A 57,232-nucleotide genomic window follows, 5' to 3' on the forward strand; every position below is an offset into this window, starting at 1 on the left:
CAACCTGATTTTTTGAGCGCCCGCTCCAGCAGGCTCACCCCCTCATCGTCGCACTCGCTCCACTTGGCAAAGTACGAGTGCACGGTCCGCCACTTCGGAAAGTCACTGGGTAGCGCTCGCCATTGGCAACCGGTTCGCAGCACGTACAACACTGCGCACCACACCTCATATAAATCCACACGGCGTGGCTTGGTGCGCTTGCGCGCTTGTTCCAGGATCGGCAGCACGTGTGCGAACTGCTCCCGGCTCATGTCACTCGGATAGCTCTTTTGGCGCATCCGCATAGTCTGCACTGATCTGCGAAGATCGTGAACAGGTTCTAAAATGGGTGCTTCAGTGAACGCAGGTTTTGGGGGCGTAACAACTTCAGCCATATCCAGCCAAATCGCCTATTAACGTTGACGATTGCAACCAACCATTCGCACGTCGAGCTGAGCGATATGGATTAGGACTGACGGATGCCAGGGCACTACCCAAACCTCAACCCGAAGAAAGCCCTGATCTGGCGTATCGTCCATCGCGACAACTTGCCCTGGATTTTGGAAAACGGCCTGCACTGCGGTAATGGAGCCGTACAGAGCGTAGATTGGGTGAACATCGGTAACCAGGAATCGACAAGCGCGCCAATCATCCTGTACCGATCGTGCCAGGCGGCTTCCTGAACGATTACGTACCCTTTTACTTCACTCCATTTTCGCCGATGCTGCGCAACATCAATACGGGCTGGGGAGGCGTCCAACGACGGTCGAACGAAGAAATTGTAATACTTGTTTCCAGCCTGCATCACGTCGCTGCACGAGGATGGCCTTTTTTATTCACTGATAGCCATGCTTATTATCAACTAACAACGTTTCATTCCGATTTGGCCAATCTCGACAAGATCGACTGGCCGCTGCTTCAGGCGCGCGATTTCCGTCGCGACCAGGAGGACCCGGCTAAGTTTGAGCGATATCAGGCGGAAGCGCTAATTTACCAACACTTGCCAATCGGCGGGCTGTTAGGCATCGTGTGTTATACAGACGATTTAAAGCTAGTCATCGCGCGTCAACTCCAGGCGCGCAACCTCACATTGCCGGTTTATGCCCGTACCGAGTGGTACTTCTGATGATTACGTTCACGCAAGGCAATCTACTGCAGGCACGTGCCGAGGCACTGGTCAACACCGTCAACACCGTCGGCGTCATGGGTAAGGGCATCGCGCTGATGTTCAAGGAGCGCTTCAACAAAAACTTCCTACTATATGCTGCTGCATGCAAGGAAAAGCAAGTGCGCACCGGAAAGGTATTTGTCACCGAAACCAACGAACTGGACGGGCCACGCTGGATCGTCAATTTTCCGACCAAACAGCACTGGCGTGGCGATTCACGCATCGAATGGATCACAGAGGGATTACAGGATTTACGCCTGTTCCTGGTAGAAAACAAGGTCAAATCGATTGCTATTCCGCCACTGGGCGCAGGCAATGGAGGTTTGGACTGGTCTAACGTGCGTCCACTGATTGAGGAAACACTGGCGGGTCTAGATACCGACATTTTCGTATTCGAGCCTACCTTGAAGTATCAAAATGTTGCAAAGCGCTCCGGCGTGGAAAAGCTGACTCCAGCACGCGCATTGATTGCGGAACTGGTACGTCGCTACTGGGTGTTGGGCATGGAATGCAGCCTGCTGGAAATCCAGAAGCTAGCGTGGTTTCTTGAGCGCAACATCGAACGCGCAGGCTTGCCTAAGCTGGACTTGCGCTTTGAGCCACATAGATACGGCCCATATGCCGACCGTCTCCGCCACCTGCTGGATGGGTTAGATGGCAGCTACTTGCATTGTGACAAGCGAATTGGCGATGCAGATCCGTTGGATGTCATCTGGTTCGATGATACTCGCAAGAGTTTTGTCCAGGCCTATCTCAAGAGCGAAGCCAAACAGTATGCCCCGGCACTGGAGGCCACAGCGGCCTTGATCGATGGCTTTGAGTCGCCTTTTGGCATGGAATTGCTGGCAACGGTTGACTGGCTGATTGCAAAAGAGGACATCACTACGCAAGTGGCAGAGATGCGTGAAGGCATACGCAATTGGCCAGGTGGCCCAGACGCAGCCATGCGCAAAGACAGGCTGTTCGACGACCGCGCTGTAGGTATCGCTCTGGAACGACTGACATCACACTCAGGTGCAGTGGCCTGAATCTTCGAAACCACGCTTTCTGATTCTGCATTATTCCTGCACGGACCTGTTTGTCGGCACATGTTTCGCAGCGCTTTTCAGGGCGAGCGCTGTTCAACCGGCAAACCCGCCGTCATCGAGAAACTGCTGTTCCTCTGCGGTGGTCATACGCCCCAGTACCGCATTGCGGTGCGGGAACCGGCCAAAGCGCTGGATGATGCGCTGATGCTCCAGCGCCCAATGGGTTGTCTCCGTATCGCCCAGTGCGCTGATCAGCTCCACCGCGCGCGCCTGCTCCTGCAAGTCTTCGGCGTGCTCGAACGGAAGATAGAAAAACAAGCGCAGTTGCGCCGAAACCTGCTGGTCGAAGCCACGTTCCACCGCCTGCCTTGCACACTGCAATGCCAAGCCGTCGGTGGCATAGGCATGCGCGCTACCGCGAAAGGCATTGCGTGGAAACTGGTCCAGCAGGATCAGCAAGGCCAGCGCATCTTCGGCGCGCGCCATCCACTGCGTGTATTCGCCACGCGCGGCAGCAAAATGCTGCTCGCTGAAATGCTGGCGAAAGTTGGCATCGAAGGCGTCGTTGTGCGTGAACCAGCGGGCCGAGCCGGCCAGTTCCCAGAAAGCCAACACCACATCGGCCTGTTTGTTGCGTTCTGTTTTGGCAATCATCGGCATTCCCCCTGACGAATGCCGCATAGCATGCACTGGCGCATGTGATGAGCCCGCCGCCCCACGTCCAGCACTTGGCAAGCACGCCGCTGACAGCTAGGTTTGCGGCTGACGTTTTCGTTTTACCGGGGAAATCCATGCGTTCCATCCTGTTCGCCGCGCTGGGCGCGGCTGTGCTTTGCGGCCCTGCGTCTGCGGCGTCGACCGCATCGCGCTTCGTGCAAGACCCCTACCCCAGCACCTACCGTGCGCTTGCGTCCGGTCCGGTGCTGATCCAGCACGCCACGGTGCTCACCGGCACCGGCCAGCGGCTGGACGATGCCGACGTGCTGCTGCGCGATGGCAAGGTGGCTGCCGTCGGCCGCGCACTCGAGGCGCCGGCCGATGTACGCCGCATCGACGGCACCGGCAAGTGGGTCACGCCCGGCATCATCGACGTGCACTCGCATCTGGGTGTGTACCCCAGCCCGGGCGTCAGCGCGCATAGCGACGGCAACGAGATGACCGCACCGGTCACCCCCAACGTGTGGGCCGAGCATTCGATCTGGCCGCAGGATCCCGGCTTCGGCACCGCGCTGGCCGGCGGCATCACCTCGCTGCAGATCCTGCCCGGCTCGGCCAACCTGATCGGCGGGCGCGGCGTCACGCTCAAGAACGTGGCCTCCACCACCTACCAGGGCATGAAGTTCCCCGGCGCGCCGTGGGGCCTGAAGATGGCATGCGGCGAAAACCCCAAACGCGTGTACGGCCAGAAAGGCGGCCCCGGCACGCGCATGGGCAACGTGGCCGGTTACCGCGCTGCGTTCATCGACGCGGCCGAGTATCTGCAGAAAAACGCACCGAAAAAGAAAGCCGCCAAGAAGCGTCACTGGTGGAGCAGCGGCGGCGACAACGACAGCAGCGGCGATGCCGGCGGCAAGCGCGACCTCAAGCTCGACACGCTGGCCGGCGCCATCAATGGCGACATCCGCGTGCACATCCACTGCTACCGCGCCGATGAAATGGCCACCATGCTGGACCTGTCCAAGGAATTCGGCTTCCACATCGCCGCCTTCCACCACGGCGTGGAGGCATACAAGCTGGCCGACCGGCTGGCGCAGGACAACGTCTGCGGCGCGCTGTGGGCCGATTGGTGGGGCTTCAAGATGGAAGCCTTCGACGGCATCCAGGAAAACATCGCACTGGTCGATCGCCCGGCCAACAGCTGCGCCATCGTGCATTCGGATTCGGAAGAAGGCATCCAGCGGCTCAACCAGGAGGCCGCCAAGGTGATCGCCAACGCGCGCCGCAGCGGCATGGAGATCCCGCCCGAACGGGCCATCCGCTGGCTCACCAGCAACGCCGCCAAGGCGCTCGGCATCGAGCAGCAGACCGGCGCATTGGAGCCGGGCAAGATGGGCGATGTGGTGGTGTGGAACGGTAATCCTTTCAGTTCCTATGCACTGGCCGAACAGGTGTATATCGACGGCGCGCAGGTGTACGACCGGCATAACCGTGCGCTGCAACCGGTGTCGGACTTCATGCTCGGCCAGGAGGTGGCACGATGAGCCGCGCAACCGCTATACGCCCGCGATTGCGTGTGATCGCGGCGCTGGTCACGGCGGCGCTTGCGTTGCCTGCCTTCGGCCAGCAGGTGCTGATTCGCGGCGCCACCGTGCACACTGCCACTGCGCAGGGCACGCTGCAGAACACCGATGTACTGGTGCAGGGCGGCGTGATCCGCGCCATCGGCCGCAACCTGGCAGCCCCTACCGATGGCCGCGTCGTTGAAGCCAAAGGCCGGCCACTGACGCCTGCCTTGTTCGGCGGCATCACCGAAATCGGCATTGAAGAAGTCTCCGGCGAAGAGAGCACGGTGGACAGCGGTATCAAGCTGGCCGAGCAACCGATGCGCCCGGAATTCGACGTCACCCTGGCCTACAACCCCGACTCGGTGCTGGTGCCGGTGGCGCGCGTGGAAGGCATCGGCTTCACCGCCTTGGGCGCAACCACCAGCGGCGCCTTCATTGCCGGCCAGGGCGGCATCGTGCGGCTGGATGGCAGCCCCGACCCGGTGGGCCCGCATGCGTTGTTTCTGCGCATCGGTGCAGCGGCGTCCGACCTCACCGGCAGCTCGCGGGCAGCGCAGTGGATGCTGTTGGATCAATTGGTTGCCGAAGCGCGCGGCCGCATACAGGCCGATTCGCCGCATGCCTTGCTGACCCCGGTCGGCCGCAATGTGCTGGCCAGGTACCTGGCCGGCCAGGGCCGCATCGTGGTGCAGGTGGAACGGGCCGCCGACATCCGCCAGCTGTTGCGCTGGGCGCAGCGCGAGAAGGTGCGCATCGCCATCGCCGGTGGCGCCGAGGCATGGAAGCTCGCGCCGCAACTGGCGCAGGCCAAGGTGCCGGTGCTGGTGGATGCACTGGCGGATCTGCCCTCGACCTTCGACCAGATCGGCGCCACGCTGGAAAATGCCGCACGTCTACGCGCGGCCGGTGTGGAGGTCAGCTTTACCCAAAACGGCGACGCCTCGCACAACGCACGCAAGCTACGCCAGCTGGCCGGCAATGCCGTCGCCAATGGTCTGCCGTGGGAATCGGGCCTGGCCGGCCTGACCCGTGTGCCGGCGGAGATCTTCGGCGTGGGCGATCGCATCGGCAGCATTGCCGTGGGCAAGCAGGCCGACCTGGTGCTGTGGGAAGGCGACCCGCTGGATGTTGCGCACTACGCCGAGCAGGTCTGGCTGGGCGGTCGCGACATGCCGATGCGCTCGCGCCAGAGCGAGCTGCGCGACCGCTACATGCAGCAGGCCGGCCCGTTACCGCGCGCGTATCTGAAATAAGCGAACGCGGCGTGCCCTGGGCGCGCCGCGTTCGTCAGCATCACGCTGGCCTGCTCCCCGGCAGCGTTGCCTATATCGCGCTCGGCACTACCGCCACCCTGCACGATCTGCTGATATACCTGATCGGCGGTGGTCTGGCGTACATGGGCGATGTGCTCTCATGGCGTGGTGCCGCGTCTCGCTGGCGGCCGTCGCTGCAGTGATGCAGCCCATCAGGCCTATCGCATGTCTCCGGTTCCACTCCTGGCCGTGTTCGACAGCCGCGGTGTCTTGCCACGGCGGATGCCGTGTGCCCGCACCGCCGTTGCGCGACCGTGAGTTCGCTGTTTCAAGGCGGTGGCTTGCGTTCGATTGATCGCAACGTGCTGCGCCAGGCCCCCGCCAATCTGCAGCGCGGGATGGAGGCAGTGGGCGGGCGCTTGATTCTCACCGCCGACGCGCTGCTGTTTCAGCCGCATGCGTTCAACGTGCAGACCCGCTCGCTGAGCGTGCCCCTGCGGCAAATCGTGGCAGTGCAGCCCTGCTGGACGCGCCTGCTCGGCCTGGTGCCGATCGCGCCCACATCGTTGGCGGTGCGCTTGAACGATGGCAATGCACACCGCTTCGTGCTGGGCAAGCGCAGACAATGGATGGCCGACATTGATGCGGCACGTGGTGCGTTGTAGGCAACACCACCGGAGGTGATTGCAGACGTGGCCATCCATGTAAACCGCTCACGGTGGCCTCATCCGATGTGCGACGCCGGCGCTGCACGCGCCGCACATGCGACCACTTCATTGTGTGGTGTGTAGCGAAGCTTCGCAGGTACTCGCTACCGAGCACCGACAGGCAGCGCGCAGATTGCGACGTGCCCATGCCTCAAAAGTGTGTGCGAGCCACCCAGTGCCGGCAGCCCGCACAGTACGTTAGACGCTGCGCTTACTTGGCGTCCATGGTCGCGCTGACCTTGGCCCAGCCATTGCCGCGCACCACTTCGAAGCCCGCTTCGGCCGCATGCAGATACATGCTGTTGTTGTAGCGGCCATCCTTGGAGCGGTTGTTCTGCAACCAGGTCAGGAACGGCTTGGCGTCGATGTTGAGACTGCCGCTGGTCTTGAGCGTCGGCTGGCCGGCGGTGCCGGTCGGGATGAAGGTGTAGACGTAATAGCCGGCACCGGAATTGAAGCCTTCCCACAGGTCGAAGGTGCGCCCACCCGCCGTGATGACCTTGGTCGCGGTCACGGTGCCGATCGGCCAGGAGTTGTGGTCGCCCCAGATCATCACTTCCAGCTGCGGATTACCCTTGGCGGTGTCCCAGCGGAAAAAGATGTCGTAGGCAAAATCGCCCGCCAGGTTGGTGCCGCCAGCGCTGTAGTTGAACTTGAAGGGCAGTGAGCTGATCGACGAGATCTGCTTGGGAAACAGCTTGTCGCTGGTCGGGTTCCAGTCGTAGTGCCAGCCACGCACGATCGCCGGGTAGCCGTACAGGTTGTAGTCGGCGAAGTTGAAGGTGACCGTCAGCTCGGGCGTGCTGCCGGTCCCGAAGGTGCCCTGGATGATGTTGTTGGGATCGTTGAAATTGTTCACCCACGCATAGTGGTTGCCGAAGATCTTGTACGGCCCGGCGAGCGCCGCCGGGGCGAGTGCCACCAGACCGATGGCCAGCGCCGCGGTCCACCAGCGCGATGCGCGCCGCCGCGTCGTCGGCGCCCGGGCGCCGGTCTGGATGAGGTTGCTGGATGGGCTGTTGTGCATGTTGACTCTCCGTGATTCAGCGCGGCAGCGCCAGTACGGCGCCGTCGGGATCCGCCTTGCGGCGGTGGAGTTGAACCCTAGCAGCGGCGTCGTGAGGGGAGCTATAGCGATTCCGGCAGGCCTGTGCAGCCGAGCAGGATAGCGGGCGCTACCCTGCACTCGCAGCGTGCGCTGGCTCTCAGTTAGTCACCTGGATCGGCACGCTGATGCATGTACCGCTCAGAGACGCCAGAGCGCTGTGGCCACGAATGCTGCAGAGCCACATACGCAGCCACCACCACGCCCACGCATGCCGGTTGTGGCGCTACCTGTCGATGCACCGTAATTCCAGAGCGGTGGCATGGCGGTGCATGCGGCCTGCCCGGCTGCCCCCCCGCCCTCTGCACCCTCGAACCGCCCCCACATCAGGCCAACGCGTCGGGGCCGTTTTGCGATAGCGTTCGCACTGCAGACAACGCAAGAGCCGAAGGGAGCGACGAATGCGTATCGGAATCGTGGTGGACAGTGCGTGCGACCTGCCGCAGGACTTCATTCAACGCAACAACGTGACTGTGCTGCCAATCAGCGTGCGCATCGGCGAGGCCGTGCTGGCCGATCATCGCGACGAAGAAGCCACGCTGAGCTTTCTTCAGGCGCATGTGGCCGAGCGCGGCCACGAGGCCGAGACCACGCCGTTTTCGGTCAACCAGATCCGCGACCTGTTCCTGAAACAGCTGGTCATCGACTACGACCACGTGTTCTGCCTGACCATTTCCAAGCTGCGCAGCCAGATCTTCGACAACGCCATGCAGGCCAGCTTCGCCATCCTCAACGACTACAAGCCGATCCGTCAGGCCGCCGGCCACACGTCGCCGTTTGCGCTGCGGGTGGTCGACACGCTCAACCTGTTCGCCGGCCAGGGCATCACTGCGGTGGAAGCCGTCCGCCTGCGCGAGCAGGGCCAGGGCGTCGCGGCCATCCGCACCCGCCTGGAACACCTGGCCGAGCACACCTACGGCTACATGATCCCGCGCGATCTCTACTACCTGCGTGCACGTGCACGCACCAAGGGCGACCGCAGCATCGGCCTGATCGGTGCTGCGCTGGGCAGCGCGCTGGACATCAAACCGGTGCTGCGCGCCTACCGCGGCGTCACCGAGCCGGTGGCCAAGCTCAAGGGCTTCGAGCCTTCGGCAGAAAAATTGTTCGGCTTTACCGTACGCAAGATCCGCGAAGGCCTGATGACCCCGACAGTGTGCGTCGGCTACGGCGGCGAACTCGCCGAGTTGCACGCCCTGCCCGGCTACAAAGCGCTGCAGAGCGCCTGCCAGACCCATGGTGTAGAACTGTTCGAAAGCGTGATGAGCCTGACCGGCATGGTCAACGTCGGCAAGGGCGCCCTGGCGGTCGCATTTGCCGCCGAACCACACACGTTTTCGGCTTGAAACATGGGCGAAGGCGTGATGCCCTCCTCACACCAGCAAGTCAGCGGACTGCAGGTTAAAACCTTTGCACACCGACCGTCTCAACTGGTCCTTGCAGCAAACGCAAGGCGTCGAAGGCGCGGTGAGGACACCGCGCCACACAGTTGGCCGGTGGTCGCGTGAAAGCTGCTTGTAGCGCGTTGCGCATCCGGTGTTGAGCCGGCGCGTCATGATCGAACAATGCGCATCAATCACGGCTCCTACCGTGCACACCGACCATCTCGCCTGGTCCTTGCCCGCCCACCGTCGCGGGACCTTGAGCGGCATGGATGCCGCGCCAGAGCTACATGGACGTACTTGCAGCGTGTCCTGCGATGGTGGGCGGGCAAGGGCCACGCAGAAACGTTACAGAGCTGAATCTTTTAGCTCTGAATCTATGAAGCTAAAGAGCTTAATCATCGAAGCTAGCCATTCCCTTCCCGAACGGCGAGTTCTGAGCTCATGACAACTGCCTGACTTGCGACACCTGATGCGTCACACGATGCCTTCTTCGCATGCAGAATCGATATCCACTACGTCTCCAAGACGACGCTTCGCGCTGCACGCAAATCGAAGCATCATCGCAACGACAGGTTCAACACCGAAGGTGTTGCCACCGGCGAGGAGAATGTCACCGTGCCGCCGCCGTCGCTGGCATCGGTGTAACGCACATCGCGGGTATCGATCACCAGTACCAGCCGCTGCCCTGCGGGAATTTCGGTTGCTGCCGCCTGCAGCGTCCAGTCCAGCGTGACTGCGCGTCCCGGCGTGGCATTGCGTAACGAATATGGCGCGTGTGTGATCAGTTGCGCCACGCCCAGACCATCCATGCGATACAGATACGCGAACAGACTCACCTTCGACTGACTGGGTACGACGGTCACGCGCAGCGAGGGGCTTCCGGCCAGGCGCCGGGCACTGCTCGATGGCGAGCCGACCCATACTGCGGCACCTGCGCGGTTGACCAGCGGAATCGAGGTGCTCACCGGCACGCCGATGCCTTGCAATAAACCGCTGACCAGCACGACGCCGGAATCGGCCAAGGTCGGTACGTCGGTGACGATGCCCGACTGCCATCCGCTCGAGGTCCCACCGATCAATCCACCGGTCGGGCTGAGCAAACCGGCAGGTGCGGACAGGCCAAGTTGCGTGGTTTCCTGTTGTACCGACGCCCAGTCCGGATAGTCCAACCATTGCCCGGCCCGTGGCGACAGCCGCACCGGCGCTTCGGTATCCACCCCGTTACGGACTTGCTTGAGATGGCGATCGAACCAGCGCGTGGTCGCGGTGTACACCTCGTTCGGCAATCCCAACGCACCGGGTAGCTCGGCGGTGGCGTGATCGCCCTGGCTGAGCAGCAATTGTTTCGGGCCACGCAACTGGTTGAAGAATGCGATGGTCTGGTTCGGCGGGAACAACCCATCGTTGAACGCATTGCCCAGCAGTACCGCAGTGCCGCGCGCATTGAGCGCCGCCACATCGGTGGCCGGGCTGCGCGATGCGGCCTGCGGCAGGAAGCCCTGCACCGCGCCGTCGTAATCGCCTTGCGCAACGCGTGCGCCGATCTGCGCCAGATCCGGCCCGGCCCGCCCGGTCAGCGCGCCCGCGCCGACCAACAGCCCGACGCCTTGTTGGCTGACAGTGCGATTGGAATACAGAGACGCTTCCAGATCGGCCCAACCGCTGAGCGCAGCCACCGCCTTGATGCGTGGGTCGCGCTCGGCCGCCAGCAGGCTGATGCCCGCACCGTAGGAAATGCCCGACGCACCGATCGCGTTCGGATTGGCCGGCGTATGCGCCAGCGCCCAGTCGATCACCGCGCTGACGTCTTCCACCGTGTCCGGCCCGGCGATGTCGATCTGCCCGGCCGAATCCCAGAATCCGCGCGAGGTGTAGCTCACCACCACGTAGCCGTCGCTGGCCAACAGGCTGGCGCGACCCAGGTATTCCAGATTGGGCAGCGACCAACTGGCCGGCATCACGATCAGCGGAAACGGCCCGGCACCCTGTCCCTGCGGTACCAGCACCAGTGCGCCCATCTGCGCGCCATCCCAGCCGGGAATGCGTTCGTAGGTCTTGCTGAAGGCGCCCGCCACTGCCGACGCCGAAGCCACCAGCAACGCCAATGCGGCGATGCTTCCGATCCAACGCTTGCTCATGTTGCTCTCTCCCACGCGAGGCCGGGCCGGGATAGCCCAGCGGCAACTGCCATGCATCCGTGGTTCGGGGGAGAACATCGCGAACGTACCAGACGGTACGGTATGGATCAAGGTGCGGGAATCGGAGTCGGGAGTGCCGGACCTGCAGTCACCCGGGCAGGGATCACCTCGGCCGCGAGCGTTTCAGCCGACGAAGTGCTGGTAGCCGCGCTGCGGCGGTTGCCAGGGGTTGCCGTCGGCGTCGTGCACTACCACGCCGGGCGTTGCGACAATCTGGCCGATGCGCGTTGCCGCTACCTCGGCGAACTCCATTGCCTGCGCCACCGCATCGCGGTGCTGCGGCGCGGCGGTGAAACACAGCTCGTAATCGTCGCCACCGCCAAACTGCCAGCCGAGGCACTGCAATGCGCTGATCCCGGCGCTGCGCGGCATCGCCGGCAAGGCAGCACGTGTCAGTTGCGCGCCCACGCCGCTGCGTTCGCACAGATGCCCCAGATCGGCCAGCAGCCCGTCGGAGATGTCCACGCAGGCATGCGCAAGCCCGCGCAAACGCAGCCCGGCCTGCACGCGTGGCTGCGGACGCAGCAGGCGGCCGCGCCACCGTTCATACAAGGGCTCGGCAGCCATGCAGGTCACCTCCAGCTGCCCGGCTTGCCACAGCGCCAACGCAGCAGCGGCCTCTCCCGGCGCGCCGGTTACCCACACGTCATCGCCCAGACGCGCACCGTCGCGACGCAGCGCCGCACCCGGCGGTACGCTGCCGATCGCCGTCACCGCGCACGAGAGTGGCCCGCGTGTGGTGTCGCCACCGACCAGCACGATGTCGTGCGCATCGGCCAGCGCGAAAAAACCGTCGGCAAACGCATCCACCCACGCCGCATCGTCGTGCGGCAGCGACAACGACAAGGTGCACCAACGCGGTTGCGCGCCCATCGCTGCCAGATCGGAAAGATTGACTGCCAGCGTCTTCCAGCCCAGATCGTCGGCGCGCGTCTCTTGCGGAAAATGCACACCGGCATTGAGCGTATCGGCAGTGATCGCCAATTGCTCACCAGCCGGCGGCTGCAGCAGTGCCGCATCGTCGCCAATGCCCAACGGCACATCGGCACGCGCGGCAATGCGCGCACGCAGACGGGCAATCAGATCGAATTCGGGCATTTGAAGGGCCGGGATTTGGGATTGGGCATTGGGGATTGGTCACAGCAGGCTTTGCGAGGGGCGGCATGACGGCTGGCCAGCTGCACCATCGGTGGATGCGGCAGAGCAGGTGGCGTCGATCAAGCCACGGCTGCGCCGCTCAAGCGAAGGCGCTCCCACCTTGCACGGGCGGGACCTGCGCTGGCTGCCAATCACGAATCACGAATGCCGAATCTCGGCGCCTAAGGCGCCCGACTCCACCTTGCGCCACTCCACCGCCGCACGATCGAGCACGCCGTTGACGTAGGTGTGCCCGTGTTCGGAGCCGAAGCGCTTGGCGGTTTCGATCGCCTCGTTGATCACCACGCGGTACGGCACGTCCTGGCGGTACAGCAATTCGTAGGCGGCCAGACGCAGGACTGCGCGTTCGATCGCATCGACCTCTTCCACGCCGCGGTCCAGATACGGGGTCAGCGCAGTATCCAGTTCGGCACGGTTGCTCAGTACGCCTTCAACCAGGCTTTCGAAGTAGGCCAGATCGGCTACTTCGTGCGCCTGCTCGTGCGCGAACTGGCCGATCACCTGCTTGGCGAAGCCACCGGAAATCTGCCACGCATACACCGCCTGCAAGGCACGCCTGCGTGCGCGCGAACGCAGCACCGGGTCGATGCCGTCGCGACGGCCGTGGCGTGGGTGCCCACCGGGCTTGCTCATGGCAACAACTCCATCAAGTTCACCAGTTCCAGCGCCGCAAGCGCGCATTCCTCGCCCTTGTTGCCGTGGCTGCCGCCGGCACGCGCTTCGGCATCTTCCACGCGTTCAACGGCCAGCACACCGTTGAGCACCGGCACACCGGTCTGCAACTGCACGCTCATCAGGCCTTCGGCGCACAGGTCGGCCACATGTTCGTAATGGCGGGTATCGCCACGGATCACGCAGCCCAGCGCGATGATCGCGCCATGCTGGCCGGACTGCGCCACGCGGTTGGCGGCGATCGGAATTTCCCAGGCGCCCGGCACGCGGATCACGTCGATGGCGTCTTCGCCAATGCCGTTGCCGGCCAGGCTCTGGCGCGCGCCGGTGACCAGCGCGTCGGTGATGCGGGCATTCCAGCGGCTGGCGATGATCGCAAAGCGCGCGGTGGTGGGGCGAAGATCGCCTTCGTAGTGGGTCATGCGGGTCGGCAGCTCGAGGGGGCGGGAAGTTTAACAGCTGCCGGGGCCAGGCCCGGCCGCCGCGTGCAGGCCGGGTCCGCCAAAGCAGACCTGGCCATGCGCTTCAGGAACCTGTGCAATGGCACCTATCGTCTGCGCGGCCAGCTGGCGCAGCCTTCGGCTGGAACCGGTCGCCGACACCGGCGGCCACCGTGCCGGGACACAACCGCAGCCCCTGGCGGCTGCGCGCTGTCAGCCACGCGTCAGCGCCGGCAACGGCAAGAGGGCCATCAAAAATGGATCAAATGACTGCGGTTGGTAACGGCTCGCAGCCATCTCAGGGCACGGCGGAAGGCGCCACCGAACGCAGGCCTTCGCCGGCGTGGCATTCCAGATACTCCACCACCTCCAGCCCGAACCCGGCCAACCCCACCTGACGGCGCGGGGTGCCCAGCACGCGCAGCTTGCCCAGGCCCAGCTCGGCCAGGATCTGCGCACCGGCACCATTGCGCCGCCACTGGCTGACGTCCTTGGCGTTGGCCGCGGCCTCGGGTTGCTGGCGCAGCCGCGCCAACAGCGATTCGCTGTCGCGCGGGGCCGACAGCACCACCATCACGCCCTGCCCTTCGGCGGCGATCGCACGCAGCGCATCGGTAGCCGCCACGCCGAAATCGTCGCGCTGCCAGTGCAGCAGATCGGCCAGCGGGTTTTCCACCTGCACGCGCACCAGTGTCGGCGTCTGTGGATCCGCATTGCCGCGCACCAATGCAAAGTGCAGGTCGTGCGCGATGCGGTCGCGGTAGGTCACCAGTGTGAACGGGCCGAATTCGGTGGTGATCTCGCGCTCGTCCACACGCTCGACGGTGTGCTCGTTGGCCAGGCGATAGGCGATCAGGTCGGCGATCGAGCCCATCTTCAACCCATGCTCGCGTGCGAACACTTCCAACTGCGGGCGACGCGCCATGCTGCCGTCCGGGTTGAGCACTTCCACCAGCACGCCGGCCGGTTCCAGCCCGGCCAGCATCGGCAGGTCGCTGGCAGCTTCGGTGTGGCCGGCACGGGTCAGCACGCCGCCGGGCTGCGAAATCAGCGGGAAAATATGCCCCGGCTGGCTCAGGTCCTGCGGCTTGGCATCCGGGCGCACGGCGGTGCGCACGGTGTGGGCGCGGTCGTAGGCGGAGATGCCGGTGGTCACGCCTTCGGCTGCTTCGATGCTGACGGTGAAGTTGGTCTGGAACTGCGCGGTGTTGTTGCGCACCATCGGCGCCAGGCCCAGCTGCGCGCAGCGCTCGCGGGTCAGCGACAGGCATACCAACCCGCGCGCATGGGTCACCATGAAGTTGATGTCCGACGGCTTGACCAACTCGGCGGCCATGATCAGATCGCCTTCGTTTTCGCGGTCTTCGTCGTCGACGATCACCACCATGCGCCCGGCGCGCAGTTCTTCGATCAATTCCGGAACGGGCGCGAAGTTCATGCCGCACCCCGTGTGCCGAGGAGGCGTTCGACATAGCGCGCCACCAGATCGATTTCCAGGTTCACCGCCGCGCCGACGGCGGTCTGCGCAAATGCAGTATTGGCCACCGTGTGCGGAATCAACGCAACCTCGAAGCCGTCTTCGTCTACCTCATTGACGGTCAGGCTGACGCCGTCCACGCAGATCGAGCCTTTTTTGGCCACATAGCGCAATACCGATGATGGGGCGGCAAACCGCCAGCGCTGCGCACGTGCATCGCCATGCACCGATTGCACCTGGCCCAGACCATCCACATGCCCGCTGACCAGATGCCCGCCAAGACGGTCGGTGGCCCGCATCGCGCGCTCCAGATTGAGCAGTGCGCCTTCCGGCAACGCGCCCAGCGTGGTCAGCGACAGAGTTTCGGTGGAGGCATCGGCCTGGAAGCTGCCGGCATCGAACGCAATGACCGTCAGGCACACGCCGTTGACTGCAATGCTTTCGCCCAGTTGCACCGCGTCGAACGGCAAATTGCCAGTGGCGAAGGTGAAACGCACATCGCCGCCCTGCGGCTGGCGCGCCGCCAGCTGGCCAACGCCTTCAATGATTCCGGTAAACATCAGCGTGCTCCCGCGTGCAGCAATGACACCGCGGAGATGGAGCGCTGGAACACCGCGGCACAGCGCGGCAGGTGGTGCATGGACATAGTCGTTTCTCGCAGAAGTTGAGCGAAAAACGCCGCAAGGCAAAGCAAACAGGCGCGCGCGCAGCCGCAAGGCTGCACGGTGGCCGTCTTCTTTCATCCGGACTATACCGTCGGCTCCGGCATCGGACCGGATCTGCTGACCTTCGCGCGATGCCCGACACTGCAGTGCCAACCATCGCGACGAAGCGCTCGCGGGCTCGCACGCTTGCGCGTGCCCACCGCCGGTGGGGAATCGCACCCCGCCCTGAAGACGTTCGTAAGTGCCGGCGAACCGGCCGACGCAGTTTAACAGCGCACCTCGGCGCAGTGGCTGAGCGTCAGGTGAGGCTGACGGGACACTGTGTCGTGTCGGGAAATTCCCATAGCCAGCTTTGTGAAGGATCTGTTAAATTACCCGCCGCGACGGGAGACGTCGCATTTTCCGCCTCGCAACGGGGCGGAGACACGGACATCACTTCGGAGAGAACCATCCAATGCGTACTACCCTGATTCTGGCCGCCCTGCTGGCTGCCGCCCCGTTTGCCGCCTCTGCGGAAGGCCTGAGCTACAACTATGTCGAAGGCGGCTGGAACCGTACCGACTTCAACGTCAATAATGGCAACGAAGGCATCAATGGCGGCTATCTGCGCGGTTCCTGGCAGATCGCCCAGCCGGTCTACGTCTTCGCCGGCTACCAGCGCGCCACCAAGGACTTCAACCTCGGCGCCGGCTTCACGGTCGACAGCACCCTGACGCAGGCCAACGCCGGTATCGGCTACCGCCAGGAAATGACTGAGCGCGTCGAGTTCATCGCCGACATCAGCGCGCTGCGCACCAAGGTCGATGCGGACCTGCGCCAGCGCGGCCGCTCGCTGGGCAGTAGCTCCGACTCCACCACCTTGGGCTGGGCCAACCTGGGCCTGCGTGGCAAGCCCTCGCCGCGCACCGAAGCCTGGATCAAGGCCGGCTACATCGACGGCAGCGACGTGGACGAAGGGGAGTTCGTGGGCACCCTGGGTGGCCAGGTGAACTTCACCCCGACCTGGGGCCTGGTTGGTGAAGCCCAATTCATCGACAACGCAAACCAGTACCGCGTCGGCGTGCGTGCAAGCTTCTGACCGGCATCGCGCACTAAGAACCTGTTCACAATCTTCTGAGTAACAGTGCCAAGAAGGCCAAATGGATGAACTGCAGGCTGGTGTTGAGTTTGCGCTCGCAGTTCTTCCATAGCCTTCGGTTCTTCTCCAGCCAAGCAAAACTACGCTCGACAATCCATCGCTTGGGCATGACCTTGAAGGTGTGCAGTTCGCTGCGCTTGGCAATCTGCACCGTGAGCTGCTCGCCTAAAATCTCTCGCGCGCCGCTGGCAAACGGTACTCCGGTGTAACCGCCGTCGCACAGTAAGCTTTGTACAAGCGTCAGGTTTGACTGACAGCGCTCCAACGCCTGCAGCGCACCTTTGCGGTCGGTCACCTCCGCCGTCGTCACCGCGATTGCGTGGGGCAACCCCTGACTATCAACAGCGATATGCCGTTTGATGCCCGACACCTTCTTGCCTGCGTCATACCCCTTTTGCCCAGCTGTGTCCGTGTTCTTGACGCTCTGCGCGTCCACGATCAAGAACCTGGTGCAAGCGTTGCGCCCCTGTCTCACGCGGGCCACGCCAACCTGATTTTTTGAGCGCCCGCTCCAGCAGGCTCACCCCCTCATCGTCGCACTCGCTCCACTTGGCAAAGTACGAGTGCACGGTCCGCCACTTCGGAAAGTCGCTGGGTAGCGCTCGCCATTGGCAACCGGTTCGCAGCACGTACAACACTGCGCACCACACCTCATATAAATCCACACGGCGTGGCTTGGTGCGCTTGCGCGCTTGTTCCAGGATCGGCAGCACGTGTGCGAACTGCTCCCGGCTCATGTCACTCGGATAGGTCTTTTGGCGCATCCGCATAGTCTGCACTGATCTGCGAAGATCGTGAACAGGTTCTAATAAAAAGGCCCCGCATGCGGGGCCTTTTTTTTGCACTTACACCGCCGCTGGCGGCACGTAGTGCAGACGTAGATCCTGCCCGAGCTGACGCACATCGCGTAGCTGCAGTGCATGCCGCTGCGCCATCGTTTCGATGCCAAGGCCAGCGAGCAGCGGCCGTGCGGTCTCGCCCAGCAGCACCGGGGCCATGTAGACCAACAGCTCATCGACCAGCCCGGCCTGCAACAGGGCGCCGCTCAGCGTGGCGCCGGCTTCCACATGCACTTCATTGATGCCGCGCTCGGCCAGCAATACCAGCACAGCGGCCAGATCGAAGCGACCGGCGCGCAAGGGCATCGCAGCAAATTCCGCGCCGTCCAACGCGTCTGGAACGACAGCATCGCCGTGCAGATACAACGTTGGCGCATCGCCATCGCGAATGTTCTTGCACGCCACTGTGCGCAAGCCGGCATCCAGCACCACACGCAGCGGCGGCACGACTGTGCTGCCATCCCCCAGCCGCACCGTCATCGCTGGGTCGTCGGCCAACACCGTGCCTGCACCGGTAAGGATCGCGCCGGCGCGCGCACGCCAGCGCTGCACGTCTGCACGTGCGTCGGGACCGGTAATCCATTTGGATTCGCCGCTGGCCAGCGCAGTGCGTCCGTCCAGACTGGCGCCGAGCTTGACCCGTAGCCACGGCCGCCCACGCTCCACGCGCGACAGAAAGCCCTGGTTCAAAGCGCGCGCCTGGGCTTGCATCACGCCGCTAAGCACGTCGATTCCGGCCTCGCGCAGCAATGCAAAGCCACCGCCGTTGACCTGCGGAAACGGGTCGGCCATCGCCGCAACCACACGCTTCACACCTGCCTCGATCAAGGCCAACGCACACGGTGGCGTGCGCCCGTAATGCGCGCACGGCTCCAGCGTCACGTACGCGGTGGCACCGCGCGCCAGCTCGCCGGCTGCACGCAGCGCGAAGACTTCGGCATGCGGGCCGCCGGCACGTTGATGAAAGCCTTCGCCCACGCGCACGCCATCGCGCACGATCACGCAGCCCACCATCGGGTTGGGGCGCGTGGTGTAGGCGCCCCGCTCGGCCAGGCGTAACGCCTGCGCCATCCAGCGGTGGTCGTCGGCACTCGCGATCGCTGCTGTTTCACTCATTGCGTTGCCACTCCCGGCGCGATGCACATCACCACAATCTGCATCGGGCCCAGCAAAAATTCGGTATGCGTTCGCCATCCCAGGCGCTGGTAAAACGGCGCCAATGCCGGCTGGCAATACAGGTAGAGCAGCGGCACGCCCAGCCGCGCGGCGGCCTGTACGCAATGCGCCACCAGCGCCTCGCCGATGCCCTGCCCGCGTGCCTGCGGCTGCACATACAACGAGGCCAGCCAGGGCGACCATTGCCGGATGCGTGCATCGTCGTTTTCGAGCAGGCTCACCGAACCCAGCCACTGCGTCTGATCCAGCGCCACCCAGCTCGTGGGAATCACGCCATCGCGCGTATGGCTACGCAATTCGCTCAGCGCTTCGTCGAAGTTCCAGTCCGGCAACAACGCGCCAAAGGCCTGCAGATGCGCTTGCGCAATCGCAGGCAAATGCTCCGGCGTTTCTGCGACGCAGGCGATGCGCACCGCGCTCACCGCTTGCCGGGTTTGCCGGCACGTTCCAGGGCTGCTTCCAATAGCGGCAACTGCTCGCTGCCGACCGGCAGTTCGCGTTCGAGCTTTTCGATTTCCTCGCGGAAATCGGCCACGTCCTGAAAGCTGCGGTAAACCGAGGCAAAGCGCACATAGCCGACATGATCGAGCTTGCGCAGCTCCACCATCACGTATTCGCCCACGCGCAACGAACCCACTTCGCGCTCGCCGGACATCCGCAGCTGATGCACGACCGCGCGTACCGCCGCTTCAATCTGTTCTTCGGCGACGGGCCGCTTTTGCAGCGCGCGGTCGAAGCTGGTGCGCAATTTGCGCGCATCGAACGCCTCACGCCCACCGTCGCTCTTGACCACGGTGGGCAACTTCAGTTCGATCGTTTCCAACGTGCTGAAACGCTCACCGCACGCCTCGCACTCGCGGCGCCGACGAATCGTCGTACCGTCTTCGGACACCCGCGAATCGATCACGCGGGTGTCGTTGTGCTGGCAGAAGGGGCAGTGCATCAGGGTGCCGGGATTGGAGAGTGGGGATTAGGGATTGGCAACAGCAGGAGCAAGGACGCGCCTGCGGCGCATCCCCAATCCCGAATCACCAATCCCGGCACCTCAGCCATACACCGGATACTTTTTGCACTGCGCGGTCACCGCGTCGCGGACTTTCGCCAGCACGGTTTCGTCGCTCGGCGCATCCAGCACGTCGGCGATCCAGTTGGCCAGGTCGATGCTGTCCTGCTCCTTGTAACCGCGCGTGGTGATTGCCGGGGTGCCCAGGCGCAGACCGGAGGTGACGAACGGCGAGCGTGGATCGTTGGGCACCGCGTTCTTGTTGACGGTGATGTGCGCCTTGCCGAGCGCGGCTTCTGCGTCCTTGCCGGAGACGTCGCGGCCGATCATGTCGACCAGCATCAGATGGTTTTCGGTACCCCCGGAGACGATCTTGTAACCACGCGCGATCAGCGTGTTGGCCATCGCCTGGGCATTCTTCACCACTTGCTGCTGGTAGGTCTTGAACGCCGGCTCCAGCGCCTCCTTGAACGCAACCGCCTTGGCGGCGATGACATGCATCAGCGGGCCGCCCTGGATACCGGGGAACACGATCGACTGCAGCTTCTTCTGTAGCTCTTCGCTTGCGCCATTGGCCACGATGATGCCGCCACGCGGGCCGCGCAGGGTCTTGTGCGTGGTCGAGGTGACCACGTGCGCATGCTCCATCGGACTCGGGTACACGCCGGCGGCGACCAGGCCGGCGACGTGCGCCATGTCCACGAACAGATACGCACCAACGCTGTCGGCAATGGCGCGGAAGCGCGCCCAGTCGATCTTCTGCGAGTAGGCAGAGAAACCGGCTACCACCATCTTCGGCGTGTGCTCGGTGGCCAGGCGCTGAACCTCGTCATAGTCGATCAGGCCCCGCTCGTTGACGCCGTACTGCACGGCGTTGAACAACTTGCCGGAGACATTGACCTTGGCGCCGTGGGTCAGGTGGCCGCCATGCGCCAGGCTCATGCCCAGAATGGTGTCGCCCGGCTGCAGCAGCGCCAGATACACCGCCTGGTTGGCCTGCGAACCGCTGTGCGGCTGCACGTTTGCATAGTCTGCTCCGAACACCTGCTTGATGCGCTCGATCGCCAGCTGCTCGGCGATGTCGACGAACTCGCAGCCACCGTAGTAGCGCTTGCCCGGATAGCCTTCGGCGTACTTGTTGGTCAGCTGGCTGCCCTGCGCTTCCATCACCAGCGGGCTGCAATAGTTCTCGCTGGCGATCAGCTCGACATGATCCTCCTGGCGGCCGGCTTCAGCGGCGATGGCCTTGGCCAGTTCGGGGTCGTAGGTTTCCAGTCGGACGTCGCGCGAGAACATTCGAAGCTCCGGGGCAGCTGTTGCCAGTAGGGGCGCCGATTGTAAGCCCCCCATGCACGGGTGACCAATCGCCAGGCTGTCGCAGCCAGCAGGGCGCTTGTCGATGTCCCTGCGCCGCAACGACAAAGGCGCACCGGAGTGCGCCTTTGGGTGATGGCCCGCCCGCGTGGAGGAGCAGCGGGACGCGGAAGGCCGGCTTAGTTGTTGAGCACCAGGTCGGCGATGATGCCGGTGGCGATAGCCACCATCAGCAGGTTGCCGCGGTCGTCGCGCTGCCAGCGGTAACCGTACGGCGGGCGGCGCAGGTCATAGCGGTCGTAATCGTTCACCACATAGACCGGGCCGTGATAGCGCTGGCCGCGGGCCCAGTACGGACGCGGCGGCGGGCCGGCGCGGTAGTACACGGGGCGGTCGTAGACATAGACGCGGTTGCGGTCGTAGCGGCGGTCCTGGTAGCGGGCATCGCGGTAGCCCTCGCGGTAGCCGTTGCTGTAATAGCGGCGGTCCTGACGCCACTCGCGGCGGTCGTCACGGCGGTCACCGCGCCAGTCACGGCGATCACCGCGCCAGTCGCCACGATGATCCCGACCGTGGTCGCGGTCATGGCCGCGGCGATCATGGTCGCGGTCCCAATCCCCGGCAAACGCAGCCGGTGCGAAGGAAACCAGCGCCAGGATGGAGGAAAGCACAACGGTAACGATGCGTTTGCGGTTCATGACCAGCTCCTGTTTGCGATGTCGCAATTTCATTAAGGCGCTGCTCGCCTTAACGCATTCTTGCTGGAATCGGTTACGAAAATCCCTATTCAGGTAACAGGATGGCTGCCGTTTAGCTCCGGCGTAGTGCGCCGCGGCTCCAGGCAGTTGCCGGTATAATCGGCGCAATCCCTTTTCCGCTGCCTCCGGCCTCGGCCGGCGGGCTGCCTGCGTCCACGGAGCACCCATGTCGCAATACATTTACACCATGAACCGCGTCAGCAAGGTGGTCCCGCCCAAGCGGCAGATCATCAAGGACATCTCGCTGAGCTTCTTTCCGGGCGCCAAGATCGGCCTGCTGGGCCTGAACGGCGCCGGCAAGTCGACGGTGCTGAAGATCATGGCCGGCGTGGACACCGACTTCGAGGGCGAAGCCCGCCCGCAGGCCGGCATCAAGGTCGGCTACCTGGCCCAGGAACCGCAGCTCAACCCCGAGCACACCGTGCGCGAAGCGGTGGAAGAAGGCGTGGGCGACGTGTTGCAGGCGCAGGCCGCGCTGGACGCGGTGTACCTGGCCTATGCCGAGGAAGGCGCCGACTTCGATGCGCTGGCCAAGGAACAGGAGCGCCTGGAGGCGATCCTGGCTGCCGGCGATGCGCACACCCTGGAAAACCAGCTGGACGTAGCCGCCGATGCGCTGCGCCTGCCGCCGTGGGACGCAGTGGTCGGCAAGCTGTCCGGTGGTGAGAAACGCCGCGTGGCGCTGTGCCGCCTGCTGCTGCAGAAGCCGGACATGCTGCTGCTCGACGAACCGACCAACCACCTGGACGCCGAGTCGGTGGAATGGCTGGAGCAGTTTCTGGCGCGCTATACCGGCACCGTGGTGGCAGTGACGCATGATCGCTACTTCCTGGACAACGCCGCCGAGTGGATCCTGGAACTGGACCGCGGCCGCGGCATTCCGTGGAAGGGCAACTACACCGACTGGCTCACCCAGAAGGACGAGCGCCTCAAGCAGGAAGACAACCAGGAAAAGTCACGCCAGAAGGCGATCCAGAAGGAACTGGAATGGTCGCGCCAGAACGCCAAGGGCGGCCGTACCAAGGGCAAGGCGCGTCTGGCCCGCCTGGAAGAGCTGCAGTCGGTCGATTACCAGCGCCGCAACGAAACCAATGAAATCTTCATCCCGCCGGGCGAACGCCTGGGCAACGCGGTGATGGAGTTCAAGAACGTCTCCAAGAAATTCGGCGACCGTTTGCTGATCGACAACCTGTCGATGATCGTGCCGCCGGGCGCCATCGTCGGCATCATCGGCCCCAACGGTGCCGGTAAGTCGACCCTGTTCAAGATGATCACCGGTGCGGAAAAGCCCGATTCCGGCGAGATCGTGGTCGGCCCGACCGTGCAGCTGTCGTACGTGGACCAGAGCCGCGACAAGCTGGAAGGCAACCACAACGTCTTCCAGGAAATTGCTGGCGGCCTGGACATCCTCAACATCAACGGCGTGGAGATCCAGTCGCGCGCCTACATCGGCCGCTTCAACTTCAAGGGGCAGGACCAGCAGAAGATGGTCGGCTCGCTGTCCGGCGGTGAACGCGGTCGTCTGCACATGGCCAAGACCCTGTTGCAGGGCGGCAACGTGCTGCTGCTCGACGAACCGTCCAACGACCTGGACATCGAAACGCTGCGTGCGCTGGAAGATGCCTTGCTGGAATTCCCGGGCAACACCTTCGTGATTTCGCATGACCGCTGGTTCCTGGATCGTATCGCCACGCACATCCTGTCCTTCGAAGGCGATTCGCACGTGGAGTTCTTCCAGGGCAACTACCGCGAGTACGAAGAAGACAAGCGCCGCCGCATGGGCGACGACGCCGGCCCGAAGCGCCTGCGCTTCAAGGCGCTGAAGTAAGAAGGAAGTGGTACGAAAAGGGCGCCGCAAGGCGCCCTTTTTACATAACGTCACCCGGTTTGCCGGCACCAGCATCCAGCTGCCTCTACGAGCCGACACGGTTCCTCCGCACTACACCCTGCCAGCCTGTCGACGAAACGCTCACCTACGCTGCACTAACGTGCCGGCGTCCTCCATCCGAGCCCTGCACATGCCTGTCAGCTACTCGATTAGTCTGCCCGATCCCACGCTTGCCCGCGGTAACGCGCCTTCGGTGAGCTTCACCGCCAATGGCGCCGATGCGTTCGCCGAGCAGTTGCAAGCGGCCCTACGCGACCCGGCCTGGTTCGACCGTTGGCGCCAACTGCAGGCCGACCCGGACCAGGTGGATCCCAGCCTGGGCATCACCGACCCGGCGGCGACGGTTACCGGCAAGCAGCACGACCTGCGCATCGACCTGGTCGCTACCACCAGCATTCCCGGCGATCTCTTCAAACAGCGCATGCAGGCCCTGGCCGGCTCGCACTGGGAAATGCGCGACGTCCGTTGACGCTGCACTGCCACGCGCTCTGCGTGGCAGGCCGCGGTCACGCCGGCGCTGCTGCACGGCGTGGCCATCGCCATTTTAGATTGACCGCCAGCGTGCCGACCACGATCAGCGTCAGGCCCAACCACTGCACCGGTACCAACGCGTGGCCGTAGAGCAGGTAATCCAGCAGCAGCGTGACCAACGGGTAGACGAACGCCAGTACCGCGATCGTGGCCACGTGCAGATGGCGATACGACGAATAGAACAGCACGTACACCACGCCGCTGTGGATCACGCCCAACCCGACCAACCAGACCCAATGCAGCCCCGGATGCAGTGCCGCACTACTGGAAAAGCCGGCCAACAGTAGCGTGCCGACCCAGCATTGCACGGTCACCACAGCCAACGGCCGCTCGCGGCTGATGCGCCGCGACATCAGCAACGATGTACCGCACAGCAAGGCGGCCAGCAGGGTCAGTGCGATGCCGAGCAAATAGCCGCGATCGGCTGCCTGCCACAACCGCGCGGGGTCGGCCGAACACGCCACGCCGATAAAGGCCAGCAGCGTCCAGCCCAGGTCGGTGCGGCGCGTCCGCTCGCCCTGCACGACTGCCGCCAGAATCAGCATCACGAACGGAAACACGTGATAGACCATCGTCGCCACACCGATCGACGAGCGTGCCATGCCGGCGAACAGCGCAACCCAGTTGAGCACCAGCAACACACCGCTGATGGTCGCATCGCGCAGCAAGGCGCGTGCTTGCCACAGCCCGCGCAATTGGCCGCTAAAGACACCGCAGACAGTCAGAAACAATGCACCGAACAGGCAGCGATAGAACACCGCCGTGACCGGGTCCTGCCCGCTTTCGTGCACGAACACACCGACCGAACCGATCAACACTTCGGCCACCAGCAATTGCCAGACGGCACGCCGTGCCATGCCTGCGGGGATGGTCACCGCCGTCGAAAGCGCACTCATGCCGCGCCTCTTTCATACGACGGCAGAAGCTTGGCCCCCGCCTGCACTGCGCCGAAGAACCGCAGCCTGCGCCGGCACGCCAATCGGCTTTCATCGCGCAGGTAACGCACAGCCCGCACACGACACTGCACGAACGCCTGCATGCGCGCATCCAACTCTGCATGCGCGCATGCAGACGGCAAAGCCGCAACACCAGCCGGTGCACCGCAGCCAGCAGCAGATGCATCTGGGCCACCATCAATAAGCACCACGGCCACCTCGCAGAAGAGAACGGAGCGCGCACGCTGCGCGGCACCGTCAGCATGCAGTGCGGGCCACGACCGTTACAGATTCAGATACGCTGCAAATCGACCAATACAGATGGAAGGCACCTGCGCATGCTGCTTTACGAATCGCTGGCCGCACAGCTGCGACAACAGATCGAGCGCGGCACCTTACGCGCTGGAGAGCGCCTGCCATCGATCCGGCAGCTGGCCGCCAATCACGGCATCAGTGCGGCGACTGCGGTGCAGGCGTGTCTGCAGCTCGAACGCGAAGGACGCGTGCAGGCACGCCCGCGCTCCGGCTATTTCGTTCGCAGCACCGCGCCCGGCCTGTCCGCGACGGCCCCGGCGTCGCGGCGGCGCAAGCCGGGCACGGTCGATAACCCGGCCTTGCAACGCGTGCTCGACACCCTGGCCCGCACCGATCTACTGCCGCTGCATACCGCCACCCCTTCGCCGGCGTTCTTACCCACCACGCAGCTGGCGGCAGCGCTGTCGCGTCAGTTGCGTCGCCAACGCAATGCCGCGCTGGACTACGCACCACCACAGGGCCACGCCGCACTGCGCCGACAGATCGCGCAGCGTTATGCGCACTGCGCAACCACTGTGGCTGCAGAAGAAGTGGTGATCACCGCCGGCGCGATGGAAGCCATCAGCCTGGCGCTGCGCACCCTCACCGCACCCGGCGATGTCGTCTTGGTGGAAACCCCCACGTATCACGGCATTTTGCAGGCCGTGGCCGCGTTGCGCCTGAAGGTACTGGAGGTGCCCAACCGCAGCGGCCACGGCATCGATGTCGCCCGCCTGGACACCCTGCTGCAACGCACGCCGGTGCGCGCGGCAGTGCTGGTGCCCAACTTCAACAATCCCAATGGCAGCCTCACCCCCGACAGTGCCAAACGTGCATTGCTCGACAGCTGCGCACGCCATGGAACGGTGGTGATCGAAGACGATATCTACGGCGAACTGGAGTGGTCCGGCCAGCGCCCACGCCCGCTACGCTACTTCGACACCCATGCCAACGTGATCACCTGCGGCTCGTTTTCCAAGGTCCTGGCACCTGGCCTGCGCGTGGGCTGGCTACTCGGCGGCGACTGGACCGACGCGCTGGTGCGCGCCAAATATTTCTCCACCGTCGGCAGCGCCAGCCTGCCGCAATTGGCGCTGGCCGATTACCTGGCGCATCACGATCTGGAACGGCATCTGCGCAAGCTGCGAAGCGCGCTGGCCAACAACGGGCAACGCCTGCGCGATGCGATCGCACGGCACTGGCCGGAGGGCACACGGGTCGGCGACCCGGCGGGAGGGTTATCGCTGTGGCTGCAATTGCCTGATGGCGGAAGTGGCCAGGCATTGTTCGAAGCCGCATTGGCTGAAGGTATCGGCACTTCACCGGGCCATCTGTATTCCAGCCGTGGCGACTACGCAGATCATCTACGCCTGACCTGCGGCCAGCCGTGGAGCGAAACGCTGGAACGCGCGATGCGTCGATTGGGAAAGCTTGCGGCGCAGGTGGTGGCTTAGCTTCGCTGTGGGCATCAACTTTCTAGCAGTGGCAGCGGCGTCAGCGTTAAACGTCGACGTGTAAAGAAAAAATCGCCTCAGCTAGCTTGACGTGAACTTTCAGATGCGCATGGGCGAACCCCTCTCCTGCGGGAGAGGGGTTGGGATGAGGGTACGGAACGAAGCCCTCACACCCTCAACCGCACCGCACCCATCACACACGCAACGCCGCAGCATGGTGCGCGATGTGCTCGCCGATGAAGCTGGCGATGAAGTAATAGCTATGGTCATACCCAGGTTGCATCCGCACGGTGACCGGATAGCCAGCCGCCCTGGCGGCGTCTTCGAATAATGCAGTTTTCAGCTGGTTTTCAAGAAACTCGTCGGCCTCGCCCTGGTCGATCAACACCGGTAAACGTTCCTGCGCTCCGGCGATCAATGCCGTCGCGTCGTAGGCCTTCCACGTTTCACGATCGTCGCCCAGATACTGACCAAAGGCCTTTTCGCCCCACGGCACCTGGCTCGGCGCCACGATCGGTGAAAACGCCGACACGCTGCGATAGCGGCCCGGGTTCTTCAACGCAATGGTCAGGGCGCCATGGCCACCCATCGAGTGGCCGCTGATGGCGCGCACGCCGGTGGTGGCGAAATTGGCTTCGATCAACGCCGGCAATTCGTTCACTACATAGTCGTACATGCGGTAATGCGCGGCCCACGGCTGCTCGGTGGCATCGACGTAGAAACCGGCACCCTTGCCGATATCGTAACCGTCTGCGTCGGCCACATCGTCGCCACGCGGGCTGGTGTCCGGCGCCACCACAATCACGCCATGTTCGGCGGCATAGCGCTGCGCACCGGCCTTGCCGATGAAGTTCTGCTCGGTGCAGGTCAGGCCGCTAAGCCAATACAGCACCGGCAACGGGCCATCGGCAGCCTGCGGCGGCAGATACACGCCCACCGTCATGCTGCAGTTCAAGGTCTGCGACTGATGCCGATAGACATCCTGCCAGCCGCCGAAGCAGGCGCGGTGTTCGATACGTTCCATGAGATTCCTTACGAAGAGAAACCCTGCAGCCGGCTTACCGGCCGCAGGGTTGGACAAATCAATGCAGCAGGCCTTTCTGTCGTGCAACCCGGGTCGACAACGCATCCATCAACCCCGGCGACAGGCAGTCGTACGGGGTCAACCCGAGCTCGTTGAGGCGGGCGCGTATACCGTCCATCTGCTCCGGCGGCGTGCCGGTTTCGATGATGGACGACACGAACGCGGCAAAGCCCGGTGCGGACCAGCCCTGCTGCTTCGACAACTCGGTGTGCACGAAATCCAGACCGTAGACGGCGTGGTCCTTGTTTTCGATGCGGCCATACAGATGCACCCCGCACCCGGTGCATGCGTGGCGCTGGATCGTCGCGCTTTCATCGACGATCTTCAGCTCTTCGGGGTGCGCGGTCACCGTGACCTTGTCGCGTGGCGCCACCGCCACCACCGAAAATTTCGCGCCCGCAGGCTTCCAGCATTTACTGCAACCGCAGGCATGGTTGTGCGCGGCCTGCGCCGCCACGTCCACGGTCACCTTGTCGGTTGCGCAATGGAATTCAAGAGTTCCCCCTTGAAAGCCTTCTGCGCCGCCACGCGTAACACCACCATCTACCGAAGGATGAATCGACACGTTAGTCATTACGCCCCTCCCGGAGTTCGGGTACCACGTGCGCGGAAGCGGCAGCGCGCCGCTCCTGGCCGTACGGTCAGAAATGGATCACGGTGCGGATCGACTTGCCTTCGTGCATCAGGTGGAAGGCTTCGTTGATCTCTTCCAGCGGCATGGTGTGGGTGATGAACGGGTCCAGATCGATCTCGCCCTTCATCGACTGCTCCACCATGCCCGGCAATTGGGTACGTCCCTTGACACCACCAAAGGCCGAGCCGCGCCAGACACGCCCGGTCACCAGCTGGAAGGGACGGGTGCTGATTTCCTGGCCGGCACCGGCCACGCCGATGATGACGCTCTCGCCCCAACCCTTGTGGCAGCACTCCAGCGCCGATCGCATGACATTGACGTTGCCGATGCACTCGAAACTGAAGTCCACGCCGCCATCGGTCAACTCGACGATGACCTCCTGTATCGGCCTGTCGTGGTCCTTCGGGTTGATGCAATCGGTGGCGCCCATGCTGCGTGCCAGATCGAACTTGCCCGGGTTGGTGTCGATGGCCAGGATGCGCCCGGCCTTGGCCTGCACCGCGCCCTGGATCACTGCAAGACCAATGCCGCCCAGGCCGAACACCGCCACGCTTTCGCCCGGCTTGACCTTGGCGGTGTTGTGCACCGCGCCGATACCGGTGGTGACGCCGCAGCCGAGCAGGCAGACCTTTTCCAGCGGCGCCTCCGGGTTCACCACCGCCAGCGAAATCTCCGGTACCACGGTGTATTCGCTGAAAGTGCTGCAACCCATGTAGTGATAGATCGGCTCGCCGTTGTAGGAGAAGCGCGTGGTGCCATCGGGCATCAGCCCCTTGCCCTGGGTGGCGCGCACGGCCTGGCACAGGTTGGTCTTGCCCGACAGACAGAACTTGCACTTGCGGCATTCGGCGGTGTACAGCGGGATCACGTGGTCGCCGACCTTGACGCTGGTCACGCCCTCGCCGACCTGTTCGACGATGCCGCCGCCTTCATGCCCGAGCACCGACGGAAAGATGCCTTCCGGGTCGTCGCCGGACAGCGTGAAGGCATCGGTGTGGCACACGCCGGTGTGGGTGATGCGGACCAGCACTTCGCCAGCTTTTGGCGGTGCAACGTCGATTTCGACGATTTCCAGCGGCTTGCCGGGTCCGAATGCAACTGCTGCACGGGATTTCATTGGAGGACGCTCCTGACGATGGGATTCAAGGACGGGCACGGCATGCGCCGACCCGGAGGGAGTTTCATTTGAGGTAAGACCGGACCAGGCCAAGCAGTTCCTGCACCCGCTCGGCGCGTTGCGCATCGGACGTGGCGGCATGCCCGAAATCTTCGCGGATATGCGCCTCAAGCACCTGCGACATCAGCCCATTCACGGCCCCGCGGATCGCGGCAATCTGCTGCAAGACAGGCGCGCAGTCCGCGCCTGCCTGCAGCGCCCGCTCAAGTGCATCGCACTGCCCGCGCAAACGACGCACACGCGCTAGCGCTCGCTTTTTCTCTTGCGGGGAATGCGGCATGACGGCTCCGGCAACATACTGGGGGGCAGTATATGGATTCGGGCGAAAAAAACCATGGGCGGCGCAACATCGCGCTTGCGCGACGCGTACGCCACCGCTGCTGTTGGCGGCGGCACAAGGCACTGGCGCAGGGCTGCGCGCTCACCGCAACGGTGCTGATACGCGTCCATTAGCCGCACTGCAGCACGCAGATTGCGCAGCGATGCACGCAATCGCGCCGGCCTAGCCTTGGTCGTCGTCCAGACGCATGCTCTCCGAGACCGGCAACTCGATCGTGCAGCGCACGCCATCGGGCTCCAGCACGTAACTGGTGTCGGCCTGCAGCTGATACGGCAGCGCGCGCTCGATCAGTTCGCGGCCGTACCCCGAGCCCTGCGGCGCCAGCCCCGGTGCCGGCATCGCGACGCCGGTTTCGGTCCATTCGATGCGCAACCGCGTTCGCCCCTCGCTGCTCAGCAGCCGCCAACGCACCTTCAAGCGGCCGCCGGGCTGTGCCAGCGCACCGTATTTGTTGGCATTGGTGGCAAGCTCGTGCAAGGCCAGCGCGAAGGTCTGCACGGTGCTGGAGCGCAGCCGCACGCCACGCGGCCCATCCAGCACCACCCGTTCGCCGCGCCCTTGCGCATCGATCGCGTCCATGGCCGAAAGCTCGACATGGATCAACTCGTCGAACACGATGCGATCGCCCTCGTTCAACCGCGACAACAAGCCCTGCACCCGCGCCAACGCATCCAGGCGGTCGTTGTAGACCAACGCCAGTTCGGCGATGGTCTGGCTGCTGCGCTGGGTGCGGTTGAAGACCACGCGCACCACGCCCATCAGATTGCGCGTGCGGTGTTGCAGTTCGGCCAGCAGCACCTGTTGGCGATCTTCCCACTGGCGCCGCCGGGTCACGTCCTGGCCGATCTTGAGATAGCCCAATGGCTCGTCGCCATCATCGCGCAGCGGCCGTGTGGCGCCTTCGATAAAGACCCGGCGGCCGTCCTTGCATTCATGCCAACGGATGTTTGGTGCAACCCCATTGCGGCGCGCCAGTTCCAGCTCGCGTTGCGGGACACCGGCATTGCGATCCTCGGCGACGAAGGTCATCGCCATGTGCCTGCCCACCGCTTCTTCGGCGCTCCAGCCGAACACCGCTTCGGCACCCGGCGGCCAGGTCTGGATGTAGCCGGACGTGTCGGTGGTAAAGATCGCGTAGTCGCGCGCACTTGCCAGGATCAGGCGATGGCGCTCTTCGCTGTCGAGCAGCGCGCCCTGCGCACGTGCACGCTCCAGCGTGGCCCAGGTGCGCTCGGCGGTTTCTTCGGCCAGGCGCACCTCTCCGGGCGTCCAGTCGCGCGCGCTACGCTGATCGACCACCACGGCGGCCGTCAACTGGCCGCCCTTCATCAGCGGCAGCATGATCAAGGCGCCGATAGCGTTGCCAAGATAGGCCGCACGCTGCGCGTCGGACAGCGCCAGATCGGTGGCGGTATCGCGGACCACCCAGGTGCGCGCGTCGCCGAGCCACGGCAGCGGCCAGTCGGTTGGCGCAAACCGGGGCGCATGGCTGGTCTCGCCCGGCCGATGCCAGTGGCGCTCGACCGCACCGTGCTTGGCGCCGGCGTCCATTTCCACGTAATAGGCGCGGCCGGCATTCAAGTGTTCGCCCAGCAAACGCACGGCCCTGGCCTGGATGATCGCCGGATCCGCCAGCGGCCGCAGCGCGTCGGAAAGTTTCAACAGGAATGCGCTGCGTTCCTGCACCTCGCGCAGCGCCGCTTCGGCCAACTTGCGGTCGGTGATGTCGAGTACGAATTCGAAACCGGTGCCGTCGGGCAGCAGTTTGGCGGCGAACAAGGCCCACCGCTTGCGGCCGTCCTTGCACAGGTATTCGCGTTCGTACGGCCTGGTGCTGCCATTGGCCCTGAGTTCGTCGAACGCTTGCGCGGACAACGCCCTGGATGCAGGCGGAGTCAGGCTCTGCCAGGTCAGCGTCCCGGCGTCCACGTCTTCGCGGCGATAGCCGGTCATCTTCACAAACGCATCGTTGGCGTCGGTCAGGCGGCCTTCCATATCGTAATAGGTGGCGCCCACGGTTTCGATCGTCAAGGCGGTGCGGAAGCGCTCTTCGCTGGCACGCAGCTGTTGCTCTGCACGTTTTCTGTCGGTGATGTCGCGAAAGTACACCGACAGGCCGCCATCGCCGGTGGGGTAGATACTGATGTCGACCCAATGCCCGCGCACCGGCGATGCGGCATCCACGCGCACCATCTGCCGCGTGCGCGCGGCCTGCACATGCGCCGCATGCGCCGCCGAGCCAAGCGTGTCGGGAAATTCGTCCCACAGCACCTTGCCAAGCAGGTCTGTGCGTGGACGCCCCCATACTATTTCGGCCTGTCGATTGACATACGTGAAGCGCCACTGCGCATCCACGCCGTAAAACGCATCGGAAATGCTTTCAAGAATCTCGCGGTTACGTTCGGCCAGCCGCCACAGTTCCGATTGCACGCGCCGTTGCTCCGTCACCTCCTGCACGACTGTGAGCCCGCCGATCAGCTTGTCGCCATCGCGTAACGCAACGGCGCTGACGCGTTGCCAGCGCTCGGTGTCGCCATCCAGAAGAAGAAAGTCCACCGGCAGGGTCGCGTCTTCGCCACGCAATGCACGGATGCCTGGATAGTCTTCCTCCGCAACCGGCTTGCCCTGATGATCGAAGCCCTTCCAGCGCCCACCATGCACCGAGTCGCGCGAGGGAATGTGCTCACCGAGCTGATCGTGCAATTGCGTATTTTTGTAGGTGAAGCGACCTTGCAGGTCGAACAGGCCGACGCCGAGCGGCACCTGATCGAGCACGTATGCCAGGCGCGCCTCGCTGGTGCGCAGGCGTTCTTCTGCCTGTCTGCGTGCAGTGATATCGGTCGCCGTGCCCGACCATTCTGCGATACGGCCCTCGGCATCCAGCGCAGGCACCGCCTTGGTTGCGATCCAGGCGATACTGCCATCTGCACGCCGCACCCTGTGCTCGAACACGATTGCACTCTTGCTGCGGATGCCCGCATCGATACTGTGCTGTACCAACTCCCTGTCCTCATCCGGAATGTAATCCATGATCCAGGAGCGATTGGGGTTGGCCGTATCGGCCAGAAAGCCGCTGCCGCTCAGCGCCTGCATTTCGCCCCAGTCCGGACTCATCCGGTAGTGCACTTCGGAACTGGCCAACGACAGTGCCGCCAGCCGCGATTCGCTGGTGCGCAGTGCAAGCTCGGCGCGGTAACGCTCCACATAATCGGCAGCCGTCCACGCCAACAGCTCCAGTAACCGCAACTCATGCGCCGCTGGCCGGTACGGCACGGTGAACTGGGTTCCCAACACACCCAGCAGCACACCGGCACGATTGAATAGCGGAGTGAACTGCGCAGCACGAATGCCGCTGCAGAGCGCGGCATGGTGATCCGGGGTGCCTTGCAGCGGGCCGACATCTTCGATGTCTTCGATCACCAGCTGCCGCCGTTCCCGCCGCAGGATGTCGCAGGTCGCCTGGAAGCCGTCCTTCAGAAACTGCTGCACGAACGGGCTACGCTCGTCGTGACCGCGATAGACACGCAGCTGCATGTCGCTGCTATGCGCATCCACCAATTGGATGCAGCCGCACTCAGCACGCGCGAAGTCGCAGGCCAGCGCGGCAAGGTCGTCCAGCGCCGTCAGCGCATCGGCCTGTGCCGCAAGCCCGACCTGCAGCGCATGCAACCGACGCATGCCGGCCAGTTCCGCACGCAACGCGGCATCGTTTTCTGCAGTGTCGTCAGGCGTCTGATTCATCCTGACCGGATCTTCCCTGCGTAGAGCATTTGCGGTCACTCTCCATCGGCGAGCCGCAACAGTGCCTTCGCGCTAGCTAACAAGGTGTCTGCAGCGAACTCGACACATGCATGGAGCGCGTTAGGAATATCGCGCCGTTCTATGACGTCATGCAGAAGGGCGATACACCTACGACGTGCGCGCGAATGTTCGCCTGATCCGAGAACACCGCGCCGCTTCTTCAGAGCACGCCAGCGCTTTCGAAACACGTTGATTCCCAGCCATTCCTGGATGCAGGGAAAATTGAAGCATCACCGCCAGTGCAACGTAACACTCAATCGCGTGCGGCAGTAACAGCGGCCAACCTTCAGCACTTGGGCTTTACGGCAACGTCCGCTTGCAGGGCGAACGCAATGCGCGACTGATCAATGCTGCTAACAGCCAATAGCCGCGCAGCGAGATGCCGACAAGCAGACGTTGCTCGCTGGCGGGGGCATCAGTGACATGCAAGCTGTTAGCGAAGGAGAGAACACAAACGCACGATGCGCGCCTCGAACCACGCCCAACGCTGCTGCCTTGCGTCCGGCAACGCGTCTGCACCGCGCTGACGAACGCAAGCAGCGAAGCGACCTAACTGTAGGCATCCAAGAATCGTGCAGACGGCACCGCCAGTTTGTCCAGCGAACGCGCGCAAGCGCGCTGCACGCCTGCTAGCGGCCCCTGCAGCAAGCCACCCGTCCATCTCAGCCATGGTGCGGCGACGGCGCGAATCCTGCGTCGTCCAGACATTGCGCCAGCGCTTCGGGCGGCGGACCCGGCGGCCAATCATCAGCGAGCGGCACCGCGATGCGTTGCGCGGTCGCGCAAGCCTGCACTGCAGCGTCGAACTCGCGATCGTGCGGCGGCGGCGGTTGCTCCGGCGCATCAGGCCGGTCGAATGCGTGCCCATCGGCGTGCGCGCCCATCGGCCTAGCATCGCCGGCATGCGGCGGCGGTGCCATGCCCTTGCGCGCCATGCAGCCGTCGAAAATCGCGCGATCCAGTTGCCGATCCGGCGCAGCGTGTTCCGCCCCGGCAGCGTGCGGCCGTGCCAGCGCAATGTCTTGTTCCTGCGCGCAGGCCTGCAGCGCCGCCAACGTGTCCGCATTCGGCGGCGGCCCACGATCCGCGAGGGGCGGCGGCATATCGGGTGCGGCGCCGCAGAGGCCGGCGCAGCCTCCCAGGCTGAGCGCTGCGAGCATTGCGGTGGTAACGGCAGACAGTGGTCGTGTCTGGACCATCGCCAATTTCCCTGGCTGGATGACGGCTTACATGCACCGCACGCAGCTGGCGGACGCGGTCTGCGCTGCGTTCGCCAGGGGAGATTTGCAGCTGGATGTGCTGTGCATTTGCCGTCGCGCGTCGCGTGCCGTCGTGTCGTGGCGCTTGCCAGCACCCACAGCGCCGGGACGGAACATCTAAGTGCTCCGCGATGCGACAGGTGCGGCGAGCACGACGCGAACGCTACAGCCGTCAGTTCTCTACAGCAGCCGGCGCCACGATCACCGCGGGGTCTACCGCATGCTCCGGCAGCGACGCCAGCACCGCGTTGCGAAAGCGTGCGGCAAATGCCGCATCGTTGGCCTGATAGAACGCCCGTGCATTGGCCGACAACTGGTCCAGCTGTGCCTGCGGCAGCGCCAATGCTGTTTCCACCGCCTGCGCAATGCCGTCTGCGTCCACGTAGTAGTACGACGCCAGGCGCCGCTGGCGCACCTCGGCCACGGGAATCAGCACACCATGTTCGGGTCTGACCAGCTCGTTCATCGGCTCGCCATCGGTGGCCAGGGTCACCGCGCCCACGCTCAGCGCTTCCATCAGGTAATGGCCAAACCCTTCTGCCTCCGAGGGGCACAGATGGAACAGATGCGCGTTCTGCATGCGGCGCAGTTCGGCATCGTCCAGATATCCCACGCGGTGGTCGATATTCGGCGCCACCACCGGCTTGCCGGCAGTGCGCGGGTTTTGTACCACCGTCAGCAGTGGCCATTCCGGATGCCGCTGCCAGGTCTCCAGCAATACGCGCGTGCCCTTGGCAGTGCTGCGCCCGGCCAGATGGAAGAACGCGCGCTGACGGAACACGCGCGCATCGTAGCGATCCGGGCTGGTGAAACCGATGAAGCGCGTGGCGCATCCCAGGCTGCGGAAGATGCGCTCGGCATGGTGGGTCTTGCACAGCACCGCATCGAAGCTCGGCAGCAGCGGCAGCCACTTGGGCAGCAACCATTCCGGATTGGGCACCAGCAGGTTGATCTGCCCTAGGGACAGACAGCGCTTGTACACGCGTTCGGAAAAGATCTGTAGCGGCACCCGCCCGAACAGCGCGCGGCTGGCCCACAGGCGCGCCTCGCGCCCGGTATCGTGCAGGCGCTGGCTGGTGAACCCCACTTCCTGCACCGGCACGCCGCCGGCGCGCAGTGTGTCGGCCATCAGCACCATGTCGCGGGTCAGGCCCACACCGTTGTCGCGACTGATCACCCGCATCATCGGAAACGCCTTGTCATGCGCGCCTGCGCCATAGCAGCGGCACAGTGGCGATGCGGTGGATTCCTGCGCGATGTTCCGTTCTGTCATGGTGCTTTACACGTGTGCCAATGGTTGACAAATTCGATCATTATGATGCGTGTTCCAGCCTTGCAATTGCGAGCACCATGTATCCGGCAGCCAACACCCTGCGCGGGCCAACCTCCGCGCGACCGACAATGACTTCCATGGACATGCAACAACCCTGCGTTCTTGTGGTCGACGACGACCCGGACCTGCGCAAGCTGATCGGCGAATTCCTCAGCGCCCACGGCTACCAGGTGGATGTGGCCGAAAACGTGGCGGAGATGCGCAAGGCCATGGCGCTGCGCCGCCCGGACCTCATCGTACTCGACGTGATGATGCCGGGAGAAGACGGGCTGGGCGCCGCACGTGCCCTGGCCAGCGAGCGCGGTTCACCTGCAGTCATCATGCTCAGCGCGCTGGGCAACGATACCGACCGCATCATCGGCCTGGAAGTGGGCGCCGACGATTACCTGGCCAAGCCCTGCAACCCGCGCGAATTGCTGGCCCGGGTGCGCGCCCTGCTGCGGCGCAGCCAGGCCAGCAACGAGCAGGCCGACCAGCGCGGCAATGTATACGAATTCGCCGGCTGGCGGCTGGACGTGGTGCGCCGCGACCTGCGCGACCCCACCGGCATCTTCATCAATCTGTCCGATGGCGAGTTCGCGCTGCTGCGCACCTTCGTCGAACACCCGCAACGCGTGCTCAGCCGCGACCAGTTGCTGGACTACGCCCGCGGCCGCGACACCGATGTGTACGACCGCGCCATCGACAGCCAGATCAGCCGCCTGCGCCGCAAGATCAACGAACGCGTCCATACCGAGTTGATTCGCACCGTACGTAACGAAGGCTACATGCTGCTGCCGGGCGTCTCGCGCTTGTGAGCAAACCGGCACGTCGCGGGCTGTCGATCTTTGCGCGGACCTTTGTGTTGCTTGCGGTGGCGCTGCTCACCGCCCAGGCGGTGGGCATTGCCCTGCTGGTGATGCGCACCCCCGTCTACGAGCCCCCGGTGCATCCGCCGGAAGTGGTGGCGTTGCTGTCCACCCGCATGCCGGCCGGTACCCAGACCTTGAAAGTGCGCGAATCGGCGCAGGCACCACTGCCGCCGACAGGCCAGGTGCGCGACCCGTTCGCCGAAATGCTGCTTGCCCATTGGCTGGACGTGCCCGAACACCACGTGCGCTTCTATCGCAACGCCAACGATCGCGAAGGCCCACTGCAGGGCATGCTGCGGCCACAGCGCTCGCCCGCTGCTGGCGCCGCTGCCAGGGCCGACACGGCAGACGAAGCACAGCATCTGCCGCCGTTTCCGGACGACTGGGCGCATGCGCGCCAGACCGGCGCGCCGTTCGGCAACGGCCTGCGTCCGGACGAGATCCCTGGCGCCTGGGAAAGCGAGCGCCTGACCCCGGGCGTGCCATTGCTGGACGGCTTCACCGCCGCGCTGCAGCAGCCCGACGGCCGCTGGCGCACGGTGGAATCGCCGCGCCGACGCCTCTCGGGCGAGTTCAAGACCCATGTCGTGCTGCTGTTCCTGGCCGGCCTGCTGGCCAACGTACCGCTGGCATGGTGGTTTTCGCGCGCACTGTCGGCGCCGATCAAGCGCTTTGCCGAAGCCGCCGACCGCCTGGGCCGCAATCCCGATGCCGCCGCATTGCAACGCAGCGGCCCGCCGGAGATCGTGCGCGCGGCCGACTCGTTCAACGCGATGCAGGCGCGCCTGAACCGCCTGATCAACGAACGCACGCACATGGTGGCGGCCATCGCGCACGACCTGCGCACGCCGCTGGCACGGCTGTCGTTTCGGCTGGATGGCCTGCAGCCGCCGCTGCGCGACAAGGCGCTGGCCGATATCGACGAAATGAAGGCGATGATTTCCGCCGCATTGGACTTCATCCAGAACGATCGTCATCGCGGCGAACGCGCGCCGCTGGATCTGCGCCTGCTGGTAGAGAGCGTGGTCGACAACGCCACCGATATCGGCGCCGACGCCGAGCTGCTGCCCGGCCCGGAAATCACCCTGGATGGCGACCCGCTGGCATTGCGCCGCGCGGTGATGAACCTGCTCGAAAACGCCTTGAAATACGGCAAATGCGCACGCCTGCAACTACAGCGCGAGGGCGAGGATGGCGTGTTGTGGATCGACGACGACGGCCCCGGCATCGACCCCACCCAACGCGAACAGTTGCTGCTGCCGTTCGTGCGCGGCGAATCCTCGCGCAACCGCGACACCGGCGGCATCGGGTTGGGCTTGTCGGTAGCGCACAGCATCGTGCTGGCGCACGGCGGCGACCTGCGCCTGGACAACCGCGCCCGCGGCGGGCTGCGAGTGACCGTGCGGCTGCCCTGCATGCCGGAGCGGCGCTGAGGTTGCGCTGGAGGACGGCTTATCGCGGCGCATCTAGCCAGCCGCGCCGGGCCGAAGAACCTGTCAGCAAGATGGCATCGCGTGCCGCCGTCCTACATCAGCGGATGCGAATTCGGAGATAGCAGGTGACAGCACGTGCTGCCAGCGATTGGCATCCGAGACGCACAGACCTTGCGCTGCACGAGAACGCCCAACGACTGCTCCCGCCAACGCGCGCTGGCTACTGCAACCGCACGCTCAGTACGCAAACTCGCGGAACACGCGGTCGATATCGCCATTCCAGGCGCCGTGGTACAGCGCCAGCTTGCGCTCGGCCGCGGTGACGCCGCTTTCGGCAATCTCGGCAATCACGTCGAGAAACCCGGTTTCGTCCTGCCCGTCGCGATTCAGGCATGCGCGGCGACGCAGGCCTTCGCGCGCAATGTTGACCGCCTCCACTGCCAGGTCGCGCGCAGTGCCGTTGCGGAACGGCAGGCCCAGTGCGTGCTTGGGCACGCCATCGCGCAGCGCATGCCGCTCGGTGGGGCTGAAATCCTTGACCAGGTCCCAGGCCGCATCCAGCGCGGTCTGGTCGTACAGCAAGCCCACCCAGAACGCCGACAACGCGCATAGGCGATCCCACGGGCCGGCATCGGCGCCGCGCATTTCCAGATATTTCTTCAACCGCACTTCCGGGAATGCGGTGGTCATGTGGTCGGACCAATCGCGCAGCGTCGGCAGCGCGCCCGGCAGCGCCGGCAGCTTGCCCTGCATGAAGTCGCGGAAGCTCTGCCCGCTGGCATCGTGATAGACGCCATCGCGGTAAGAAAAATACATCGGTACGTCGAGCAGATAATCGACGTAACGCTCGTAACTGAAGCCGTCTTCGAACACGAAATCCAGCATGCCGGTGCGGTCGGCGTCGGTGTCGGTCCAGATGTGCGAGCGGTAGCTCAGGTAGCCGTTGGGCTTGCCTTCGGTGAACGGCGAATCGGCGAACAGCGCGGTGGCGATCGGCTGCAACGCCAGCGACACGCGGAACTTCTTCACCATGTCCGCTTCGGTGGCGTAATCCAGGTTGACCTGCACCGTGCAGGTGCGCGTCATCATGTCCAGGCCCAGCGAGCCGACCTTGGGCATGTAGTTTTTCATGATCTGGTAGCGGCCCTTGGGCATCCACGGCATCTGGTCGCGGCGCCACTTGGGCTGGAAGCCCATGCCCAGGAACCCGAGCTGCAACTCGCCGGCCACCTGCGCCACTTCGTCCAGATGGGTGCCGGTTTCCACGCAGGTGTGGTGCAGGGTTTCCACCGCCGCGCCGGAAAGCTCCAGCTGGCCGGCCGGCTCCAGCGTCACCGAGGCGCCGTCGCGCAGCAGCGCGATGGTGTGGCCGTTCTCCTGCACCGGCTCCCAGCCGAAGCGGGTCAACCCGCTCAGCAGGGCCTCGATGCCGCGCGCACCCTCGAACGTGGGCGCGCGCAGGTCGTCGAGCTGGAAGCCGAACTTTTCGTGCTCGGTGCCGATCCGCCAGTCCGCACTCGGCTTCTCGCCGGAGGCCAGCACCTGGACCAGTTCCGCGCGTTCGGTGATCGGCGTTTCGGCAACGTGGCTGGGACTCGACAAGGGCAGGCTCGCAAACGAAAGGGGTGGGACGATGTGGGGATCCTCCCCAGCCACCGCAAGGCCCGCACTATACCCGCAGGGCATGCAAGAATTGCCGCTATCGGCCGGGTCTGAGATTTCCATCCATGCGCACGCCGCAGGATGGGCCGCAGCGCGCATCTCAGCAGTCACCGCTTCCGCCGCCACAGCTGTGCGATCAGGCGTCCGCAACCGGCACACCGGACAACCCGCGGGGCCGTGCCGGCCGGCACAGACGAAGACGGCGAGCACTGGCTCGCCGTCTTGCACCGCATCAAAAGGCCACGGCCATGGGGCCGCCCGGCATCACTCGGCTGCGGGCGTTTCCACATCCAGGCCCAGCCAGCCACCGACGATGCCGCGCAATTCGTCCACGCCCTGGCGCGATTCGCCGGAGTAGGTCTGCACGGTCACGCTGTCGCCGAAGCGCGAGGTCACTTCCTTCTTGACCTTCTGCAGGGTCTGCATCTGCTGGCCACGGCCGAGCTTGTCGGCCTTGGTCAGCAAACCGTGCGCGGGCAGGCCGCGTTCGGCCGCATAACCGAGCATCTGCAGGTCGTAGTCCTTGAGCGGATGGCGGATGTCCATCACCACCACCAGCCCGCGCAGTGCCTCGCGGGTGCGGAAATAGCGGTCGATGAAGGCCTGCCAGTGCGCCTGCAGGTCCTGCGGCACCTTGGCGTAGCCATAGCCGGGCAGGTCCACCAGGTAGCGCTCGGGCTGGATCTGGAAGAACACCAGCTGCTGGGTGCGGCCAGGGGTCTTGGACACGCGCGCCAGCGAATTCTGGCGGGTCAGCGCATTGAGCGCGCTGGATTTTCCGGCGTTGGAGCGGCCGGCGAAGGCCACCTCGAAGCCACCATCGTCAGGCAATTGCCGGGCGTTGTGGGCGGACAGGTGGTAGCGGGCTTGTTCGATAAGGAGCGACATCCCCCTAGGATCGCACGTTCGGGCTCTGCCGGTTTTGCTGCACTGTTCGTTGACCCTGGCGCAAAGGCGTGTCGATAATCGAAGCACGCCTGCCATAGCCAGCACCCAACGCGCGCGGGCCGGGTCCATACGGAGCTTTAGCTGATGCGCCATGCTCGTGTGCTAGTCCTCGCCGCTCTCGCCGTGCCGGTCATCGCGGCCGTGGCGTTTGCGCAGTCGGCGGTCACGCCGATCCCCGATCCGCCGCCGGTGCGCATTGCGCCGCTGGAGGTGGACCTGTCCAAGACCACCTGGGGCGACGCCAAGGCCGGCCAGGCCAAGGCAGCTGCCTGTGCGGCCTGCCACGGACCGGATGGCAATCCGGCGGTGGCGATGTACCCGCGCATCGCCGGGCAGACCGAGCGCTACGTGGCGCATCAGGTCGCGCTGATCGCCAGCGGCGAGCGCAACACCGGCATGTCGGCGGTCATGGTGCCGTTCGTCAAGGATCTCACCGCGCAGGACATGCGCGATCTGGGCGCCTACTTCGCCACCCAGAAATCCGCCGCCGGCGTCGCCGACGACGCGGCGATTGCCGAGGGTCCGTATCAGGGCATGAAGTTCTACGAAGTCGGCGAGAAGCTCTACCGCGGCGGCGACATCGCGCGCGGCGTGCCGGCCTGCATGGCCTGCCACGGGCCCTCCGGCGGCGGCAATCCGGGCCCGGCCTACCCGCGTCTGGGCGGGCAACATGCCGACTACGTAGCGCGGCGCCTGAAGGAATATCAGGCCGGCACCACCCAGGAGCGCAATCCGGCGCTGTTCAATATCATGGCGCAGGTGGCGCATCCGCTGACCGAGCAGGAGATCCAGGCGCTGGCCAGCTACCTGCAAGGCCTGCATGATCGTGACGACGACGCCGCGGCGGCGCAGCCGGTTGCAGGAGCGCCCGCACGCTCGTGAGTTGACAGCCGCCGTTGCCACACCGTTGCCACGCCGTTTCACGACGCCGGTCCTGCGACCGGCGTCGTCGTTTCCCGCTCTCCCCTCGCCCCCACGGAGCCCGCATGAAATTGTTTTCCCGTCTGCCCCTGCTGTTGTTGTTCCTGATGCCGCTGGTGGCCTGTGCCGCCGACAAGACGGCCGCGCCGGTCGAAGGCGAGGACTACACCCTGATCGATGGCGGCCAGCCGTACGCCCCGTTGGCCGGCAAGGTCGAGGTGGCCGAGGTGTTCGGCTACACCTGCCCCCACTGCGCGCATTTCGAACCGGTGCTGGAAGCCTGGGTGGCCAAGCAGCCCTCCTACGTGCGCTTCACCCCGGTGCCGGCGGCCTTTGGCGGCTTCTGGGATGCGTTCGCGCGTGCCTACTTCACTGCCGACATCCTGGGCGTGGCCAAGCGCAGCCATCGCGCCATGTTCGAGGCCATCCACGAAAAGCAGACCGTGCCGACCCAGAACGTCGCCCCGGAGGAACTGGCCGCCTTCTACGCCGGCTATGGCGTGCAGCAGCAGCGCTTCATCGAGACCTACAAGAGCCAGGCGGTCGACGCCAGGCTCGATGCCGCGCGCGAGTTCGCGCTGCGCAGCAAGATTCCCGGCACGCCGGCCATCATCGTCAACGGCCGCTACCTGATCGGCGCGCGCAATTACCCGGACATGCTGCGCGTGGCCGACTACCTGATCGCCCGCGAACACGCGGCGCCTGCCAAGCGCTGAACCGCGTAACCGCCACCGACGGCCGCCCGTGGCATCATGCGCCCCGCGGCCGTCCGGCCCTTTCCTTGCCCCACGCTGGAGATCCAATCCGATGAAGACCCGCTTCGCCCTGACGCTGATGGCGCTGTTGCCGATCCTGGTCGCCTGCAAGGCGCAGGACGGTTCGTCCGACACTGCACCTGCCGACACCGCCACCGCTCCTGCCGCCGCTGCCCCGGCTGCAGACCCGGCCGCCCCGCCGGCGGTTGGCGAAAGCGCCACCACCCCGCCGCCGGCCGCGCCCAGCGCCGCCCCGCGTGCGCCGAATGGCCCGGAGCCGGTCGCCGGCACCGACTATGTCGACATCCAGGCTGGCCAGCCGTACCAGCAGGCCGCCGGCAAGATCGAAGTGGCCGAAGTGTTCGGCTATGTCTGCCCTGCCTGCAATGCGTTCCAGCCGCTGATCGGGCCGTGGAAGGCCGGCCTGCCGTCGGACGTGCATTTCGTCTACGTGCCGGCGATGTTCGGCGGCCCGTGGGATGACTATGCGCGTGCCTTCTTTGCCGCAGAGACGCTGGGCGTGCAGGAAAAGACCCACGAGGCGCTGTACAAGGCCATCCACGTCGACCAGACCCTCAAGGGCGAGCGCGGCAAGGATTCGGTGCAGGACATCGCCGGGTTCTACGCCAAGTACGGCGTGGACCAGAAGACCTTCATCGACACCATGAGCAGCTTCGGCGTTTCGGCCAAGACCAACCGCGCCAAGCAGTTCGCCACCCGCAGCCAGATCACCGGCACGCCGTCGCTGATCGTCAACGGCAAGTACCTGGTCAAGGGCAAGAGCTTCCCGGACATGCTGCGCATCGCCGATCACCTGATCGCGCGCGAACGCGCCACGCTGGCCAAGTGAGCCGAGCGACCGCCACATCGTGAACGCTTCGGACTCGCGCACCCTGCGGGTGCTGACCGCCAATATCCAGGCCGGCTCCAGCACCCGCCGCTACAGCGACTATGTCACGCGCAGCTGGTCGCACGCGCTGCCGCTGGGCAGCAAGCGCACCAGCCTGGACAGCATCGCCAAGCTGGCCGGCGAACGCGACATCGTCGGCCTGCAGGAGGCCGACCCGGGAAGCCTGCGTTCGGGCTTCACCAACCAGACCCACTATCTGGCCGAGCGTGCCGGTTTCGATTACTGGAGCCACCAACCCAACCGCCGCATGGGCGGGGTGGCCTCCAGTGCGAACGGTTTGCTGAGCAAGCTGGAACCGGTGGAAGTGCAGGACCACGCCCTGCCCGGCCGCATCGGCGGGCGCGGCATCCTGCTGGCCAAATTCGGCGAGGGCCGCGACGGCCTGGCCGTCGCGGTGGCGCATCTGTCGCTGGGCGCCAACTCGCGCATGGCGCAGCTGGCCTTCATCGCCGAACTGTTGTCCGACCATCCCAACGCAATGCTGATGGGCGACTTCAATTGCATGGCCGACCGACCGGAAATGCAGGCGCTGTATCGCCACACCCGTCTGCAGCCGCCAAGTTGCGAAGTGCACACGTTTCCCAGCTGGCGCCCCGACCGCGCGATCGACCACATTCTGGTCAGCGACAGTCTGGTGATCGAACATACCGAAGCGATTCCTGCCGCGTTCTCCGATCATCTTGCGGTGGGGATGGATATCCGCGTGCCAACGCAGTTACTGCGTAAAGAACAGCTGACAAAACAACTGCGCTAGCTTCGTTGGCCCCTCTGAAACCACGCAAAGTGGCTACGGGTTCGCACTGGCGGACTCGACCGATGACACCCCCTCGACACCGCCTGTGCGATAACGCAGGCGGTTTTTCGTTGGGAGCACAGCACGTGATACGCATCGTATGAGTGCATTGCCATGAGTGCCACAGCGCCACACACACAGCCGGTCCGCACCCTGCGCCCGGTGTTCGTGCTGGCAGCCACGGTGGTCTGCACATTCGCCTTGCTGGTGTCGTTTTTTCCGCTTGAATCGGGCCGCGTGCTGCTGGATGCGCAGACCTGGGCCTCGCGCAATGTGGGTTGGTACTACCTGCTGGCGATGACGGTGTACCTGGTGTTCGTGCTGGGCGTGGCCTTGTCCAGCTACGGCAACATCAAACTCGGCGCCGATCACGACGAACCGGAATTCAGCTACCTGTCCTGGGCCGGCATGCTGTTCGCTGCGGGCATCAGTATCACGCTGTTCTTTTTCTGCGTCTCCGAACCGCTCACCCATTCTCTGCAACCACCGCAAGGCGGCACCGGCAGTGGCGAGGCTTCCGCACGGCAGGCGATGCAGTTGCTGTTCCTGCACTGGGGCTTGCATGGCTGGGGCGTGTTCGCACTCGCCGCCATGGCGCTGGCGTATTTCGCCTTCCGCCACAACTTGCCGCTGGCATTGCGTTCGGCGCTGTATCCGCTAATTGGCAAGCGCATCAACGGGCCGATCGGCTACACCGTGGATGCGCTGGGCATCGTGGCCACCGTGTTCGGCCTGGGCGCGGACATGGGCTTTGGCGTGCTGCATCTCAACGCCGGTCTGAGCACCCTGATGGATGTGCCGCATACGCACTGGGTGCAGGTGGCGCTGATCGTGGCGATGATGGGCGCAGCGATCGTGGTGGCGGTGTCCGGCGTGGAAAAAGGCGTGCGCTGGATGTCGGACATCAACATGCTGCTGGCCATCGCGCTGTTGCTGTTCATGCTGTTTGCCGGCCCCACGCAGTATTTGCTCAATGCGTTGATACAGAACCTGGGCGACTACCTGGGCAGCGTGGTCAACAAGAGTTTCGACGTGTACGCCTACGGTGGCCGTGCCGACTGGCTGGGCAACTGGACGGTGTTCTATTGGGCGTGGTGGATCGGTTGGGCACCGTTCGTGGGGCTGTTCATCGCACGCATTTCGCGCGGCCGCACCATTCGCGAATTCGTGCTGGGCGTGCTGCTGATACCACTCGGTTTCACGCTGGCATGGCTGTCGATCTTCGGCAACAGCGCGCTGGACCAACTGCTGCATCACGGCCAGGGCGCGCTGGCGCAACAGGCCATCGATGCACCTGAGACGGTGCTGTATTCGCTGCTGCAGAGCTACCCGTGGAGCCGCGCGGTGATTACGATCACCGTGGCGATCAGCTTCGTGTTCTTTGTGACCTCGGCCGATTCCGGCACGGTGGTGTTGTCTACGCTCTCCTCGCACGGCGGCGAACCGCACGACGATGGTCCGCGCTGGCTACGCGTGTTCTGGGGCGTGCTCACTGCCGTGGTCACTGCAGGGTTGTTGCTGGCCGGCAGCATGGATGCACTGAAATCGGCAGTGGTGCTGGCATCGCTGCCATTTTCTGCGGTGCTGTTGCTGATGGCTTGGGGCTTGTCGCGTGCACTCAGCGAAGAATCGCAGCGCAAACGCGCACAGCTCTACAGCCCCAGCCCGTTGATCGGGCAATCGCGCCACCACCGCGGCTGGCGTCAGCGCCTGGGCCAGGCAATGCACTTCCCGGCGCGCGATGAGGTGTATCGCTTCATGCACGACCAGGTGCGTCCCGCCATCGAAGCAGTCGCCACGCAATTGCAGGAAGAAGGCTGGAAGGTCAGCAGCCGCATCGACGATGGCGACATGGAAATCAGCGTCGACCACGGCGAGCAACAAGGCTTCCGCTATCAGGTGGTGATGCGCGGTTATCTCACCCCTTCGTTCGCTGCGCAGCGGCTGCGCAACCACCGTTATTACCGCGCCGAGGTGTACCTGTACGAAGGCAGCCAGGACTACGACCTGGTCGGCTACAGCCACGAACAGATCATCAACGACATCATCGATCAATACGAGCGTCACCTGCAGTTTCTGCACCTCACCCGCTGAGTGCGTCGCTGCGGCGACCGTCCCACAGGAGGTTTGTCATGCCACGTTTTCCCGACCAGCTGCTGTACATCGGCGGCCGTTATGTTCCCGCCCGCGGCGGCCACACCTTCGAAGTGGTCAACCCGGCCACCGGTGAAGTGCTGGCCAACGTGCACAACGCCGGCGCCGACGATCTGGATGCCGCCGTCGACAGCGCAAAGGCCGGCCAGCAACAGTGGGCGGCGCTGACCACGGTGGAGCGTTCGCGCATCCTGCTGCGCGCGGTGGCATTGCTGCGCGAGCGCAACGATGCGCTGGCCGAACTGGAAACGCTCAATACCGGCAAACCGTTGAGCGAAACCCGCAGCGTCGATGTCGTCACCGGTGCCGATGTGCTGGAGTATTACGCCGGCGTTGCGCAGGCACTGCAGGGCGTGCAGGTGCCGTTGCGCGAAGGCAGCTTTTTCTACACGCGCCATGAACCGTTGGGCGTGGTCGGTGCGATCGGCGCATGGAATTACCCCATCCAGATTGCACTGTGGAAAGCCGCGCCGGCGCTGGCCGCCGGTAATGCGATGATCTTCAAGCCCAGCGAAGTCACCCCACTTACTGCGCTGAAGTTGGCCGAAATCTTCACCGAGGCCGGCTTGCCCGATGGCGTGTTCAACGTATTGCCGGGCGATGGCGCCAGCGTGGGCACCGCGCTGACCGAGCATCCGGAAATCGAGAAGATCAGCTTCACCGGCGGCACCGCCACCGGCCGCAAGGTGATGGCCAGCGCATCGAGTTCGTCGTTGAAGGAGGTGACCATGGAGCTGGGCGGCAAGTCGCCCTTGATCGTCTGTGCCGATGCCGACCTGGATCTGGCCGCCGACATCGCCATGATGGCCAACTTCTACAGCTCCGGACAGGTGTGCACCAACGGCACGCGCGTGTTCGTGCCGCGCGCGTTGCGCAACGCCTTCGAAGCGCGATTGCTGGCGCGTGTGCAACGCATCCACATCGGCGACCCGCTCGATACGCGTACCACCTTCGGCCCGATGGTCAGCGCAGCGCACATGCAGCGGGTGCTGGAACATATCGAGCAGGGCAAGGCCGAAGGCGCGCGCCTGCTCTGCGGTGGCGAGCGTCTGCGCGATGGCGCGCTGGCGCAGGGTTGCTACGTGGCACCCACCATCTTCAGCGACTGCACCGATGTGATGACCATCGTGCGCGAAGAGATCTTCGGGCCAGTGTTGAGCCTGCTCACCTATGACGACGAGGACGAAGCGGTCACGCGCGCCAATGCCACCACCTATGGCCTGGCTGCCGGCGTTGTCACCCCGGATCTGGCGCGCGCGCACCGGCTGATCCATCGCCTGGAGGCTGGCATCTGCTGGATCAACACCTGGGGCGAATCGCCCGCGCCGATGCCGGTGGGCGGCTACAAGCAATCCGGCGTCGGGCGCGAGAACGGTTTGGCCACGCTGCAGGCCTACACACGTACCAAGTCTGTCCAGGTCGAACTGGAACGTTACGCCTCGGTGTTCTGAGTTGCGGGCAAGCCTTCGCGCACAGGCCACCCCGGGTGGAGCACGCGTTGGCAAAGACGCAGCGTGCATCGCCACGCTGCGGAGTGGGCGCCAGCGCATTGCCTACCTCGCCCCCTCCCCCTGCAGCGCCCCACGCGCCACTGCACCGACATCGCACAGGAGAACACCATGCAACGCGAATACGACTACATCATCATCGGCGCCGGCTCGGCGGGGAACGTGCTGGCCGCGCGCCTCACCGAAGACCCGGGCGTGACCGTGCTGTTGCTCGAAGCCGGCGGGCCGGACTATCGCCTGGATTTCCGCACGCAAATGCCGGCCGCGCTGGCGTTCCCGTTGCAGGGACGGCGCTACAACTGGGCCTACGAAACCGAGCCGGAGCCGCACATGGACAACCGGCGCATGGAATGCGGGCGCGGCAAGGGCCTGGGCGGTTCGTCGCTGATCAATGGCATGTGCTACATCCGCGGCAACGCACTGGACTTCGACCATTGGGCCAAGCGCCCCGGCCTGGAAGACTGGAGCTACCGCGATGTGCTGCCCTACTTTCGCAAGGCCGAAACGCGCGATATCGGTGCCAATGAGTACCACGGCGGCGAAGGTCCGGTGAGCGTAGCCACGCCGAAGAACGACAACAACGTGCTGTTCCATGCCATGGTCGATGCCGGCGTGCAGGCGGGCTACCCGCGTACCGACGATCTCAATGGGTATCAACAAGAGGGCTTCGGGCCGATGGACCGCACCGTGACGCCACACGGGCGACGCGCCAGTACCGCGCGCGGTTATCTGGACATGGCACGCCCGCGCGATGGCCTGCACATCGTCACCCGCGCAACGACGGACCGCATCCTGTTTGCTGGCAAGCGCGCCATCGGCGTGCACTACCTGGTCGGCAACAGCAGCGAAGGCATCGATGCGCACGCGCGCCGCGAAGTTTTGGTGTGCGCGGGTGCAATCGCGTCGCCACAGCTGTTGCAGCGTTCCGGCATTGGTGCCCCCGATCTGTTGCGCGCACTCGACGTGCAGCTGGTACACGACCTGCCCGGCGTCGGCCAGAACCTGCAGGATCATCTGGAGGTCTACATCCAGTACGCGTGCACCAAACCGGTGTCGTTGTATCCGGCCTTGCAGTGGTGGAACCAGCCTGCAATCGGTGCGGAATGGCTATTTGCCGGCACCGGCACCGGTGCCAGCAACCAGTTCGAAGCAGGTGGTTTCATTCGCACCCGCGAGGAGTTCGACTGGCCCAACATCCAGTACCACTTTCTCCCCGTCGCCATCAATTACAACGGCAGCAATGCGGTGAAGGAACACGGCTTTCAGGCGCATGTGGGCTCGATGCGCACGCCCAGCCGTGGGCGCGTGCATGCCAAATCGCGCGATCCGCGCCAGCACCCCTCGATCCTGTTCAACTACCAATCCACCGACCAGGATTGGCAGGAATTTCGCGACGCGATCCGCATCACCCGCGAGATCATCGCGCAACCCGCACTCGACCAGTACCGTGGCCGCGAGATCAGCCCCAGTGCCGACTGCAAGACCGACGCCGAGCTGGACGCGTTCGTACGCTCCCGCGCGGAAACCGCTTATCACCCCTCTTGTTCCTGTGCGATGGGCACCGACGACATGGCGGTGGTGGATGGGCAGGGCCGCGTGCACGGCATGGAAGGTCTGCGCGTGATCGACGCCTCGATCATGCCGCGCATCATCACCGGCAATCTCAACGCCACCACCATCATGATTGCCGAGAAGATCGCCGACCGCATGCGCGGCCGCACCCCGCTGCCACGCAGCACCGCCGACTATTACGTCGCCGGCGATGCGCCTGTGCGCGGGTAACGGCGGAAATAGCCTGTACTGGAACACACAACGCCCGCATCGCTGCGGGCGTTGTGTGATTCGATGCGGCGCTGCCAGCGCAGCGCTGCACGCAGCGACAGTTACAGCTTGCCGGCACCCGACTTGGCCTTGACGTCTGCGGCCACCTTGTCGGCCGACAGCAGGTTGTAGGTGTACGGCGGCGTCCAACCGATGTTGGTATTCCACGAGCACGACAGCGCCTTGCCGTTGAGCAGCGAGCCCTGATCGCGATACACGCTGCCACCGTAGTCGGCAGCGATCTTGTCGCAACTGCTCACGCCACTGATGTCGAACACATTGCGCTCGGAGAAGATCTTCGATTCCTTGCCCACACCATGCACGTGCGAGAACGGATACACCTTATTGCTGGTGCTGCCGACGTGGTAATTGTTGTACAGATGCACCTGACCAAAGCGGACGCGTGGTGCGCGTGCGGAAATGTTTTCGAACAAGGTGTTGTGGATGGTGACCTTGAGCTTGCCGCTGTCGGTGCTGGAGGCGCTGTCACTGGAGCCGATCAGGCTGTTTTTCTCGTGCGACTTGAATGCCGAGTACGAGATGGTGACGAAGTTGGCGCCCTTCTTGACGTCCATCGCGCCATCGTGATGCTGCTTGGGGCGGCCGTTGGCGGTGCCGTTCTGGTCGTCGGTGCGACGGCCATCGGTGAAGGTGACATGGTCCACCCACACATTGGTGGCACCTTCCACGGTCAGACCGTCGTATTCGGCATTCCAGTTTCCGGCGCTGCCGTCATCCGGATCCCAGACCGGCTCGGGGTCCCATGGATTTTCGATGGTGAGGTTGCGGATGATGACGTCGTTGGCCTTGACGTAGAAATAGCCTTCGCGGATCTCTGCGTTGCTGGTGATGCCGATCAGCGTGGTCTTGGTCGGCACGTCCAGACGCGCGCGCGTTTTCATGTCCGAGGTCTTGGTGTACGGCTTGCCTTCGCTGACATCGATGATGCCGCTGATCTTGATGATGCGGCCATTGCTGCCCACGCTGGCTTTCAGGGCGGCTTTCAGCTCGGAGGCATTCTTGACGGTATAGATGTTGGCGGCAGCGGCCTTGGAGCCGCCCTTGGTGCCGCCGTTCTGCGTTGCCCAACCAGTGGTTGCAACTTCCAGCGCAGGATCGGCGCAGGCAACGCCTGTCAGCAGCAACGACCCGACAAACAGCGACGCGGCGGCCGCCGTCGAAAATTTCGGCTTCATCTTGGTGTCTCCCTCGGATGGGTTTGATGCGCCGCGCGGCGGCACACCCCTGATCTAGCAGATACGGAACGTACTATTCATCTGTGTACTTTTAAGTTCCGTGAAGCCGATACTAGGAGCATCGCAATCGCTTGTATCTAGCCGATGTATGGATGTGCACGCGCAGTCACGCAAACGCTTGCGAGACACACAAGAGAAGACAAAACGCTGCGATCAAGACACACGGAGACATCACCGGGGACACTGCAATGCAGCATGCTGCGTGCCGCAATGCAGGAGGATGTCGTTCAAGCGCGACGTGTCGCGCTGATCACAAAAAATCGTTGTTTTTCGATGCGTTCGCCATTTTCATGCATCGCCGCGATGCGCAACCTCATCCGATGCGCTACGCGTTATGCGATCAGAGCAACTGAACATTGCGCATTGGAATAGGGCGAAAGATTCACCATGCGTGTTACCAATGCATCGCGTCAGATGTGTGCGACACGCAAGTGGATTCACTGCAACGTTGTGACCACTGCACGCGTGCGAGTTGGGATCGATTGCAGAGCTGTACGCCCGCCACCGTGCCAAGGCACGCCGGCAGGCGTCATGGGAAAATACTTGCAACATCGCAACGCATCGAGCCCGGCCACACGCTTGCTGCAGACTTCGTCAACCGCACCGGCACAGCGCGGCGCGCTTGTCAGGTGAGCGATATCGCCAAACACTCCATGCAGAGACGCGCTGCACGCATGCAGCTTGCTCAGCGAGTCATTCGTCTGGAGTTGCCGCAGGTTCACCGAGCTCAGCCCCCAGTCGGCGCAGCATCGCCGATCGCGCACGCTGGTCGCATGGCTCACCGCAAGGCGAACGCGGTGGGCTTCATGCCAGTTGCGAGTGCGTGTTCAATGCCAAGCCAGACGCAGGCATTTGTAGACTGCATTGCTCAACGACCGCTACGTGCGCTCAAGAGAACCCGTCGAAGAACAGCTCGATCGCCATCACCAACGCATCCTCGCGCCCGGTGTTGGAGGGGTAGTAGCGCGGGCGCCGGCCAATTTCGTTGAAGCCTTCGGAGTGATACAGCGCAATCGCCGAGGGATTGGAGGGGCGCACTTCCAGAAACGCGCGCCGCGCGCCGCGGTCGCAGGCGCCCTTGATCAGCGCGCGCAGCAACACGCGCCCGTGGCCTTGCGATTGCGCCTCCGGTGCGATGCAGACATTGAGCACATGCGCCTCGTCGGCGGCGATGCTGATCACGCCGTAGCCGATGACCTGACCGCCCTGCTCCATCACCCAGCCGGGGTAACCGGCCTGCAGGCAGTCGCGAAAGATGTTGCGCGTCCATGGAAACGGATACGCGCGAACTTCGATCTCCATCACCACATCCAGGTCGCTCTCGCGCATTGCGCGCAACGAGGTGGGTTGCGGCGCGTTCAGTGCGCTCACGCAGGATCCCGGCGCCGCCGCAGCGCACGCAGCTGCGGCCACAGCGCGCGCTTGGCGGCAGGGTTGCCGCGTAGCTCCGCCAGCGGCCAGGACGCCATCAATGCCTGGGTTGCAGGGTCGCCCGGGTTGCAGCCGGACGCACGCAACAAGGCCATCTGCAGGCGGTCCGGCATGCCGACGCGACTGCGCCGTTGCGGTGCCGACGCCGGCGCGGTGTCGGGCGAACGTGGTGTTTCGGCTGGTGCAGCCGGTGCGCTGCGCCGTGCACTGGGCACCGCGACAGCTGCAGACTGCGGCGCACGCTCCACGCGTGCCGGCACGGCTATCGGCGCGCGCTCGGCGACCTCGACGGGCGCAGGCAACGCATCTGCGGCATCGCGATCCAGATAGACGGTGTGCCCCAACGCCTGCAGGTACGACACCTGCAGATCGGACCACATCGGCTCGAATGCCGAATCGCTCACGAGAACGCGCTCATGGCAGCTCGGGCACCCGCCGCCAGCGTCGCCACAACCACATCACCGGGCCGGACAAGGCGTACAGCACGCCGATCACCAGCAACGAACGGGCCAGATCGATCACCAGCAGCGCAATCACCACCGTGGCGATGGCCAACGCCAGGAACGGCACCCGGTCGGCACGCGGGCCGCGCGCGCCACCCTTGAAGCTCCAGAAGCGGATTCGGCTGACCATCAGCAACGCCGACACCACCGTGATCGCCAGCGCCACAAAGCGCAGCTGCTCGCCATCGAAGCCCAGGCTGTCGTCGGCGAAGGCCCACACGAAAGACATCATCAAGCCGGCCGCGGCCGGGCTGGCCAAGCCGATGAACCAGCGTTTGTCGACCACGCCGACCTGGGTGTTGAAGCGCGCCAGCCGCAGCGCCGCGCAAGCGGCATACAAGAAGGCGGCCGACCAGCCGACCCGGCCCATCACGTTGCTGTCGTATTTCAGCGCCGACAGCGACCAGTGGTACATCACCAGCGCCGGGGCCATGCCGAAGCTGACCAGATCGGCCAGCGAGTCGTATTGCACGCCGAATTCGCTGCTGGTGTTGGTCAGGCGCGCAACCCGGCCGTCCAACCCGTCCATCACCGCCGCCACGAACACCGCCATCGCCGCCTGGACGAACTGACCATTGGCAGCGGCGATGATGGCGTAGAAACCGGAAAACAGCCCGGCGGTGGTGAACAGGTTCGGCAGCAGGTAAATCGTGCGCGAGCGCGGGGGCGGTCTCATTTCATTCATCCGGCAAGTGTAGGGCCTGAGGTCCGTTTGGCGGTAGCGCGCCCTGCCCTTGACGCGTACGCCGGGCGGCATCACTTGCCAGCGCAGGCCGCGGATGCTGCAATCGCCGCGGGAATCATCCAGGGGAAGCCACATGCAGCTGTCGTCCGGGCTTTGCGCCCTGTTGATGCTGGTCAGCGCCGGCGCCGGCGCGACCGATCTATACAAGTGGAAGGACGCCAGGGGCGTGACCCACTACACCGAAACCCCGCCACCGACCGGCCAGCGCTACGAAGCGCGCCGGATCGACGCGCGCAGCGGCACCGCGGCCATCGCCGCGTCGGAGACCGCCACGCCCGAATCGGCCGACTGCCTCACCGCACGCCGCAACCTGGAACTGCTCAGCGGCAAGGGCGAGGTCACCATGGGCGCCGGCGACGGCAAGCCCGGCACCCCGCTCGACCCGGACGCCCGCGCCGCGCAGCGCACTCTGGCCGAAGCCGCCACCAAGGCCTATTGCAGGCCGGCAGCGACCGGCGCCCCGGCGACCTGAGTTCGGGCCTGACAGCCTGTGCGGCTGTCAGGCCGTTTGAGACGGAGACGACGCACCGCGAGGTTGGCGCGCTGCGTGTCGAAGGCGGCGCATACACATCCTGAGTCCTGTGCCCGGGCCCGCACCGCCGGCCCACACCCCGGCATCACGACCGCCTGATCAGGTACGCCGACCCGCTACCACTCCCGCTGCGCAGCGCCGCGCAGCCACTGGCCGATGACCGGCAGGGCGCGACACTGGCAAACTAGCGGCTTTCCGCCCAAGCGAAGCCCGATGCGTCTTTCCAAGTTCCACCTGCACACCACCAAGGAAACCCCGGCCGACGCCGAGCTGGTCAGCCACCGTCTGATGCTGCGCGCGGGCATGATCCGCAAGCTGGCCTCCGGGCTGTACACCTGGTCGCCGCTGGGCCTGCGCGTGCTGCGCAAGGTCGAGGCGATCGTGCGCGAGGAAATGAACCGCGCCGGGGCGGTGGAAGTGCTGTTCCCCACCATCCAGCCGCGCGAGCTGTGGGACGCCACCGGGCGTTGGGAAAAGTTCGGCGGGCAGTTGCTCAAGATCAAGGACCGCAAGGAACAGGAGTTCTGCTACAGCCCCACCGCCGAGGAAGCTGCGGCCGAGTTCGCGCGTCAGGAGATCAACAGCTACAAGCAGCTGCCGCTGAACTTCTACCAGATCCAGACCAAATTCCGCGATGAAATCCGCCCGCGCTTCGGCGTGATGCGTGCGCGCGAGTTCCTGATGAAGGATGCCTATTCGTTCCATCTCACCGATGCGGACATGGCGCGCGAATACGACAACATGCGCGCCGCCTACACGCGCATCTTCACTCGCCTGGGGCTGGATTTCCGCGCGGTGCAGGCCGATTCGGGCGCCATCGGCGGCGATGCGTCGCAGGAATTCCACGTCATCGCCGACTCCGGCGAAGACTCGCTGGCGTTCTCCACCGCCTCCGACTATGCCGCCAACGTGGAAACCGCCAGCGCCACCCTGCCGGGTCCGCGACCGGAGGCCGCCGAGAGCATGCGCCAGGTCGACACGCCCACCCAGAAGACCTGCGAAGACGTCGCCCAGTTGCTGGGCATCGCGTTGCAGCGCACGGTCAAGTCGGTGGCGGTGATGACCGACGCCGGCTTCGTGCTGGTGCTGGTGCGTGGCGACCATGCCGTCAACGAGATCAAGCTGGGCAAGGTGGCCGGCCTGGCCAGCTACCGCCTGGCCAATGAAACCGAAATCCGCGAGCACCTCGGCTGCGAGCCCGGCTTCCTGGGTCCGGTGAATACCGCCCGCCCGGTGCGCGTGGTGGCCGATCGCGATGTCGCGGCAATGGCCGATTTCGTGGTCGGCGCCAATGTGTCCGGCGCGCACCTGGTCGGCGTCAACTGGGGCCGTGACTTGCCCGAGCCGGAGACCGTGGCCGATGTACGCAACGTCATCGACGGCGAGCGTGCGGCCGATGGCGGCGAACTGCGCCTTGCCCGCGGCATCGAAGTAGGCCACGTGTTCCAGCTGGGCAGCCAGTACGCGCAAGCGCTGCAGGCCACCGTCATCGACGAAGGCGGCAAGGTCGCGGTAATGAAGATGGGCTGTTACGGCATCGGCATTTCGCGCATCGTGGCCGCGGCGATCGAACAGAACCACGACGATGCCGGCATCATCTGGCCCGCGCCGATGGCGCCGTGGCAGGTGGTGGTGTGCGTGATCAACCCGAAACAGGATGCCCAGGTGGTCGCCGCCGCCCAGGCCTTGCTGGACGAATTGATCGCCGCCGGCCTGGATGCCGCGCTGGACGATCGCGGCCTGCGCCCGGGCGCGATGTTTGCCGATATGGAACTGCTGGGCATTCCGCATCGGGTGGTGGTCTCGGAGCGTGGATTGGCAGCCGGCACATTTGAATATCGCGCCCGCACCGCCGATGCAGCAGAAAACCTGGATAAAGCCGGGTTATTCTCCCGCCTGGGGCATTGATCAAACCCCCGGCACCCACTTCAATTGGATGAACACAAGGCGCCGATTTATTTCGGCGCATTTGTCATACCGGTTTTCTGACATTATGATGGCCAGCGCTGCCACGGACCGGCATTCTTTCTCTCTCATCTTCCGGAGTCGTGATGTCGATCGATCTTAGTGGCCTGTCGGCCAAGCAGTTGGGTGCCCTGATCAAAAATGCAAAGAAGCAGCAGACCGTGGTTGCCAAGCGCGCTCCGATCGCCAAGGTCCGCACCCAGCTGACCCGCGCTGCAAAAGCCCAGGGTTATTCCATTGAAGAATTGTTTGGCGCTTCCGCCAGTGCAGGCCCGGGCCGTCCGGCCGGTGCCGCAAAGCCGGGCCCGCGTGCCGGCCGCAAGCTGGGCAAGGTGCCGCCGAAGTATCGCAACCCCGCCAATGCCCAGGAAACCTGGACCGGCCGTGGCAAGCAGCCGCGCTGGCTGGCCGAGCTGACCGCTGCCGGCAAGAAAGTGGAAGACTTTCTGATCAGCAAGGTGGGCGCTGCAAAGAAGGCAGCAGCGAAGAAGTCAGCACCGCGTAAAGCCGCTACCAAGCGCGCGACCAAGAAGTCCAAGGCGGCTTGATTCAAACCAATAAAAAACGCCGGCATTGCCGGCGTTTTTTATTGCGCGGTGTTTTCCCCGCTCATAAATTCTTGCGGG

Annotated in this window: 53 protein-coding genes and 1 riboswitch (2 of these 54 only partly in view); of the genes, 23 read left to right on the forward strand and 30 right to left on the reverse strand. The window is 64.6% G+C overall.

The genetic code is table 11. The annotated features are described in order from the left end of the window. A protein-coding gene (locus M3O59_RS16955) for an IS5 family transposase (RefSeq protein WP_373419014.1) occupies positions 1-278 on the reverse strand; the annotation gives its coding sequence in 2 pieces (ribosomal slippage) (positions 1-8 and positions 7-278; 801 coding nt in all); it reaches 521 nt to the left of the window's first position. A gap of 180 nt (positions 279-458) precedes the next feature. On the opposite strand from M3O59_RS16955, the gene M3O59_RS16960 reads away from it, so the two are divergent. The 3 genes from M3O59_RS16960 to darG are packed head-to-tail and all read left to right on the forward strand — an operon-like array spanning position 459 to position 2,175. Then, positions 459-662 carry a DarT ssDNA thymidine ADP-ribosyltransferase family protein gene (locus M3O59_RS16960; RefSeq protein ID WP_220375947.1) on the forward strand — a complete coding sequence of 68 codons (204 nt, stop codon included), beginning with the start codon at positions 459-461 and terminating at the stop codon, positions 660-662. Further along, positions 644-1,105: a type II toxin-antitoxin system toxin DNA ADP-ribosyl transferase DarT gene (darT, locus tag M3O59_RS16965; protein WP_220375946.1), complete on the forward strand. Its 462-nt coding sequence runs from the start codon at positions 644-646 to the stop codon at positions 1,103-1,105. Before M3O59_RS16960 ends, darT begins: the two co-directional genes overlap by 19 nt. Then, the gene (gene darG, locus M3O59_RS16970; RefSeq protein WP_116906839.1) at positions 1,105-2,175 is read left to right on the forward strand and encodes a type II toxin-antitoxin system antitoxin DNA ADP-ribosyl glycohydrolase DarG; all 1,071 of its coding nucleotides are present in this window, start codon (positions 1,105-1,107) and stop codon (positions 2,173-2,175) included. The genes darT and darG overlap by 1 nt, the downstream gene beginning before the upstream one ends. 93 nt (positions 2,176-2,268) lie before the next feature. On the opposite strand, the gene M3O59_RS16975 is transcribed toward darG, so the two are convergent. Then, the gene (locus M3O59_RS16975; RefSeq protein ID WP_181920667.1) at positions 2,269-2,835 is read right to left on the reverse strand and encodes a DUF924 family protein; all 567 of its coding nucleotides are present in this window, start codon (positions 2,833-2,835) and stop codon (positions 2,269-2,271) included. 131 nt (positions 2,836-2,966) lie between these two features. Here M3O59_RS16975 and M3O59_RS16980 point away from each other — a divergent pair, with 131 nt between their 5' ends. The 3 genes from M3O59_RS16980 to M3O59_RS16990 all read left to right on the forward strand — a co-directional run bounded on the left by M3O59_RS16980 (position 2,967) and on the right by M3O59_RS16990 (position 6,318). Next, positions 2,967-4,376, forward strand: coding sequence for an amidohydrolase (locus M3O59_RS16980; protein WP_116906838.1), 1,410 nt, complete (start codon positions 2,967-2,969; stop codon positions 4,374-4,376). Continuing rightward, on the forward strand, positions 4,373-5,653 hold the full coding sequence (locus tag M3O59_RS16985; RefSeq protein ID WP_116906837.1) for an amidohydrolase family protein: 1,281 nt from the start codon (positions 4,373-4,375) through the stop codon (positions 5,651-5,653). Before M3O59_RS16980 ends, M3O59_RS16985 begins: the two co-directional genes overlap by 4 nt. 341 nt (positions 5,654-5,994) lie before the next feature. Next, the gene (locus tag M3O59_RS16990) at positions 5,995-6,318 is read left to right on the forward strand and encodes a hypothetical protein (RefSeq protein ID WP_064633920.1); all 324 of its coding nucleotides are present in this window, start codon (positions 5,995-5,997) and stop codon (positions 6,316-6,318) included. A gap of 253 nt (positions 6,319-6,571) precedes the next feature. Here the strand turns inward: M3O59_RS16990 and M3O59_RS16995 are convergent, their stop codons facing one another. After that, positions 6,572-7,387 (reverse strand): GH12 family glycosyl hydrolase domain-containing protein, encoded by an 816-nt coding sequence (locus M3O59_RS16995; protein WP_116906836.1) that lies wholly within the window; start codon positions 7,385-7,387, stop codon positions 6,572-6,574. Between the two features lie 479 nt (positions 7,388-7,866). On the opposite strand from M3O59_RS16995, the gene M3O59_RS17000 reads away from it, so the two are divergent. Further along, positions 7,867-8,811, forward strand: a complete 945-nt coding sequence (locus M3O59_RS17000) for a DegV family protein (RefSeq protein ID WP_116906835.1) — start codon at positions 7,867-7,869, stop codon at positions 8,809-8,811. A 596-nt stretch (positions 8,812-9,407) separates the two neighbouring features. On the opposite strand, the gene M3O59_RS17005 is transcribed toward M3O59_RS17000, so the two are convergent. From M3O59_RS17005 to M3O59_RS17030, 6 genes are all read right to left on the reverse strand, one after another. Then, the gene (locus M3O59_RS17005; protein WP_116906834.1) at positions 9,408-10,988 is read right to left on the reverse strand and encodes a CocE/NonD family hydrolase; all 1,581 of its coding nucleotides are present in this window, start codon (positions 10,986-10,988) and stop codon (positions 9,408-9,410) included. Positions 10,989-11,171: 183 nt separating this feature from the next. After that, on the reverse strand, positions 11,172-12,146 hold the full coding sequence (gene thiL, locus M3O59_RS17010; RefSeq protein WP_116906833.1) for a thiamine-phosphate kinase: 975 nt from the start codon (positions 12,144-12,146) through the stop codon (positions 11,172-11,174). A gap of 198 nt (positions 12,147-12,344) precedes the next feature. Further along, on the reverse strand, positions 12,345-12,839 hold the full coding sequence (nusB, locus tag M3O59_RS17015; RefSeq protein ID WP_116906832.1) for a transcription antitermination factor NusB: 495 nt from the start codon (positions 12,837-12,839) through the stop codon (positions 12,345-12,347). Then, the gene (ribH, locus tag M3O59_RS17020) at positions 12,836-13,300 is read right to left on the reverse strand and encodes a 6,7-dimethyl-8-ribityllumazine synthase (RefSeq protein ID WP_064633881.1); all 465 of its coding nucleotides are present in this window, start codon (positions 13,298-13,300) and stop codon (positions 12,836-12,838) included. Before ribH ends, nusB begins: the two co-directional genes overlap by 4 nt. 316 nt (positions 13,301-13,616) lie before the next feature. After that, positions 13,617-14,756 (reverse strand): 3,4-dihydroxy-2-butanone-4-phosphate synthase, encoded by a 1,140-nt coding sequence (gene ribB, locus M3O59_RS17025; protein WP_064633883.1) that lies wholly within the window; start codon positions 14,754-14,756, stop codon positions 13,617-13,619. After that, complete coding sequence (locus M3O59_RS17030) at positions 14,753-15,355, reverse strand: riboflavin synthase (RefSeq protein ID WP_116906831.1); 603 nt, start codon at positions 15,353-15,355, stop codon at positions 14,753-14,755. The genes ribB and M3O59_RS17030 overlap by 4 nt, the downstream gene beginning before the upstream one ends. 167 nt (positions 15,356-15,522) lie before the next feature. Further along, a riboswitch (FMN riboswitch) is annotated at positions 15,523-15,697 on the reverse strand. A gap of 217 nt (positions 15,698-15,914) precedes the next feature. Here M3O59_RS17030 and M3O59_RS17035 point away from each other — a divergent pair. Then, entirely contained in the window at positions 15,915-16,538 is a 624-nt protein-coding gene (locus M3O59_RS17035) for a hypothetical protein (RefSeq protein WP_116906830.1), read from the forward strand. Between the two features lie 25 nt (positions 16,539-16,563). Here M3O59_RS17035 and M3O59_RS17040 read toward each other — a convergent pair. The 6 genes from M3O59_RS17040 to M3O59_RS17065 form a co-directional block, all read right to left on the reverse strand. Continuing rightward, positions 16,564-17,362 (reverse strand): IS5 family transposase gene (locus M3O59_RS17040; RefSeq protein ID WP_373419007.1). Its coding sequence is split into 2 segments (ribosomal slippage): positions 16,564-17,092 and positions 17,091-17,362, totalling 801 coding nucleotides; the frame shifts between segments, so codons are not numbered across the junction. A gap of 81 nt (positions 17,363-17,443) precedes the next feature. Next, positions 17,444-18,553 carry a bifunctional diaminohydroxyphosphoribosylaminopyrimidine deaminase/5-amino-6-(5-phosphoribosylamino)uracil reductase RibD gene (gene ribD, locus M3O59_RS17045; protein WP_064633890.1) on the reverse strand — a complete coding sequence of 370 codons (1,110 nt, stop codon included), beginning with the start codon at positions 18,551-18,553 and terminating at the stop codon, positions 17,444-17,446. After that, positions 18,550-19,035: a GNAT family N-acetyltransferase gene (locus M3O59_RS17050; RefSeq protein ID WP_064633892.1), complete on the reverse strand. Its 486-nt coding sequence runs from the start codon at positions 19,033-19,035 to the stop codon at positions 18,550-18,552. Before M3O59_RS17050 ends, ribD begins: the two co-directional genes overlap by 4 nt. After that, a complete protein-coding gene (nrdR, locus tag M3O59_RS17055) occupies positions 19,032-19,556 on the reverse strand; it encodes a transcriptional regulator NrdR (protein WP_003490311.1) in 525 nt (174 codons plus the stop codon). Before nrdR ends, M3O59_RS17050 begins: the two co-directional genes overlap by 4 nt. Before the next feature lie 102 nt (positions 19,557-19,658). Continuing rightward, positions 19,659-20,912 (reverse strand): serine hydroxymethyltransferase, encoded by a 1,254-nt coding sequence (gene glyA, locus M3O59_RS17060; protein WP_116905724.1) that lies wholly within the window; start codon positions 20,910-20,912, stop codon positions 19,659-19,661. Between the two features lie 197 nt (positions 20,913-21,109). Next, entirely contained in the window at positions 21,110-21,628 is a 519-nt protein-coding gene (locus M3O59_RS17065; RefSeq protein WP_116905768.1) for an RcnB family protein, read from the reverse strand. Positions 21,629-21,854: 226 nt separating this feature from the next. Here M3O59_RS17065 and ettA point away from each other — a divergent pair, with 226 nt between their 5' ends. Both ettA and M3O59_RS17075 read left to right on the forward strand, forming a co-directional pair. Next, entirely contained in the window at positions 21,855-23,516 is a 1,662-nt protein-coding gene (ettA, locus tag M3O59_RS17070) for an energy-dependent translational throttle protein EttA (RefSeq protein WP_064633896.1), read from the forward strand. A 190-nt stretch (positions 23,517-23,706) separates the two neighbouring features. Next, positions 23,707-24,045 (forward strand): hypothetical protein, encoded by a 339-nt coding sequence (locus tag M3O59_RS17075; protein WP_181920532.1) that lies wholly within the window; start codon positions 23,707-23,709, stop codon positions 24,043-24,045. A 37-nt stretch (positions 24,046-24,082) separates the two neighbouring features. On the opposite strand, the gene M3O59_RS17080 is transcribed toward M3O59_RS17075, so the two are convergent. After that, a complete protein-coding gene (locus M3O59_RS17080; protein ID WP_249046943.1) occupies positions 24,083-25,003 on the reverse strand; it encodes a DMT family transporter in 921 nt (306 codons plus the stop codon). A gap of 377 nt (positions 25,004-25,380) precedes the next feature. Here M3O59_RS17080 and M3O59_RS17085 point away from each other — a divergent pair, with 377 nt between their 5' ends. After that, positions 25,381-26,790 (forward strand): aminotransferase-like domain-containing protein, encoded by a 1,410-nt coding sequence (locus M3O59_RS17085; RefSeq protein ID WP_116905725.1) that lies wholly within the window; start codon positions 25,381-25,383, stop codon positions 26,788-26,790. A 193-nt stretch (positions 26,791-26,983) separates the two neighbouring features. On the opposite strand, the gene fghA is transcribed toward M3O59_RS17085, so the two are convergent. The 7 genes from fghA to M3O59_RS17120 form a co-directional block, all read right to left on the reverse strand. Beyond that, positions 26,984-27,814, reverse strand: a complete 831-nt coding sequence (fghA, locus tag M3O59_RS17090) for an S-formylglutathione hydrolase (RefSeq protein ID WP_064633905.1) — start codon at positions 27,812-27,814, stop codon at positions 26,984-26,986. 58 nt (positions 27,815-27,872) lie between these two features. Further along, positions 27,873-28,448, reverse strand: coding sequence for an S-(hydroxymethyl)glutathione synthase (gene gfa, locus M3O59_RS17095; RefSeq protein ID WP_116905726.1), 576 nt, complete (start codon positions 28,446-28,448; stop codon positions 27,873-27,875). Positions 28,449-28,515: 67 nt separating this feature from the next. Next, a complete protein-coding gene (locus M3O59_RS17100) occupies positions 28,516-29,625 on the reverse strand; it encodes an S-(hydroxymethyl)glutathione dehydrogenase/class III alcohol dehydrogenase (RefSeq protein ID WP_116905727.1) in 1,110 nt (369 codons plus the stop codon). 64 nt (positions 29,626-29,689) lie between these two features. After that, positions 29,690-29,965, reverse strand: coding sequence for a metal/formaldehyde-sensitive transcriptional repressor (locus M3O59_RS17105; protein WP_023905100.1), 276 nt, complete (start codon positions 29,963-29,965; stop codon positions 29,690-29,692). 222 nt (positions 29,966-30,187) lie between these two features. Then, positions 30,188-33,766 carry a PAS domain S-box protein gene (locus M3O59_RS17110; RefSeq protein ID WP_116905728.1) on the reverse strand — a complete coding sequence of 1,193 codons (3,579 nt, stop codon included), beginning with the start codon at positions 33,764-33,766 and terminating at the stop codon, positions 30,188-30,190. 722 nt (positions 33,767-34,488) lie between these two features. Continuing rightward, the gene (locus M3O59_RS17115; protein WP_249054551.1) at positions 34,489-34,929 is read right to left on the reverse strand and encodes a hypothetical protein; all 441 of its coding nucleotides are present in this window, start codon (positions 34,927-34,929) and stop codon (positions 34,489-34,491) included. A gap of 328 nt (positions 34,930-35,257) precedes the next feature. Continuing rightward, a complete protein-coding gene (locus M3O59_RS17120) occupies positions 35,258-36,358 on the reverse strand; it encodes a glycosyltransferase (RefSeq protein ID WP_064633912.1) in 1,101 nt (366 codons plus the stop codon). Between the two features lie 137 nt (positions 36,359-36,495). On the opposite strand from M3O59_RS17120, the gene M3O59_RS17125 reads away from it, so the two are divergent. Continuing rightward, positions 36,496-37,215, forward strand: coding sequence for a response regulator (locus M3O59_RS17125; protein ID WP_095522403.1), 720 nt, complete (start codon positions 36,496-36,498; stop codon positions 37,213-37,215). After that, entirely contained in the window at positions 37,212-38,702 is a 1,491-nt protein-coding gene (locus M3O59_RS17130; RefSeq protein ID WP_249049484.1) for an ATP-binding protein, read from the forward strand. The genes M3O59_RS17125 and M3O59_RS17130 overlap by 4 nt, the downstream gene beginning before the upstream one ends. A 237-nt stretch (positions 38,703-38,939) precedes the next feature. Here M3O59_RS17130 and M3O59_RS17135 read toward each other — a convergent pair whose 3' ends face one another. Both M3O59_RS17135 and yihA read right to left on the reverse strand, forming a co-directional pair. Next, the gene (locus M3O59_RS17135; RefSeq protein WP_116905730.1) at positions 38,940-40,304 is read right to left on the reverse strand and encodes a glutamate--cysteine ligase; all 1,365 of its coding nucleotides are present in this window, start codon (positions 40,302-40,304) and stop codon (positions 38,940-38,942) included. A gap of 324 nt (positions 40,305-40,628) precedes the next feature. Next, positions 40,629-41,252: a ribosome biogenesis GTP-binding protein YihA/YsxC gene (gene yihA / locus M3O59_RS17140; protein WP_064635235.1), complete on the reverse strand. Its 624-nt coding sequence runs from the start codon at positions 41,250-41,252 to the stop codon at positions 40,629-40,631. A gap of 144 nt (positions 41,253-41,396) precedes the next feature. On the opposite strand from yihA, the gene M3O59_RS17145 reads away from it, so the two are divergent. From M3O59_RS17145 to betA, 7 genes are all read left to right on the forward strand, one after another. Next, positions 41,397-42,194: a c-type cytochrome gene (locus M3O59_RS17145; protein ID WP_249054553.1), complete on the forward strand. Its 798-nt coding sequence runs from the start codon at positions 41,397-41,399 to the stop codon at positions 42,192-42,194. Between the two features lie 104 nt (positions 42,195-42,298). After that, the gene (locus M3O59_RS17150) at positions 42,299-42,949 is read left to right on the forward strand and encodes a thiol:disulfide interchange protein DsbA/DsbL (protein WP_249054554.1); all 651 of its coding nucleotides are present in this window, start codon (positions 42,299-42,301) and stop codon (positions 42,947-42,949) included. Positions 42,950-43,040: 91 nt separating this feature from the next. Beyond that, positions 43,041-43,838: a thiol:disulfide interchange protein DsbA/DsbL gene (locus M3O59_RS17155; RefSeq protein ID WP_064635229.1), complete on the forward strand. Its 798-nt coding sequence runs from the start codon at positions 43,041-43,043 to the stop codon at positions 43,836-43,838. 49 nt (positions 43,839-43,887) lie between these two features. Further along, positions 43,888-44,652, forward strand: a complete 765-nt coding sequence (locus tag M3O59_RS17160; RefSeq protein ID WP_082925911.1) for an endonuclease/exonuclease/phosphatase family protein — start codon at positions 43,888-43,890, stop codon at positions 44,650-44,652. Positions 44,653-44,805: 153 nt separating this feature from the next. Further along, a complete protein-coding gene (betT, locus tag M3O59_RS17165) occupies positions 44,806-46,785 on the forward strand; it encodes a choline BCCT transporter BetT (protein ID WP_064635225.1) in 1,980 nt (659 codons plus the stop codon). Between the two features lie 38 nt (positions 46,786-46,823). Further along, positions 46,824-48,296 (forward strand): betaine-aldehyde dehydrogenase, encoded by a 1,473-nt coding sequence (gene betB, locus M3O59_RS17170; RefSeq protein ID WP_116905732.1) that lies wholly within the window; start codon positions 46,824-46,826, stop codon positions 48,294-48,296. A 168-nt stretch (positions 48,297-48,464) separates the two neighbouring features. Further along, positions 48,465-50,135, forward strand: coding sequence for a choline dehydrogenase (gene betA / locus M3O59_RS17175; RefSeq protein ID WP_249054560.1), 1,671 nt, complete (start codon positions 48,465-48,467; stop codon positions 50,133-50,135). A gap of 101 nt (positions 50,136-50,236) precedes the next feature. Here the strand turns inward: betA and M3O59_RS17180 are convergent, their stop codons facing one another. From M3O59_RS17180 to pssA, 4 genes are all read right to left on the reverse strand, one after another. Further along, on the reverse strand, positions 50,237-51,370 hold the full coding sequence (locus M3O59_RS17180; protein WP_064635220.1) for a pectate lyase family protein: 1,134 nt from the start codon (positions 51,368-51,370) through the stop codon (positions 50,237-50,239). A 948-nt stretch (positions 51,371-52,318) separates the two neighbouring features. Continuing rightward, a complete protein-coding gene (gene rimI, locus M3O59_RS17185) occupies positions 52,319-52,801 on the reverse strand; it encodes a ribosomal protein S18-alanine N-acetyltransferase (RefSeq protein ID WP_181920533.1) in 483 nt (160 codons plus the stop codon). Further along, positions 52,798-53,241, reverse strand: a complete 444-nt coding sequence (locus M3O59_RS17190; protein WP_181920535.1) for an alanine acetyltransferase — start codon at positions 53,239-53,241, stop codon at positions 52,798-52,800. Before M3O59_RS17190 ends, rimI begins: the two co-directional genes overlap by 4 nt. A 34-nt stretch (positions 53,242-53,275) precedes the next feature. Then, positions 53,276-54,049 (reverse strand): CDP-diacylglycerol--serine O-phosphatidyltransferase, encoded by a 774-nt coding sequence (gene pssA, locus M3O59_RS17195; protein ID WP_064635251.1) that lies wholly within the window; start codon positions 54,047-54,049, stop codon positions 53,276-53,278. Between the two features lie 133 nt (positions 54,050-54,182). On the opposite strand from pssA, the gene M3O59_RS17200 reads away from it, so the two are divergent. The 3 genes from M3O59_RS17200 (at position 54,183) to M3O59_RS17210 (ending at position 57,154) form a co-directional block, all read left to right on the forward strand. Continuing rightward, positions 54,183-54,581 carry a DUF4124 domain-containing protein gene (locus M3O59_RS17200; RefSeq protein ID WP_249045717.1) on the forward strand — a complete coding sequence of 133 codons (399 nt, stop codon included), beginning with the start codon at positions 54,183-54,185 and terminating at the stop codon, positions 54,579-54,581. A 273-nt stretch (positions 54,582-54,854) separates the two neighbouring features. Further along, a complete protein-coding gene (locus M3O59_RS17205) occupies positions 54,855-56,549 on the forward strand; it encodes a proline--tRNA ligase (RefSeq protein ID WP_249046944.1) in 1,695 nt (564 codons plus the stop codon). 143 nt (positions 56,550-56,692) lie between these two features. Further along, positions 56,693-57,154: an H-NS histone family protein gene (locus tag M3O59_RS17210; protein ID WP_064635210.1), complete on the forward strand. Its 462-nt coding sequence runs from the start codon at positions 56,693-56,695 to the stop codon at positions 57,152-57,154. Positions 57,155-57,215: 61 nt separating this feature from the next. Here the strand turns inward: M3O59_RS17210 and M3O59_RS17215 are convergent, their stop codons facing one another. Beyond that, positions 57,216-57,232: the end of a threonine/serine exporter family protein gene (locus M3O59_RS17215; protein WP_064635208.1), read on the reverse strand. It continues 1,243 nt past the right edge of the window; the window shows 17 of its 1,260 coding nt (coding positions 1,244-1,260); its start codon lies beyond the right edge, outside the window; the stop codon is at positions 57,216-57,218.

This window comes from Xanthomonas nasturtii, from assembly GCF_023337365.3.
Classification (GTDB): Bacteria; Pseudomonadota; Gammaproteobacteria; order Xanthomonadales; family Xanthomonadaceae; genus Xanthomonas; species Xanthomonas nasturtii.

Bases quoted from the DNA above. Each gene is read 5' to 3' on its own strand.
- M3O59_RS17005 (WP_116906834.1), bottom strand. From the start codon at position 10,988: ATGAGCAAGCGTTGGATCGGAAGCATCGCCGCATTGGCGTTGCTGGTG.
- M3O59_RS17200 (WP_249045717.1), top strand. From the start codon at position 54,183: ATGCAGCTGTCGTCCGGGCTTTGCGCCCTGTTGATGCTGGTCAGCGCC.
- M3O59_RS17030 (WP_116906831.1), bottom strand. From the start codon at position 15,355: ATGTTTACCGGAATCATTGAAGGCGTTGGCCAGCTGGCGGCGCGCCAG.
- ribD (WP_064633890.1), bottom strand. From the start codon at position 18,553: ATGAGTGAAACAGCAGCGATCGCGAGTGCCGACGACCACCGCTGGATG.
- M3O59_RS16995 (WP_116906836.1), bottom strand. From the start codon at position 7,387: ATGCACAACAGCCCATCCAGCAACCTCATCCAGACCGGCGCCCGGGCG.
- ribH (WP_064633881.1), bottom strand. From the start codon at position 13,300: ATGACCCACTACGAAGGCGATCTTCGCCCCACCACCGCGCGCTTTGCG.
- betA (WP_249054560.1), top strand. From the start codon at position 48,465: ATGCAACGCGAATACGACTACATCATCATCGGCGCCGGCTCGGCGGGG.
- M3O59_RS17115 (WP_249054551.1), bottom strand. From the start codon at position 34,929: ATGCCGCCGCCCCTCGCGGATCGTGGGCCGCCGCCGAATGCGGACACG.
- nrdR (WP_003490311.1), bottom strand. From the start codon at position 19,556: ATGCACTGCCCCTTCTGCCAGCACAACGACACCCGCGTGATCGATTCG.
- fghA (WP_064633905.1), bottom strand. From the start codon at position 27,814: ATGGAACGTATCGAACACCGCGCCTGCTTCGGCGGCTGGCAGGATGTC.
- M3O59_RS17105 (WP_023905100.1), bottom strand. From the start codon at position 29,965: ATGCCGCATTCCCCGCAAGAGAAAAAGCGAGCGCTAGCGCGTGTGCGT.
- darG (WP_116906839.1), top strand. From the start codon at position 1,105: ATGATTACGTTCACGCAAGGCAATCTACTGCAGGCACGTGCCGAGGCA.
- M3O59_RS17150 (WP_249054554.1), top strand. From the start codon at position 42,299: ATGAAATTGTTTTCCCGTCTGCCCCTGCTGTTGTTGTTCCTGATGCCG.
- M3O59_RS17120 (WP_064633912.1), bottom strand. From the start codon at position 36,358: ATGACAGAACGGAACATCGCGCAGGAATCCACCGCATCGCCACTGTGC.
- pssA (WP_064635251.1), bottom strand. From the start codon at position 54,049: ATGAATGAAATGAGACCGCCCCCGCGCTCGCGCACGATTTACCTGCTG.
- M3O59_RS17085 (WP_116905725.1), top strand. From the start codon at position 25,381: ATGCTGCTTTACGAATCGCTGGCCGCACAGCTGCGACAACAGATCGAG.
- M3O59_RS17075 (WP_181920532.1), top strand. From the start codon at position 23,707: ATGCCTGTCAGCTACTCGATTAGTCTGCCCGATCCCACGCTTGCCCGC.
- betB (WP_116905732.1), top strand. From the start codon at position 46,824: ATGCCACGTTTTCCCGACCAGCTGCTGTACATCGGCGGCCGTTATGTT.
- M3O59_RS17080 (WP_249046943.1), bottom strand. From the start codon at position 25,003: ATGAGTGCGCTTTCGACGGCGGTGACCATCCCCGCAGGCATGGCACGG.
- M3O59_RS17110 (WP_116905728.1), bottom strand. From the start codon at position 33,766: ATGAATCAGACGCCTGACGACACTGCAGAAAACGATGCCGCGTTGCGT.
- yihA (WP_064635235.1), bottom strand. From the start codon at position 41,252: ATGTCGCTCCTTATCGAACAAGCCCGCTACCACCTGTCCGCCCACAAC.
- ribB (WP_064633883.1), bottom strand. From the start codon at position 14,756: ATGAACTTCGCGCCCGTTCCGGAATTGATCGAAGAACTGCGCGCCGGG.
- M3O59_RS16985 (WP_116906837.1), top strand. From the start codon at position 4,373: ATGAGCCGCGCAACCGCTATACGCCCGCGATTGCGTGTGATCGCGGCG.
- M3O59_RS17065 (WP_116905768.1), bottom strand. From the start codon at position 21,628: ATGAACCGCAAACGCATCGTTACCGTTGTGCTTTCCTCCATCCTGGCG.
- M3O59_RS17145 (WP_249054553.1), top strand. From the start codon at position 41,397: ATGCGCCATGCTCGTGTGCTAGTCCTCGCCGCTCTCGCCGTGCCGGTC.
- nusB (WP_116906832.1), bottom strand. From the start codon at position 12,839: ATGAGCAAGCCCGGTGGGCACCCACGCCACGGCCGTCGCGACGGCATC.
- M3O59_RS17125 (WP_095522403.1), top strand. From the start codon at position 36,496: ATGGACATGCAACAACCCTGCGTTCTTGTGGTCGACGACGACCCGGAC.
- M3O59_RS17155 (WP_064635229.1), top strand. From the start codon at position 43,041: ATGAAGACCCGCTTCGCCCTGACGCTGATGGCGCTGTTGCCGATCCTG.
- M3O59_RS16960 (WP_220375947.1), top strand. From the start codon at position 459: ATGCCAGGGCACTACCCAAACCTCAACCCGAAGAAAGCCCTGATCTGG.
- ettA (WP_064633896.1), top strand. From the start codon at position 21,855: ATGTCGCAATACATTTACACCATGAACCGCGTCAGCAAGGTGGTCCCG.
- M3O59_RS17180 (WP_064635220.1), bottom strand. From the start codon at position 51,370: ATGAAGCCGAAATTTTCGACGGCGGCCGCCGCGTCGCTGTTTGTCGGG.
- M3O59_RS17205 (WP_249046944.1), top strand. From the start codon at position 54,855: ATGCGTCTTTCCAAGTTCCACCTGCACACCACCAAGGAAACCCCGGCC.
- betT (WP_064635225.1), top strand. From the start codon at position 44,806: ATGAGTGCCACAGCGCCACACACACAGCCGGTCCGCACCCTGCGCCCG.
- glyA (WP_116905724.1), bottom strand. From the start codon at position 20,912: ATGTTCTCGCGCGACGTCCGACTGGAAACCTACGACCCCGAACTGGCC.
- thiL (WP_116906833.1), bottom strand. From the start codon at position 12,146: ATGCCCGAATTCGATCTGATTGCCCGTCTGCGTGCGCGCATTGCCGCG.
- M3O59_RS17000 (WP_116906835.1), top strand. From the start codon at position 7,867: ATGCGTATCGGAATCGTGGTGGACAGTGCGTGCGACCTGCCGCAGGAC.
- M3O59_RS16980 (WP_116906838.1), top strand. From the start codon at position 2,967: ATGCGTTCCATCCTGTTCGCCGCGCTGGGCGCGGCTGTGCTTTGCGGC.
- M3O59_RS17100 (WP_116905727.1), bottom strand. From the start codon at position 29,625: ATGAAATCCCGTGCAGCAGTTGCATTCGGACCCGGCAAGCCGCTGGAA.
- M3O59_RS17210 (WP_064635210.1), top strand. From the start codon at position 56,693: ATGTCGATCGATCTTAGTGGCCTGTCGGCCAAGCAGTTGGGTGCCCTG.
- M3O59_RS16975 (WP_181920667.1), bottom strand. From the start codon at position 2,835: ATGCCGATGATTGCCAAAACAGAACGCAACAAACAGGCCGATGTGGTG.
- gfa (WP_116905726.1), bottom strand. From the start codon at position 28,448: ATGACTAACGTGTCGATTCATCCTTCGGTAGATGGTGGTGTTACGCGT.
- M3O59_RS17190 (WP_181920535.1), bottom strand. From the start codon at position 53,241: ATGTGGTCCGATCTGCAGGTGTCGTACCTGCAGGCGTTGGGGCACACC.
- M3O59_RS17035 (WP_116906830.1), top strand. From the start codon at position 15,915: ATGCGTACTACCCTGATTCTGGCCGCCCTGCTGGCTGCCGCCCCGTTT.